33 protein-coding genes, 1 tRNA gene and 2 pseudogenes (1 of these 36 cut by a window edge) are annotated in these 42521 nt (G+C 59.7%); 21 read left to right on the forward strand and 15 right to left on the reverse strand.

The features are described from left to right. The 8 genes from ACIPZE_RS13120 to edd form a co-directional block, all read right to left on the reverse strand. Positions 1–376, reverse strand: partial view of a carbohydrate ABC transporter permease gene (locus ACIPZE_RS13120; protein ID WP_277758977.1) — the start only. Its footprint begins 470 nt before the window's first position; only the first 376 of its 846 coding nucleotides appear in the window; its start codon is at positions 374–376; its stop codon lies off the left edge, out of view. Continuing rightward, the gene (locus ACIPZE_RS13125; RefSeq protein WP_008082808.1) at positions 369–1277 is read right to left on the reverse strand and encodes a carbohydrate ABC transporter permease; all 909 of its coding nucleotides are present in this window, start codon (positions 1275–1277) and stop codon (positions 369–371) included. The genes ACIPZE_RS13120 and ACIPZE_RS13125 overlap by 8 nt, the downstream gene beginning before the upstream one ends. Positions 1278–1427: 150 nt before the next feature. Further along, positions 1428–2729 (reverse strand): ABC transporter substrate-binding protein, encoded by a 1302-nt coding sequence (locus ACIPZE_RS13130; protein WP_129395196.1) that lies wholly within the window; start codon positions 2727–2729, stop codon positions 1428–1430. A gap of 118 nt (positions 2730–2847) precedes the next feature. Next, complete coding sequence (locus ACIPZE_RS13135) at positions 2848–4107, reverse strand: AGE family epimerase/isomerase (RefSeq protein WP_400773198.1); 1260 nt, start codon at positions 4105–4107, stop codon at positions 2848–2850. A gap of 309 nt (positions 4108–4416) precedes the next feature. Next, entirely contained in the window at positions 4417–5886 is a 1470-nt protein-coding gene (locus ACIPZE_RS13140) for an ATP-binding protein (RefSeq protein ID WP_283439226.1), read from the reverse strand. After that, on the reverse strand, positions 5876–6607 hold the full coding sequence (locus ACIPZE_RS13145; protein WP_025112821.1) for a response regulator: 732 nt from the start codon (positions 6605–6607) through the stop codon (positions 5876–5878). The genes ACIPZE_RS13140 and ACIPZE_RS13145 overlap by 11 nt, the downstream gene beginning before the upstream one ends. A 154-nt stretch (positions 6608–6761) precedes the next feature. Then, positions 6762–7715 (reverse strand): glucokinase, encoded by a 954-nt coding sequence (locus ACIPZE_RS13150; protein ID WP_400773201.1) that lies wholly within the window; start codon positions 7713–7715, stop codon positions 6762–6764. Next, positions 7712–9538: a phosphogluconate dehydratase gene (gene edd, locus ACIPZE_RS13155; protein ID WP_400773203.1), complete on the reverse strand. Its 1827-nt coding sequence runs from the start codon at positions 9536–9538 to the stop codon at positions 7712–7714. The genes ACIPZE_RS13150 and edd overlap by 4 nt, the downstream gene beginning before the upstream one ends. A gap of 220 nt (positions 9539–9758) precedes the next feature. Here edd and gap point away from each other — a divergent pair, with 220 nt between their 5' ends. From gap to ACIPZE_RS13200, 9 genes and pseudogenes are all read left to right on the forward strand, one after another. Beyond that, positions 9759–10760, forward strand: coding sequence for a type I glyceraldehyde-3-phosphate dehydrogenase (gap, locus tag ACIPZE_RS13160; protein WP_129395201.1), 1002 nt, complete (start codon positions 9759–9761; stop codon positions 10758–10760). Between the two features lie 203 nt (positions 10761–10963). Beyond that, complete coding sequence (locus ACIPZE_RS13165) at positions 10964–11491, forward strand: RNA polymerase sigma factor (RefSeq protein WP_129395202.1); 528 nt, start codon at positions 10964–10966, stop codon at positions 11489–11491. Positions 11492–11585: 94 nt separating this feature from the next. Further along, positions 11586–12551, forward strand: a complete 966-nt coding sequence (locus ACIPZE_RS13170; protein WP_283439230.1) for a FecR domain-containing protein — start codon at positions 11586–11588, stop codon at positions 12549–12551. Positions 12552–12671: 120 nt separating this feature from the next. After that, positions 12672–15227: a TonB-dependent receptor gene (locus ACIPZE_RS13175; protein ID WP_400773206.1), complete on the forward strand. Its 2556-nt coding sequence runs from the start codon at positions 12672–12674 to the stop codon at positions 15225–15227. Between the two features lie 112 nt (positions 15228–15339). Beyond that, positions 15340–15948 (forward strand): biliverdin-producing heme oxygenase, encoded by a 609-nt coding sequence (locus tag ACIPZE_RS13180; RefSeq protein WP_400773207.1) that lies wholly within the window; start codon positions 15340–15342, stop codon positions 15946–15948. 153 nt (positions 15949–16101) lie between these two features. Beyond that, a complete protein-coding gene (locus ACIPZE_RS13185; RefSeq protein WP_283439233.1) occupies positions 16102–16491 on the forward strand; it encodes a YbaN family protein in 390 nt (129 codons plus the stop codon). A gap of 663 nt (positions 16492–17154) precedes the next feature. Then, positions 17155–18114, forward strand: a pseudogene (locus tag ACIPZE_RS13190) (chemotaxis protein); the annotation flags it as partial. A 378-nt stretch (positions 18115–18492) separates the two neighbouring features. Further along, a pseudogene (locus tag ACIPZE_RS13195) lies at positions 18493–19020 on the forward strand (methyl-accepting chemotaxis protein); the annotation flags it as partial. 172 nt (positions 19021–19192) lie between these two features. Further along, positions 19193–20539 (forward strand): CoA transferase, encoded by a 1347-nt coding sequence (locus tag ACIPZE_RS13200; RefSeq protein WP_400773209.1) that lies wholly within the window; start codon positions 19193–19195, stop codon positions 20537–20539. 126 nt (positions 20540–20665) lie between these two features. Here ACIPZE_RS13200 and ACIPZE_RS13205 read toward each other — a convergent pair whose 3' ends face one another. Together ACIPZE_RS13205 and arcD (ACIPZE_RS13210) are read right to left on the reverse strand one after the other, a co-directional pair. Next, positions 20666–21529: a DNA-3-methyladenine glycosylase gene (locus ACIPZE_RS13205; protein WP_283439236.1), complete on the reverse strand. Its 864-nt coding sequence runs from the start codon at positions 21527–21529 to the stop codon at positions 20666–20668. Beyond that, positions 21526–22953: an arginine-ornithine antiporter gene (arcD, locus tag ACIPZE_RS13210; RefSeq protein ID WP_129395210.1), complete on the reverse strand. Its 1428-nt coding sequence runs from the start codon at positions 22951–22953 to the stop codon at positions 21526–21528. The genes ACIPZE_RS13205 and arcD (ACIPZE_RS13210) overlap by 4 nt, the downstream gene beginning before the upstream one ends. Before the next feature lie 585 nt (positions 22954–23538). Here arcD (ACIPZE_RS13210) and arcD (ACIPZE_RS13215) point away from each other — a divergent pair. The 12 genes from arcD (ACIPZE_RS13215) to ACIPZE_RS13270 all read left to right on the forward strand — a co-directional run bounded on the left by arcD (ACIPZE_RS13215) (position 23539) and on the right by ACIPZE_RS13270 (position 38723). Beyond that, the gene (arcD, locus tag ACIPZE_RS13215) at positions 23539–24966 is read left to right on the forward strand and encodes an arginine-ornithine antiporter (RefSeq protein ID WP_283439237.1); all 1428 of its coding nucleotides are present in this window, start codon (positions 23539–23541) and stop codon (positions 24964–24966) included. A 31-nt stretch (positions 24967–24997) separates the two neighbouring features. Continuing rightward, positions 24998–26254, forward strand: a complete 1257-nt coding sequence (gene arcA / locus ACIPZE_RS13220) for an arginine deiminase (protein WP_400773212.1) — start codon at positions 24998–25000, stop codon at positions 26252–26254. A gap of 69 nt (positions 26255–26323) precedes the next feature. Beyond that, positions 26324–27334 carry an ornithine carbamoyltransferase gene (locus ACIPZE_RS13225; protein ID WP_283439238.1) on the forward strand — a complete coding sequence of 337 codons (1011 nt, stop codon included), beginning with the start codon at positions 26324–26326 and terminating at the stop codon, positions 27332–27334. A 141-nt stretch (positions 27335–27475) separates the two neighbouring features. Next, the gene (gene arcC / locus ACIPZE_RS13230) at positions 27476–28405 is read left to right on the forward strand and encodes a carbamate kinase (RefSeq protein ID WP_129395215.1); all 930 of its coding nucleotides are present in this window, start codon (positions 27476–27478) and stop codon (positions 28403–28405) included. A 62-nt stretch (positions 28406–28467) separates the two neighbouring features. Then, positions 28468–28830, forward strand: a complete 363-nt coding sequence (locus tag ACIPZE_RS13235) for a DUF5064 family protein (RefSeq protein ID WP_283439239.1) — start codon at positions 28468–28470, stop codon at positions 28828–28830. A gap of 653 nt (positions 28831–29483) precedes the next feature. Continuing rightward, positions 29484–30992: a sigma-54-dependent transcriptional regulator gene (locus ACIPZE_RS13240; RefSeq protein WP_158831187.1), complete on the forward strand. Its 1509-nt coding sequence runs from the start codon at positions 29484–29486 to the stop codon at positions 30990–30992. 423 nt (positions 30993–31415) lie between these two features. Continuing rightward, positions 31416–31799 carry a glycine cleavage system protein GcvH gene (gcvH, locus tag ACIPZE_RS13245; RefSeq protein WP_283439241.1) on the forward strand — a complete coding sequence of 128 codons (384 nt, stop codon included), beginning with the start codon at positions 31416–31418 and terminating at the stop codon, positions 31797–31799. A gap of 11 nt (positions 31800–31810) precedes the next feature. Continuing rightward, entirely contained in the window at positions 31811–34663 is a 2853-nt protein-coding gene (gene gcvP / locus ACIPZE_RS13250; protein ID WP_400773215.1) for an aminomethyl-transferring glycine dehydrogenase, read from the forward strand. Between the two features lie 187 nt (positions 34664–34850). Then, entirely contained in the window at positions 34851–36227 is a 1377-nt protein-coding gene (locus tag ACIPZE_RS13255) for an L-serine ammonia-lyase (RefSeq protein WP_400773217.1), read from the forward strand. Positions 36228–36395: 168 nt separating this feature from the next. After that, entirely contained in the window at positions 36396–37520 is a 1125-nt protein-coding gene (gcvT, locus tag ACIPZE_RS13260) for a glycine cleavage system aminomethyltransferase GcvT (RefSeq protein ID WP_283439244.1), read from the forward strand. Positions 37521–37924: 404 nt separating this feature from the next. Continuing rightward, entirely contained in the window at positions 37925–38137 is a 213-nt protein-coding gene (locus ACIPZE_RS13265) for a cold-shock protein (protein WP_003227496.1), read from the forward strand. Positions 38138–38234: 97 nt separating this feature from the next. Continuing rightward, a complete protein-coding gene (locus ACIPZE_RS13270; protein ID WP_129395221.1) occupies positions 38235–38723 on the forward strand; it encodes an RDD family protein in 489 nt (162 codons plus the stop codon). Positions 38724–38806: 83 nt separating this feature from the next. On the opposite strand, the gene nadA is transcribed toward ACIPZE_RS13270, so the two are convergent. From nadA to ybgF, 5 genes are all read right to left on the reverse strand, one after another. After that, on the reverse strand, positions 38807–39865 hold the full coding sequence (nadA, locus tag ACIPZE_RS13275) for a quinolinate synthase NadA (protein WP_095112279.1): 1059 nt from the start codon (positions 39863–39865) through the stop codon (positions 38807–38809). A 271-nt stretch (positions 39866–40136) separates the two neighbouring features. Beyond that, positions 40137–40212: transfer RNA gene (locus ACIPZE_RS13280), tRNA-Lys, on the reverse strand. Between the two features lie 62 nt (positions 40213–40274). After that, a complete protein-coding gene (gene queC / locus ACIPZE_RS13285; RefSeq protein ID WP_283439245.1) occupies positions 40275–40967 on the reverse strand; it encodes a 7-cyano-7-deazaguanine synthase QueC in 693 nt (230 codons plus the stop codon). A 1-nt stretch (position 40968) separates the two neighbouring features. Further along, positions 40969–41616 carry a 7-carboxy-7-deazaguanine synthase QueE gene (queE, locus tag ACIPZE_RS13290; RefSeq protein WP_283439246.1) on the reverse strand — a complete coding sequence of 216 codons (648 nt, stop codon included), beginning with the start codon at positions 41614–41616 and terminating at the stop codon, positions 40969–40971. Between the two features lie 166 nt (positions 41617–41782). Continuing rightward, the coding region (gene ybgF / locus ACIPZE_RS13295) for a tol-pal system protein YbgF (protein ID WP_400773220.1) at positions 41783–42521 on the reverse strand (739 nt) is incomplete at its 5' end.

Genomic DNA, 42521 nt, shown 5'->3' on the forward strand with positions numbered 1-42521 from the left:
GCACGGTCTGGAACGGCAGGAAGCAGCCGAACAACAGCAGACCGAAGAATAACTGCGAACCACGGAAGCGCCAGAACGACAGCACATAACCGTTCAACGCGCCGATAGCGGTGGAGATGACCACCGCTGGCACGGTGATCTTGATCGAGTTCCAGAAGTAGCCGTCAACGGTGGCCCAGGCCTTGACCCAGCCGATACCGCTGACCACGGTCGGCCAGCTCAGCAGGTTGCCGGTGCTGATGTCTTCCGGGGTCTTGAAGCTGGTCAGCAACATGACCACCAACGGCACCAGATAAAGCAGTACGGCGAGGATCAGCACCGCGTAGATCGCGATGCGACTCAGGCTGATAGCAGGTTTGGCAGCGAGACTAGTCATTGCGCTTGGTCCTCAGCTCGGAATACAGGTAAGGCACGATGATCGCGAGGATCGCACCGAGCATCAGAATCGCACTGGCCGAGCCCATGCCCATCTGGCCGCGACTGAAGGTGAAGGAATACATGAACATCGCGGGCAGGTCGGAGGAATAACCCGGACCACCGGCAGTCATCGCCGCGACCAGGTCGAAGCTCTTGATCGCAATGTGCGCGAGGATCATCACCGCACTGAAGAACACCGGACGCAGGCTTGGCAGCACCACTTTCCAGTAGATCATCGGCATGCTCGCGCCATCGATCTGCGCGGCACGGATGATCGATTGATCAACGCCACGCAGGCCGGCGAGAAACATCGCCATGATGAAGCCCGAGGCTTGCCAGACAGCGGCGATCACCAGGCAGTAAACCACGCGATCAGGGTCGATCAGCCAGTCGAGACGGAAGCCTTCCCAGCCCCAGTCCCGCAACAATTTGTCCAGGCCCATGCCCGGGTTGAGCAGCCATTTCCAGGCGGTACCGGTAACGATCATCGAGAGCGCCATCGGGTACAGGTAAATGGTGCGGATAAAGCCTTCGCGACGGATGCGCTGGTCGAGGAACACCGCCAGCAACACGCCGATCACCAGAGTGATACCGATGAACATGCCACCGAACACCGCGAGGTTTTTGCTCGCGACCCACCAGCGATCGTTGTCGAACAACCGCGCGTATTGCGCCAGACCAGCCCACTTGTAATTGGGCAGGAAGGTCGAGGTGGTGAACGACAGCACGAACGTCCACAGGATGTAGCCATAGAAGCCCACCAGCACGATGAACATGCTCGGCGCCAGCACCAGTTTGGGTAGCCAGCGTTGCAATGCATCGAACGGCGAGGCCTTGCTGAACACAGCAACAGAACTCATGGGGAAATCCAGTACGAGAGAAAAGGACTACTTGGGCAACTCGTCCCCTTGTAGGAGTGAGCCTGCTCGCGATTGCGGTGTGTCAGTTGATGAATCTGTTACCTGACAAACTGCTATCGCGAGCAGGCTCACTCCTACAGGGTCCAAGGATTACTTGGACGACTTGATCGCTGCGCCAAGTTTCTTGGCGGTGTCGGCCGGGTCGGCTTTCGGGTCGTTGATGTAGTTGGTCACGACATCAAAGAACGCGCCTTGTACCGCCAGCGTGGTCGCCATGTTGTGCGCCATGCTTGGTTGCAGGCCGCCGGACTTGGCGTCCGCCAGGAAGTCTTTGGCAGCAGTCTGTGCGCAGGAGTCGAAGCCCAGCGATTCCATGTTGTTCAACATGTCGTTGCGAACCGGGATCGAGCCTTTGTTGATGCTGAAGACTTTCTGGAAGTTTTCACCCAGCACGACTTTGGCGATGTCTTTCTGACCGGCAGCAGTGCCTGCGTCTTTCTGCTTGAACACAGCCAGCGAGTCGATGTTGTAGGTGAACGCCTTGTCGGTGCCCGGGAAGGCTACGCACTCGTAATCCTTGCCAGCGACTTTCTTCGCGGCTGTCCATTCGGACTTGGCCCAGTCACCCATGATCTGCATGCCGGCCTTGCCGTTGATGACTTTGGCCGCTTCCAGGTTCCAGTCCTGACCTTTGCCGTCGACGTCCATGTAGGTCGCGACTTTCTTCAGCTCGGTCAGTGCCTTGACCATTTCCGGACCGGTCAGTGCGCCGTTGTCCAGATCAACCAGGGCTTTCTTGTAACCATCGACACCCATGACCGAAAGCACCACGGCTTCGAACACGGTGCTGTCCTGCCAAGGCTGGCCGCCGTGGGCCAGCGGAATGAAGCCCGCAGCTTTCAGCTTGTCGCCAGCGGCGTAGAATTCTTCGAGGGTGGTCGGGTTCTTGGTGATACCGGCTTTCTTGAAGACTTCCGGGTTGATCCACAGCCAGTTCACACGGTGAATATTCACCGGCACGGCCACGTAATCACCGTCGTACTTCACGGTATCGGAGACTTTCTTGTCGAGCAGGCTGTCCCACTTTTCCGACTTGGCGACGTCTTTCAGTACGTCGGTGTCGAGCAGGCCGGTCGACGCCCATTCCTGGATGTCCGGGCCTTTGATCTGAGCAACGCCAGGCGGGTTGCCGGCGACTGCGCGGCTTTTCAGCACGGTCATGGCAGTTGCACCGCCACCACCGGCGACAGCGCCGTCTTTCCAGGTGAAACCGTCTTTTTCGACTTGCGCCTTGAGCACATCAACAGCGGCTTTTTCGCCACCGGATGTCCACCAGTGCACGACTTCGACCGAACCTTTGGATTCGGCAGCGGAAACACTGAGAGGCAGAATTGCGAGCGGGAACAGGGAGGCGACAGAAATGACAGTAGCGAGGCGAGAAATCGCATTCATCTGAGATGTACCTTTCTTGTTGTTATGCATGCAAGTCTGGTGCTTGCGCTGCACAGGAGTTTAAACAGGGCGATTCCCTTCGCAGGTAACGAAGGGACGCGCGAATGTCACCACATGGTTACACAGGAGTGCCCTGGAACAAGTGCGCCAAGGCAGTCGCCATGCTGGGTGACAAGGGTAGACGAGGGACCAGTACCGCTTGCCAGGCGTGATACAGATCGGGTTTGCCCGCCCAGATATCGGCACTTGGCACGTTTTGCGGATTGAGCTCGTGGTGCCAGCTGCCGTCGCAACGGTCGATGAAATTCTCTTCGCAGAATTCCCAGAACAGCCGGTACCAGGTTTCGTATTGTTCATCGCCGGTGCGTTTGAGCAAGGCGCTGGCAGCGGCGCTGGCTTCGGCGTGCGTCCAGTGCAGGCGATGGCGGACGACGGCCTTGTTGCCCCAGTCGAGGGTGTAGACGATGCCCGGCAAACCATCGACGTTCCAGCCGTTGCGGCAGTTGTTCTCGAAGAGTTTCTGCGCATCGGTCGCGAGCCAACCCGGTGTGAGCATGCCCGCCTGGACCCGCGCCGCTTCGAGGTGCAGCAACAGCCGCGCCCACTCGAAACCGTGGCCCGGCGTGGTGCCGTAGGGGCGGAAACCATCAGCAGGATTGTCGTGGTTGTATTCGCGCAACGGCTGCCAGTCGCGGTCGAAGTGCTCGATGACCATGTAACCGTTGGCGGCGGCGTGGCCATGGATCACCCGCTCGACGATGCGTTGCGCACGCACCAGCCAGCGCGAGTCTTCAGTGACATCGGCCAGGGCGAGGAACGCTTCGGTGGCGTGCATGTTGCTGTTGGCGCCGCGATAAGCTTCTTCTTCACGCCAGTCGCGGTTGAAGAATTCGCGCATGGCGCCCTCTTCTTCGCTCCAGAAATACGTGTCGATGATGTCGATGGCGTCATCCAGCAACGCTTGCGCGCCGGGGCGTTTGGCGACCACAGCGGAGCTGGCGGCCAATGCGACGAACGCGTGCAGGTAGGCATTCTTGCCGGTGTTGTCGTCACGGTGTTCGGCGACGGCGAACCAACCGCCGTGCAATGCATCGCGCAATGGCCCGCGCAGGGCGGCGATGCCGTGATCGATCAGTTCGGCGAAACCCGGCAGGCCCTGGATATGGGCCATGGCGAAGCTGTGGGTCATGCGCGCGGTGTTCATGGTTTCGGCTTGCGCGTTGGCTGGCAGACGGCCGCGTTCGTCGAGGTTGCCGAAGCCATCGGGGAGTTTTGCTGCCTTGGCGAAATCCAGCAGGCGCAGGCCTTCGGCGGCGAGCCATTGCTGATGGGCAGGGGCGTTCAGCCAACTGCTGAAGCCGGGTTGGAAGAGATCCATGGTTGGCCTTTTTTGTTGTTATGACTGCGGGGAGTCTAAACAACGGGCCGGGGTGGGCTTGTAACGAAGGGGGCGGGGTTTGTCACCAGCCCGTGACAAAGAGCAACCCCTCACCCCAGCCTTCTCCCGGAAGGAGAGGGGGCCGACCGCGGGGTATTGAAGAGTTACGCCGACCTGAAAGTTTTTCAGCGAAACCATAATCGACACAGTGTTTCAGGTCGATATATGACGCAAGACAACTCGGTCAGTCCCCTCTCCCTACGGGCGGTCCGACGTTTCGGGAGGGCTAGGGTGAGGGGTTCTTTTGATCTAATCCACTGAACGCGGCAATTGCAGGGTCACCCGCAACCCACCCTCACGCAAATTCTGCAACGTCACTTCGCCGCCATGACTGTGAGCAATATTGCGCGCAATACCCAACCCCAACCCATACCCCTGCTGCTGCCCCGCCAACCGGAAGTGCGGCTCGAACACCTGCTCCAGCCGCTGCTCCGGCACGCCCGGCCCTTCATCGTCGACATGCAAGACAAACGCGCTGTCATCGTCATCGATGTGCAGATGCGCGTTCTGCCCATACTTCAAGGCGTTGTCGATCAAATTGCCGATGCAACGCTTGAGCGCCAACGGTTTGCCCGGATACGCCGCCAACGCCCGGCCCTGCTGAGTCACGCGACCATTGCCGTTCGGCGCCAGATACGGCTCGACCAGACAATCGAGCACATGGTTGAGATCCACCGGCTCGATGTTCTCGTGGATGTCGGTGTCTTTCACGCATTGCAGCGCGCCTTTGACCAGCAGTTCCAGCTCGTCCAGATCACGGCCGAACTTGGCTTGCAGGGTTTCGTCTTCGAGCAATTCGACGCGTAGGCGCAAGCGCGTGATCGGTGTGCGCAGGTCGTGAGAAATCGCACTGAACAACTGACTGCGTTCGGTCAGGTAACGGCTGATGCGTTCGCGCATTGTGTTGAACGCACGGCCCACTTCGACCACTTCACTGCCGCCACCCTCGGCCACTGGCTCGACGTCGGCGCCCAGCGACATGTCCCGCGCTGCCCGTGCCAGACGCTTGAGCGGCCGGCTCTGCCAGTGCACCAATACGCCGATGAACAGCAGCAGAAAGCCGCTGGTGAGGACGATGAACCACACCTGCTGCGACGGCAGGCCTTGCTCTTCAAGACTGGTGTACGGCTCGGGCAGTAAAGAGGCGATGTACAGCCATTCGCCCGGCGCCATCTGGATCTGTGTGACCAGCACAGGCGGGTTCACCGGCTCCAGGGTCAGCGCGTAATGCGCCCACGAACGTGGCAACTCATCGAGCTTCAGCCCGGCGTTGAAAATCCGCAGGTCCTCGGGACTGACAAAGGTCACTGAAATATCCGTGTCATGGCCGAGGGTCTGGCGCAGTACTTCGTCGACCGCTTTCATCACCGCCGCTTTACGCGGCGTCACCGGTAGCACGTCCATGCCGAGCGGTTTGTCGTTGAGCGTCACGACAAATCGGGTGCCGCCCATGCTGCGCAATTGGTCGAGTACCAACGGCCGGTAAGCCACCGGCAACGAGCGGAAGTAACTGACGCTGGCGGTCATCGAATGCGCAAGGCTGCGGGCGCTGGTGACCAGGCCTTCGAGCTGCGTGGCGCGCAGTTGCGAAACCCAGATCACACTCGACAGTGTTTGCGCGAACAACACCGCCAACAGCGTCAAGAGCAGCATTCGCCCAAGCAACGAGCGCGGCACCGGCACCCTGGCGGCGATTTTGCGCAACGACTCAGTGACCATTGCCGGCAACCACGTTGGCTGCCAGTTGATAACCGCTGCCGCGCACGGTGCGAATCAGTCGTGGCGGTTTTTCAGTGTCGCGCAGGCGCTGACGCAAACGGCTGACAGCCATGTCGACGATGCGATCGAGCGGCATCAGGTCGCGGCCACGGGTGGCGTTGCCGATGGTGTCGCGGTCGAGGATTTCCTGCGGGTGATCAAGGAACAGTTTCAGCAGAGCGAAGTCGGCACCCGAGAGGATTACTTCCTCGCCGTCGGTGTGAAACAGCCGATGGCTGACCATGTCCAGCCGCCACTCGTCGAACGCCAGCACTTCACTGCCGCTGCGTTCCTGACCGAATTGCGCACGGCGCAGCAGGGCTTTGATGCGTGCCTGCAACTCGCGAGGGCTGAAGGGTTTGCCGAGGTAGTCGTCGGCGCCGAGTTCCAGCCCGATCACGCGGTCGGCTTCGTCGGAGCTGGCGGTGAGCATGATGATCGGCACCTGCGCCTGACGCGGATGCTGGCGCACCCAACGGCACAGGCTGAAACCGTCTTCGTCGGGCAGCATGACATCGAGGATCACCAGATCGCTCGGCGCTTCGTTGAGTGCCTGACGGAAACTGGCGCCATCGGCGGTGGCCCGCACCTGAAACCCGGCGCGGGTCAGGTAGGTTTCCAGCAACTCGCGTATTTCCTGGTCGTCATCGACCAACAATATCGACTTGTTGACTGAGCTCACTTCGAAGGCATCCTTGTTGTTGGAATTGGGGCGGATTATGCCTGATGAACCGATCGTTCCCACGCTCTGCGTGGGAATGCCTCAAGGGACGCTCTGCGTCAAGTGACGCGGAGCGTCACGGGCTGCATTCCCACGCAGAGCGTGGGAACGATCCTCAGCCAGCTTGCTCGAGGGCCACACCCGCGCCCATAAGGCCGGAATACGGCGCTGTCACCAGCCACACCGGAATGCCTTTGAAATAATCGCTCATACAACCTTTATCCGCGAAGCTGCGGGCAAAACCGCTTTCGAGGAAGAAATCGGCAAAACGTGGAATCACACCACCGACGATAAACACCCCGCCACGCCCGCCCGTGGTCAGCACGTTGTTGCCGGCCACACGCCCAAGCCAGCAGCAGAACTGCTCGAGCACTTCCAGGGCAATCGGATCGCCCGCCAGACCGGCCGCGGTAATCGCTTCCGGCGTATCGAGTGTCGGCTCATGGCCATCGACCGCGCAGATCGCCCGGTAAACCCGTGGCAATCCACCACCGCTCAACGCAGTTTCGGCGCTGACATGACCGATCTCGTTATGGATGTGCTGCCACAACTGGGTTTCACGCGGACTGCTCAGCGGCAGATCAACGTGACCGCCCTCGCCCGGCAACGCCGCGAAACGACCTTCCCCCAGATCGAGCAAAGTGCCGACGCCAAGGCCGGTGCCCGGACCGATCACCACCGCCGGACGCAACGGTTCCGGCGTGCCTTCGCAGACCACGCGGAATTCGCCCGGCTGCAAACGGGTCATGCCCAGCGCCATCGCCGAGAAATCGTTGACCAGCAACAACTGCTCGACCTGCAAGGTTTTGCAGAACGCCGTGCGGCTCAGCCGCCAGTGGTTGTTGGTGAACTTGAATTCATCGCCGCTGACCGGGCCGGCCACCGACAGGCACACTGAACCGATCGAACCCGGTGCCAAGCCAAGCCCGCTCAGATAGAGGATGATCGCCTCTTCCGGGCTGGCGTGGTCGGCCGTGGCCAACACCTGAACCGATTCCAGTTGCTGGTTTTTCCACAGCGCAAACCGCGCGTTGGTGCCTCCGATGTCACCGACCAAAGCCAGTTTCAATTAAGCGTCTCCAGGGCAGAAGTGAAGGCGCTGGCGCCCTGCTCTGCCGAGCTGAAGGCCATGCGCATGAAGCCAAACAGCTCACGTCCGCTGCCGATGTTGTTGGCCAACAGGCCCTTGGCGGGTTCGCGCGCTGCAAATTCTGCGGCGTCGACCTTGAGTTCCAAGGTGCCTTTGACGCCATCGACGCGGATGATATCGCCCTCTTGCACGCGTGCCAAAGCGCCGCCGACATAAGCTTCGGGGCTGACGTGAATTGCCGCCGGGATTTTCCCCGAGGCGCCGGACATGCGTCCGTCCGTCACCAGCGCAACTTTGAAGCCGCGATCCTGCAGCACACCGAGGAACGGCGTCATCTTGTGCAGCTCGGGCATACCGTTGGAGCGCGGGCCCTGGAAGCGCATCACTGCAACGAAATCTTTTTCCAGCAGACCGGCCTTGAACGCGTCGGCCAGATCCTGTTGATCCTGGAACACCATCGCCGGCGCTTCGACGATCTGGTTTTCCAGCGCCACAGCGGACACCTTCATCACACCGCGACCGAGGTTGCCTTCCATCACGCGCAAACCGCCTTCCGGCGAGAACGCACGGGCGACCGGACGCAGGATGTTTTCGTCGAGGCTGTCGAGCGGACCTTCGCGCCAGACCAGTTCACCGTTATCAAGGAACGGTTCCTTGGTGTATTTGCTCAAGCCGTGACCGAGCACGGTGTTGACGTCTTCGTGCAACAGACCGGCGCCAAGCAGTTCGCGGATCAGGAACGACATGCCGCCCGCTGCCTGGAAGTGGTTGATGTCGGCTTTGCCGTTCGGGTAGACGTGGCTCAGGGTCGGCACGACTTCGGAGAGGTCGGCCATGTCCTGCCAGGTCAGTTGAATGCCTGCGGCCATGGCGATGGCCGGCATGTGCAGGGTGTGGTTGGTCGAACCGCCGGTGGCGTGCAACGCAACAATCGAGTTGACCAGCGACTTCTCGTCGACGATTTCGCCGATCGGCATGAAGTTGCCGTTCTGCTTGGTCAGGCGCGTCACTTGGTGCGCGGCTTCGCGGGTCAGCGCGTCACGCAGCGGCGTGTTCGGGTTGACGAACGAGGCACCCGGCAAGTGCAGGCCCATGACTTCCATCAGCAATTGGTTAGTGTTGGCGGTGCCGTAGAAGGTGCAAGTGCCCGGGCTGTGGTAGGACTTCATCTCCGATTCCAGAAGCTCTTCGCGGGTGGCTTTGCCTTCGGCGTACTTCTGGCGGACGTCGGCTTTTTCCTTGTTGGAAATCCCCGAGACCATCGGCCCGCCCGGCACAAAGATTGTTGGCAGGTGACCGAAACGCAGCGACCCCATCATCAGGCCCGGGACGATCTTGTCGCAGATGCCGAGCATCAACGCGCCGTCGAACATGTTGTGCGACAACGCCACCGCCGTGGACAACGCGATCACTTCGCGGCTCGGCAGGCTCAGTTCCATGCCCGGCTCGCCTTGGGTGACGCCGTCGCACATTGCCGGTGTACCACCAGCGAACTGGCCGACCGAGCCGATTTCGCGCAGGGCGTTCTTGATCTGTTCCGGGAACACTTCATACGGCTGGTGCGCCGAGAGCATGTCGTTATACGAAGAAACAATGGCGATGTTCGCCGAGTTCATCATCCGCAAGCTGTGTTTGTCTTCACTGCCGCAACCGGCCACGCCGTGGGCGAAGTTGGCGCATTGCAGCTTGCCGCGCATCGGCCCGTCAGTGGCGGCGCCGCGAATCAGTGCAAGGTAAGCCTGACGCGTGGCGCGGCTGCGGGCGATAAGCCGTTCGGTGACCTCAAGAACGCGGGGATGCATGTGTAGAACTCCAGGCTAACGGATGTGGCGACCTGATTGTCTATGCTGATCAAACGCCGTTGTTGTTGGAATGACAGACGGCTTTTTTGACCAATCGGACCAGTTGATTCAGGTCACTCGTTGTAGATAAAACAAAATATTGCCACTAAAAAGGCTTGTTTTCTATTTTTATGCGAATAATCTTGTAATTCCAACAACAAAACGACGGCGGCGCTGTTCCATGACTCTACGAATCGCAATCAATGGTTTTGGCCGCATTGGCCGTAATGTCCTGCGCGCACTGTATACCCAAGGCTATCGACAGGATTTGCAGATCGTCGCCATCAACGATCTGGGCGACAGCTCGATCAACGCCCATCTGCTCAAATACGACACCGTTCATGGCACGTTCGACGCGCAAGTCGAGCATGATAACGAGAGCCTGACGGTCAACGGCGACCGCATTGCCGTCAGCGCGATCCGCAACCCGGCCGAACTGCCATGGGCCGCGGAAAAAATCGACGTGGTATTCGAGTGCACCGGTCTGTTTACCGACCGAGCCAAAGCCGCCGCGCATCTTACTGCCGGCGCGCGCAAAGTGATCATCTCGGCCCCGGCCAAAGGCGCCGACGCCACCGTCGTATATGGTGTGAACCACGACATTCTGCGCCAGTCGCACCAGATCATCTCCAACGCGTCGTGCACCACCAACTGCCTGGCACCGGTGGCGCAGGTGCTGCACCGTGAGTTGGGCATCGAAAGCGGTCTGATGACCACCATTCATGCTTACACCAACGATCAGAACCTCACCGACGTCTATCACACCGACCCGTACCGCGCGCGTTCGGCCACGCAGAACATGATCCCGAGCAAGACCGGCGCCGCTGAAGCGGTGGGCCTGGTGTTGCCGGAACTGGCGGGAAAACTGACCGGCATGGCCGTGCGCGTACCGGTGATCAATGTGTCGCTGGTGGATTTGACCGTGCAGCTGAAAAAAGAAGCCAGCGCCGAGGAAGTCAACGCGCTGCTCAAGGCTGCCAGCCAACACTCGAAGATATTGGGTTACAACACGTTGCCGCTGGTTTCCAGCGACTTCAACCACAACCCGCTGTCGTCGATCTTCGACGCCAACCACACCAAATCCAGCGGCAAACTGCTGAAAGTGCTGGCCTGGTACGACAACGAATGGGGCTTCTCGAACCGCATGCTGGATAACTGCCTGGCGCTGTGTAACGCGGAATAAGGTTGCCCTGCCCCCCTGTAGGAGCTGCCGCAGGCTGCGATCTTTTGATTTTGTTTTTAAGATCAACATCAAAAGATCGCAGCCTTCGGCAGCTCCTACATTGGGTTCCATCCCGGGCTTTACCGTTCTTTGACAATTCAGGGCTTGACCATACGGGCAGATGATAAGCATTATCATTTGCTCAAAATGGATCAGGTCCTCCCGTGAGTCAATCGCGCTTCAACCACGTCTTCCTTACTCAGCGCACATCCTTGCTGCGTACGCTGGAACGCATGGTCAACAATCACAGCACCGCTGAAGACCTGTTGCAGGAGACCTACCTGCGCGTGACGCGGGCGCTGAGCGAGCGGGCCATCGATCATCTTGAACCCTTTGTTTTCCAGACCGCGCGCAATCTGGCGCTGGACCATTTGCGTGCGCGCAAGATCCATTCGCGCACGATGGTCGATGACGTGCCGCAGGACATCGTGCACAGCATCGCCGCCCCCGCCAGCAGCGCCGAAGACGCCGCCCACGCCGAACAAATGCTGGAGCGCCTGAATGTGAGCCTCAGTCAACTCAGCCCGCGTCAGCAACAGATTTTCATCCTCAGCCGCTTGCACGGGCACAGCTATCAGGAAATTGCTGACGAACTGAGCGTTTCCCTCAGTACCGTGCAGAAGGAATTGAAACTGATCATGACTATTTGCATCGGCGTCGCCGAACGACACGACAGCAGCGGCAAGCTGTAAGCTTCAAGCTCCAAGTAAAAACGAAAAGCAGTGCACGCATCTAGCTTGCAGCTTGAAGCTTGAAACTGCTTCGCCAGAAGCCCGAGGAAACACCGTGACGGACACCCACCGCTCGCCTTCGCCAGATTCGGCGCAGGACGCTGCAACCGCAATGGACCAGGCTTTGGACTGGCTCATCGTGCTCGGCAGCCCGGACGAGGAGCAGACCCGGCAGTTCCACGCATGGCTGGAGGCCGACCCGCTGAATGCCGAGGCGTTTGCCAAGGCGCAGGCGATCTGGGACGGCCCGCAAATCGCTCAATGTGCGCAAAGCCTTGCCGCAAAACCGGCGAAAGTCACCGTCCTCAAGCGTTTGCGTCCCCACTGGAAACCACTGGCCACTGCGGCGGTGCTGTTGCTCGGGTTGTTCAGTTTCAGCAATTTGCCGATGCGCATTCAGGCCGATCACCTGACCGTGGTCGGCGAGCGTCAGCGCCTGCAACTGGAGGACGGTTCGAAAGTCCTGCTCAACACCAATTCGGCGTTCTCCAGCACCATCGACGATCAGCAGCGCGTGGCCCGGCTGTATCAGGGCGAGGCGTATTTCGAGATTGCCGGCGGGCGCAACCAGCCACTGGAAATCGACGCCGGCCCGGTCAAGGCCAGCGTCCGTGACACGGCGTTTGCCGTGCGTTATCTCGATGGCGTGGCGCAGGTCAACGTGCAGCGTGGCGATGTCGATCTGCGCGCGACCCATGACGATGCACGGGTGCGTTTGTCGGCCGGTGAGAGTATTCGCATCGGCCCCAACGGTTTCGACCGCCCGGCGAAACTCGATGCCAACACCGATCTGGCCTGGGTCCAGGGCCGACTGGTGTTCGAGAACTGCCCGTTGAATCAGGTGCTGGCCGAACTGCGTCGTTACTATCCCGGCTGGATCATCAATACCAATGAACAGCTGGCCGACGTTAACGTCACTGGCAACTACCGGCTCGATCAGCCGCTCGACGTGGTTCGCTCCCTCGCCCACATCACCTCGGCGCGCCTGCAGGAATTCCCGGCGCTGGTGATCCTGAACTAAATGAGAATTATTTTTACTCGATAGCGGAAGCCCGTTCGTCTCGTTATAGCCAATGCAATTGATTCGCATCACGATGCCAATCAGCAACTATAAAGATTCGTGCGACACGGAGCGCTATCGATGTCCTCACGCCTTACCCGCCAGACCTCCCCTTCCCGCGTATTTTCGCTGCTGACCGCCGCCATTCTCATGGCCGGCACCGCACCGCTGATGGCTGCCACCGAGCAGCCGGCACGCAACATGGGTGATTACTCGTTCGCCATCGGCCAGCAACCGCTGGTGTCGGCACTCAATGCCTTCACTGCTGTGACGGGTTGGCAGGTCGGCTTGCCGGCAGAGTTGGGGCAGAACCTATCGTCGCCGGGCGTGCGCGGTTCGCTGCCACCGGAAAAAGCCCTCGAGCGTCTGTTGGTGGGGACCAACCTGAGCTTCCGCAAGCTGAGCAACAACAACGTCGTGCTGGAAAAACGCAACGCCGGCGGTTCCCTCAATCTTGATCAGGTGACCATCAGCGCCACGCGTCAGGAACAGTCGGTGAGCAGCGTGCCGGCCACCGTCAGCGTGCAGACCCGCGAGGATCTGGATCGCAACAACGTCAACTCGATCAAGGATCTGGTGCGTTACGAGCCGGGCGTTTCGGTGGGCGGTGCCGGTCAACGTGCCGGCATCACTGGCTACAACATCCGTGGTATTGACGGTGACCGCGTCCTGACCCAAGTCGACGGCGTGCAAGTGCCAGACAGTTTCTTCAACGGTCCGTACGCGCAGACCAACCGCAATTACGTCGACCCGGAAATCGTCAAACGCGTCGAAATTCTCCGTGGCCCGGCCTCGGTGCTGTACGGCAGCAACGCCATTGGCGGCGCAGTCAGCTATTACACCCTCGACCCGGACGACATCATCAAACCTGGCCAGGACGTCGGCGCACGACTGAAAACCGGTTACAGCTCGGCCGATGACAGCTGGCTGACCTCCGGCACCGTTGCTGGCCGCACTGGCGACTTCGACGGTTTGCTGCACCTGAGCCAGCGCAACGGTCATGAAACCGAATCCTACGGCGAAACCGGTGGCACCGGCCTGAACCGCACCGAGGCCAATCCGCAAGACGTGCGCACCACCAACGTGCTGGCCAAACTCGGCTGGAACTACGCTGACGACGCGCGCTTCGGCCTCACCTACGAACACTACAAAGACGATCGCGACACCAATCAGTTGAGCGCCGTCGGTGGCCCGTTCAACGCTGGACGCGGGTTTGGTTTCTACAAGGCGCGCACCGGCAACGACACCGTTACCCGCGAGCGTTTTGGTCTGGAACACCGCTTCGCACTGGACACCGCGTTGGCCGACAACATCAAGTGGTCGCTCAACTACCAGATCGCCAAGACCGACCAAACCACCCAGGAAATCTACGCGCCGTCGCGCACCGTGTTGCGCAACCGCGACACCAATTACAAGGATCGCCAGTGGGTATTCGATGCGCAGGCTGACAAGTCGTTTGCCATCGCCGACACCGACCACACCATCACCTACGGCACGACCATCAAGCAGGACAAAGTCACCGGACTGCGCACCGGCAACGGCACCTGCCTGACCGTCAGCGGCGCCTGCCGGGTGATCGGTGCGCCAAGCGCCGCCGACACCCTGAAACCGGCCAGCGACTTCCCGGATCCGACCATCAACAGCTACAGCCTGTTCGCGCAGGATCAGATCAGCTGGGGTAACTGGACGTTCCTGCCGGGCGCACGTTACGACTACACCCAACTCAAGCCGCACATCACCGATGAGTTCCTCGCCACTGCCGACCAGAGCGGCAACGGTCAAGTCAGCGACAAGGAAAAAACCTGGCATCGTCTGTCGCCGAAGTTCGGCACGACCTACAGCTTCAACGATAACTACACCTGGTACGGTCAGTACGCCGAAGGCTTCCGCACGCCGACCGCCAAGGCCTTGTACGGTCGCTTTGAAAACCTCGCGGGCGGCTACCAGGTCGCGCCGAACCCGGATCTGGAACCGGAAAAAAGCAAAAGCTATGAAACCGGCCTGCGTGGCCAATTTGAAGCGGGCACCTTCGACGTTGCGGTGTTCTACAACAAGTACCGTGATTTCATCGATGAAAACGCGATCACTCCGGGCTACTCCGAGACCACGTTCCAGAGCAACAACATCAAACACGCCACCATCAAAGGCGTGGAGCTTAAAGGTCGCCTGAACCTCGATACCTTCGGCGCACCGACCGGCCTCTACACCCAAGGCTCGATGGCGTATCTGTACGGCCGCAATGACGACAGCGGTCAGCCGCTGAACAGCGTCAATCCGCTGACCGGCGTGTTCGGTCTCGGTTATGACCAGGATAAATACGGTGCGTTGCTGAGCTGGACGCTGGTCAAGCGCAAGGATCGTGTCGACAGCACCATGTTCAAGACACCGGACGGCACCAGCACCCAGTTCAAGACCCCGGGTTATGGCGTGCTCGACCTGGCCGGTTTCTACAAAGTCACCGACGATGTGACCGTCAATGCCGGTCTCTACAACCTGACCGACAAGAAATACTGGCAGTGGGATGACGTGCGCGGTTACGACAGCGTCGGCGAAGCCTCGGTCACGCAGCCGGCCAACCTTGATCGCCTGACCCAGCCGGGCCGCAACTTCGCGATCAATCTGGTCTGGGACATCTGATCCGGCCGACCTCACGGCGCGTGTTCAAGCACCGCGCAGTGAGGTTTTTTTACGCTCGCGCGCTTGCTGGTTCGTCTCGTTAGCAAGCGCCTCTTTTTCTCAAGGATTTGTCATGACCGCTCAAGACACCGAACAACGCCCTGCCCTGCGTTCGCAACGCTTGAACCAGATCACCAACGAGCCGCACAGCAAGCTCGACGCGTTGGTCAAAGCGCATGCGCCGTTCGAGAACCGCGCCAACTTCGCCCGTTTCGTGGTCGCGCAGTACCTGTTCCAGTCAGAACTGGTCGACCTGTACAACGATGCCGAACTGACCGCGATCGTGCCTGACCTGCCCGCGCGTTGCCGCGCCGAAGCGGCCAGGGCTGACCTCGCGGATCTCGACACCGAAGTCCCGGCACCGGTCGCTGGCGCGGTGAAAAACCCGAGCAAGGCACGGGCACTGGGCTGGATCTTTGTGTCCGAAGGTTCGAAGCTCGGCGCTGCGTTCCTGATCAAACGCGCGGTGGCGCTGGAGCTGAGCGAAACCTTCGGTGCCCGTCACCTCGGTGAGCCAGAAGGTGGCCGTGCCGAAGGCTGGAAGAGTTTCGTGCGTACCCTCGATTCGCTGCAGTTCACTGCCGAGGAAGAAGCCGAAGTCGAGCAAGGCGCGATCGATGCGTTCAACCGCTTCACCGTGTTGCTGGAACAGGCCTACGCCACCGAAGCCGAACTCGCCTGAGTCACAAAAATCCCCCTGTAGGAGCTGCCGCAGGCTGCGATCTTTTGATCTTGAAAACAACATCAAAAGATCGCAGCCTGCGGCAGCTCCTACAGGGGGGGCGCGTAAGTCTGTAAGATCTCCATTCCGCTTCAGAAGCAATCCGCTGAGCCCATGCCGCAACCCGCCTCCTCAAAACTCGCCCGCGTGCTGTTCGGCCTCTTGGCCTACGTCAGCCTCGGCATCGGCCTGATCGCCATTGTCGTGCCCGGCCTGCCGACCACCGAGTTCATCCTCCTCGCCGCCTGGGCCGCGACCCGCAGCTCGCCGCGCCTGAGTGCCTGGCTGGAAAACCATCGGCTGTTCGGGCCGATTCTGAGTAACTGGCGCAACGGCAAGATCATCGCGCGCAAAGCCAAAGTCAGCGCGACGATAAGCATGCTGCTCTGCGCGACGTTGATGCTAGTGATGCTCGATCACGGCTGGCCGATCTATCTGGCGATTGCCGGGATGGGGTTGGGAAATCTGTGGATCTGGTCGCGCCCGGAATCGATTCCTGTTTAAGCCACACCGAGTTTCTGTGTGAAGAACTTCTGTGGTGAGGGGATTCTGTGGCGAGGGGATTTATCCCCGATTGGCTGCGAAGCAGCCACAGTCCAGAAACCCTGATTTGTCAGACAGAACCCATTCTCAGGTTTTGGGCCTGCTTCGCAGGCCATCGGGGATAAATCCCCTCGCCACAAAAGCTATCCAATTCACGCAAACACTTCCCTGAAATTGTTCTGATTTCCAGCACTTTCCCCTGCGCAAACGTTTAGCGATGACCGTTCGTCGGCAACCGCCTCATGCCCTCTCGCCTCGCGCCGATGAGCATTGAATGGCGCTGAATGGATTTGGCGAACCGGATAGTTCATATCCGCCTGCCACCCGTTTATTCATTCGCGAGATCGCCCCATGTTCGACTCTCTGTCCATTCGCCTGAAAATCGTCCTGCTCTCCGGTCTGTGCCTGCTCGGTGTGGTCGCACTGATCGTCGGCATGAACATGTACCAGACCAACCAGAACGACGAACTGGTCAGCAATTCCAGCAATCAGCTGCTCACCGCCAGTGTGCAGAACCTGCTGCAAGCCAAGGCCGCCGAACAAGCGGTGCGGGTGCAGAAAACCTTCGGCGAAAGCCTGTTGGTGATCACCGCCCTGGCTGACCAGATCAAGGACATGCGGGTGATGGCCGCCAAGCGCTCGCTGGACGCCGGCGCCCTGCGCGAAGAGTTGAACCTGAGCCTGAAAACCGCCTTCGAGCGCAACGACAAAGTGCTCGGCATCTGGCTCGCCTTTGAACCGAACGGCCTCGATGGCAAGGACAGTGAATTCGTCAACGACGCCGCGCGCCAGTCCAACGAAGCCGGGCGCTTCGCGACTTACTGGAGTCGCGCCGCCGGTTCCTCGCTGAACACCATCATGGTCGAAGAAGACCTGACCAAAACCACCCTCAGCGTCAGCGGCACGCCGTACAACAGTTGGTACACCTGCCCTCGCGACAACAAGCGCACCTGCTTGCTTGACCCGTATGCCGACACCGTGGGCAACAAGGAAATGCTCATGACGACCATTTCCGTACCACTGATCATCGACGGCAAGGCCATCGGCGTGGTCGGTGTCGACATTGCCCTCGACGCCTTGCAAGCGGCCGCCGTGGATTCCCAGCGCAACCTGTTCAACAACGCCGGGCACATGCTGATTGTCTCCGGCAGCGGCGTGCTCGGTGCCGACAGTTCCGACGCGAGCAAAGTCGGCAAAAAAATCAGCGACACCCTCGGTGCCGATGGCAAGGATGTCCTGCAACTGCTGACCTCCGGCACACCGAAGATTCTCGAACAGGGCGAGCTGATTCGTGCCGTGTACCCGGTTGACCCGATCGGCAACTCGCGTGCCTGGGGCGTGGTCATCGACCTGCCGAAACACGTGTTGCTGGCCGATTCGGTCAAGCTGCAAGCAGTGCTCGACGACGCCCAGGAAACCGGCGTGATCACCGCACTGCTGGTCGCCGTCGCCGCCGGTCTTGTTGGCCTGTTGCTGATCTGGCTCACGGCGTCCGGTGTGACCCGGCCGATCAACAGCGTCGCCGAGATGCTGAAGAACATCGCCAGCGGTGAAGGTGATTTGACCCAACGCCTGAACTACAGCAAAAAAGATGAGCTGGGTGAACTGGTGAACTGGTTCAACCGTTTCCTCGACAAGCTGCAACCGACCATCGCGCAGATCAAGCAGAGCATCACCGAAGCGCGCGGCACTGCCGACCAGTCTTCGGAAATCGCCCGTCAGACCAGTGAAGGCATGCAGGTGCAGTTCCGCGAGATCGATCAGGTTGCGACCGCCTCCAACGAAATGAGCGCCACCGCCCACGACGTCGCCAACAGCGCATCCAATGCCGCGAATGCCGCGAAAGGTGCCGATCAGTCGGCCAGGGACGGCATGTCGATCATCGAGCGCAGCACCCGCGACATCAACCAACTGGCCGATGAAGTCAGCAAAGCGGTGACCGAGGTCGAAGCGTTGGCGGTCAATAGCGAGCAGATCGGCTCGGTGCTGGAAGTGATCCGCAGCATCGCCGAACAGACCAACCTGCTGGCGCTCAATGCGGCGATTGAAGCGGCACGTGCCGGTGAGAGCGGGCGTGGTTTCGCGGTGGTCGCCGACGAAGTGCGTAACCTCGCCAAACGCACGCAGGATTCGGTGGAAGAAATTCGCGTAGTGATCGAGCGCATTCAGACCGGTACGCGGGGCGTGGTCGCGACCATGCATTCGAGCCAGACCCAGGCACACAACAACGCCGGGCAGATTCGTCAGGCGGTGGATGCGCTAGGCAAGATCAGCGACGCGGTGACGGTGATCAGCGACATGAACCTGCAAATCGCCAGCGCCGCCGAGCAGCAGAGCGCGGTGGCCGAGGAGGTTAACCGCAACGTTTCGGCCATTCGTACCGTGACCGAAACCCTGACCGGGCAAGCCACTGAATCGGCAGCGATCAGCAGCCAGCTCAATGCCTTGGCCAGCCAACAGATGAAATTGATGGACCAGTTCCGCGTCTAAACCACACCGCATTTCCCTTGTAGGAGTGAGCCTGCTCGCGATCGCGGTGGATCAGTGGAACATGTGTCGACTGATCTACCGCGATCGCGAGCAGGCTCACTCCTACAGGAGCTTTCATCTAATCCAATAATGTTTTGCACTATCATCGCCCTCTCGCTCCGGAGGGCCTTCGATGACTGATTTACTCATGTCCATTCAAGCCGCACTCGGCTTGCCGCACACGCCGATTCCGTTCACCGATCACGGCGCCCTGCCCTCGGCGTTCGCCGTCACTGACCTTGCGTGCGCGAGCATCGCCGCTGCCGCTCAGGCCGTCAGCGAATTGATCCAGCAGCAGACCGGTCATTTGCCGGCCATTGCAGTCGACCGTCGATTGGCTTCGTTCTGGTTCTCCAGCTCGCTCCGCCCGAGCGGCTGGCAAGTGCCACCGCTGTGGGATCCGATTGCCGGTGACTATGCAACGAAAGACGGCTGGATCCGCCTGCACACCAACGCCCCGCACCATCGCGCCGCTGCCGAAAGCGTGCTCGGCGCCTGCGCTGACCGAACGGTGATGGCGGCGAAAGTCGCGCAATGGGCGAGCACGGATCTGGAGCAAGCGGTGGTCGAGGCCAAGGGTTGCGCCGCCGAAATGCGCAGTTGGGCGCAGTGGCAACATCATCCGCAAGGGTTGGCGGTGAATGCCGAGCCGCTGGTGCATTTTCTCGATTCGCCGGATGAAAACGCGCAACCGTGGCAAGGCTCGGTCGAGCGACCATTGGCCGGGATCAAGGTGCTGGATCTGACGCGCGTTCTGGCTGGCCCCACCGCCAGTCGCTTTCTCGCCGGCCTTGGCGCTGACGTATTGCGCATCGACCCGCCGACCTGGAACGAGCCCGGTGTGGTGCCGGAAATGACCCTCGGCAAACGCTGTGCGCGTCTGGATCTGCAGGATCCGGAGGATCGCGCGGTGTTCGAAAACCTCCTCAAGCAAGCCGATATTCTGCTCCACGGCTACCGCGCCGACGCACTGGAACACCTCGGTTTCGGCGCCGAACGCCGCCGGCAACTGGCACCGGGTCTGATCGACGTCAGCCTCAACGCCTACGGCTGGAGCGGCCCATGGCAGAACCGCCGCGGTTTCGACAGTCTGGTGCAGATGAGCAGCGGCATCGCCGAGGCCGGGCAGCGTTGGCAGCAAGCTGACAAACCGACGCCGTTGCCGGTGCAGGGGCTGGATCATGCGACCGGGTATGTGATGGCGGCGAGTGCGATCCGACTGTTGACCGAGCGTTTGGAGACCGGTCGCGGTGGCGCGGCGCGGTTGTCGCTGGCGCGGACGGCGAAGTTGTTGATTGAGTGTGGGCCTGGCACGGGTGAAGTTTTACGCGACGAGGATGAGCAGGATCAGGATTCCTTTCTGGAGCAGACACCGTGGGGGTCGGCGCATCGGTTGCTGGCGCCGATAAAGATCCGCGGCACACCGCTGGAGTGGGCGTTGCCTGCCACGGACTTGGGTTCACACCGCCCACAGTGGTGAATCTGAAACCGCTATCGCGAGCAGGCTCACTCCTACAGTTGACCGCATTCCATCAGTAGAAATGCGGTCAACTGTAGGAGTGAGCCTGCTCGCGATAGCGCCTGAATTGGCCACGCAACTTCCGGATCAGTCCGCGCGGCTCAAGGATGTCCACAAAAGCTGCGCCGCATGCCCGCGATAAGGCCGCCAAACCTCCGCCCGCACAGCCAACTCCCGCGCCGTCGGCCGCTGTCCTTCCAGCACTTCCAACGCCCGCAACAATCCGACATCGCCATGGGGAAAACCATCCATATCGCGCAACTGCCGCAGTGCAATGTACTGCGCCGTCCACTCGCCAATCCCGTGCAACGCCAACAACCGCGCCACGCCACCGTCTCGATTCGGCTCAAAAAATAGTGGTTCGTCGAGCAATGCCTGCGCCACCCCAGACAGCGTACGCCCGCGACTTTTCGGCATGCCCAACGCCGCCAGATCGGCACCCGCCAGCACACTCGCGTCGGGAAAAACATGCGTCAATCCAGGCACCCCTGAAACCAGTGGCGCGCCATATTGCGCAACCAGTTTGCCGGCCAGACGAATTGCCGCAACCACGGTAATCTGCTGCCCAAGCACCGCGCGAAACGCCAGTTCCAACCCATCCCACGCCCCGGGAATCCGCAAGCCCGGTCGTTCGGTGATCAACCGCGCCAGCAAAGGATCATTGGCCAGATGCCGTTGAATCAGCGCCACATCGGCATCCAGATCAAACATCCGCCGTAATCTGGCAACGATCTCGGGCAGTGCCGCCGGATCAGGAAAATCCAGCTCAACCTGCAACGCATCACCCGCTTCCTGCCAGATCGATACCGTCCCGTGGACACCCTTCAAGCCAATGCTGCGCGAATAAACACCGTCGACGACCGACTCCATTCCGACCACCGCCCGCGCCGCAAGAAACCCCAACATCGCCGCCCAGTCATACGGCGGCTGATACTCAAGCGCCAACCTCACAACGACAGTAATCCGCTATACAAACCATAAGCCGCCAGCCCCGCGCCGATGACCACGCAGGTAAAAATGCCCTTCTCGACATGGGTGAACAACGGCTCACCCGCCTCATGCTTGGCCTTGGCAAACAGGATCACCCCCGGTGCATACAGCAAGGCTGACAGCAGCAGATACTTCACCCCGCCGGCGTACAGCAACCACACCGCATAACCGAGGGCAATGCCGCCGATCAGCAGATCCTTGGTGCGCTCGGCCGAGGCGTGTTCGTAGGTTTCGCCGCGCCCGCTGAGCAACACCGCGTAGGCCGCCGACCACAAGTACGGCACCAGAATCATCGACGAGGCCAGATAAATCAGGCTGGTGTAGGTGCCCGCCGAAAACAGCGTGATCAGCAGGAAAATCTGGATCATCGCGTTGGTCAGCCACAACGCATTGACCGGCACGTGATTGTTGTTTTCCTTTTTCAGAAACGCCGGCATGGTCTTGTCCTTCGCCGTGGCGAAGAGAATCTCCGCGCAGAGCAATGCCCACGACAACAACGCACCGAGCAGCGAAATCGCCAGACCGATGCTGATCAAGAGCGCGCCCCACGGCCCGACGATGTGTTCGAGCACCGCCGCCAGCGACGGGTTCTGCAGGTTGGCCAGTTCCGGTTGGCTCATAATCCCCAGCGACAGCACATTGACCAGCACCAGCAGCGCCAGCACGCCGACAAAACCGATCACCGTGGCGCGGCCAACGTCGCTGCGTTTCTCCGCCCGCGCCGAGTACACGCTGGCGCCTTCGATACCGATGAACACGAACACGGTGACCAGCATCATATTGCGCACCTGATCCATCACCCCGCCGAAATTCGGGTTGCTGGTGCCCCAGATGTCGCGGGTAAAAATGTCAGCCTTGAACGCTACCGCCGCGATGACGATGAACATGATCAGCGGCACGACCTTGGCCACGGTGGTCAGCTGATTGATCAACGCTGCCTCCTTGATCCCGCGCATCACCAGAAAATGCACGGCCCACAGCAGCACCGAGGCGCAGGCGATGGCGATTGGCGTGTTGCCCTGACCGAATACCGGAAAGAAGTAACCCAGCGTGCTGAACAGCAGAACGAAATAGCCGACGTTGCCCAGCCACGCGCTGATCCAATACCCCCACGCCGACGAGAAACCCATGTAGTCGCCAAACCCGGCCTTGGCGTAGGCATACACGCCTGAATCCAGTTCGGGCTTGCGGTTGGCCAAGGTCTGAAAAACGAACGCCAGGGTCAGCATGCCGATCGCGGTAATGCCCCAACCGATCAGGATCGCCCCGGCATCAGCGCGCGCCGCCATGTTCTGCGGCAGCGAGAAAATCCCCCCGCCAATCATCGAACCCACCACCAGGGCGATCAACGCGCCTAATCGCAGCTTTTGCGTCGGTTGCGACATTCAAATCTCCCTTGTCCTGACAACGGTTCTCGAAACCTGTTTATACCTGTGGCGAGGGGATTTATCCCCGTTGGGTGGCGCAGCCGCCCCAGATCCAGTCAGCGCGGTGTATCAGACAGACCGAGTTCTCAGGCTTTGGGGCGGCTTCGCCACCCAACGGGGATAAATCCCCTCGCCACAGGTTTATGTCTTAACTAACTAAATGGGTAAAGAGTAAATACGTTTATTAGATAACGCCAACAAACGCCCATTTATATATAGCCGATGACGCTAACGCCTAGCACGGTAAGTCGGTTTTGTGCGCGAATCCTGATAAATCAATTCTGTACTGAAAACAGATGCGGAAAGCTTGCCAAAAGCTGAAAAAGAACTAGCGTGATAATTCGAAAGTAATAATAGCCATTCCCAAGCACTCCACCAGAAAGCCTCTAGGACGGGCATTTCAAACAATAGCTTTATGCCTGCAGTGGTTTCCTAAGTCATTCATTAACAATGGAATGTGACCATGCACTGATCTAAGTCAGCTGTTTGAACAGACAACAGAACTACGCTGTGATCTCTTCTCTCCTGCAATGGAGTCATGCAATGTCTGAAGCTCCCGGAAAACTACGACTAGGTGCACTGGTTGCCTTGGTAGTCGGCTCGATGATCGGTGGCGGGATATTCTCTTTGCCACAAAACATGGCCGCCAGCGCCGACGTCGGTGCGGTACTGATCGGTTGGGCCATCACCGCTGTCGGCATGCTCACCCTCGCTTTTGTCTTTCAAACCCTCGCCAATCGCAAGCCTGACCTGGACGGCGGTGTCTACGCCTACGCCAAGGCCGGTTTCGGCGACTACATGGGTTTCTCATCCGCGTGGGGTTACTGGATCAGTGCCTGGCTGGGCAACGTCGGCTACTTCGTTCTGTTGTTCAGTACCCTCGGCTACTTCTTCCCGATTTTCGGTGAGGGCAACACGGTTGCTGCGGTGATTGGCGCTTCGGTGCTGTTGTGGGCCGTGCACTTCCTGGTGCTGCGCGGGATCAAGGAAGCGGCGTTCATCAACCTCGTGACCACGGTCGCCAAGGTCGTACCGCTGGTGCTATTCGTATTGATCGCGGTGTTCGCCTTCAAACTGGACATCTTCACCGCTGACATCTGGGGCATCAAAAACCCGGATCTGGGCAGCGTGATGAACCAGGTGCGCAACATGATGCTGGTTACCGTGTGGGTGTTCATCGGCATCGAGGGCGCGAGCATCTTTTCCGCCCGCGCCGAAAAACGCTCCGACGTCGGCAAGGCCACCGTGATCGGCTTCATCACCGTGCTGCTGTTTTTGGTGCTGGTGAACGTGCTGTCGCTGGGCATCATGACTCAGCCGGAACTGGCGAAACTGCAGAACCCGTCGATGGCGGCCGTGCTTGAGCACGTGGTCGGTCACTGGGGTGCGGTGCTGATCAGCGTCGGTCTGATCATTTCCTTGCTGGGTGCGCTGCTGTCGTGGGTGCTGCTGTGTGCGGAGATCATGTTCGCCGCCGCCAAAGACCACACCATGCCGGAGTTCCTGCGTAAGGAAAACGCCAACCACGTACCGGTCAATGCCCTGTGGCTGACCAACGCGATGGTGCAGATCTTCCTGATCATCACGCTGTTCTCGGCGAGTACTTACCTGTCGCTGATCTACCTCGCCACTTCGATGATTCTGGTGCCGTATCTGTGGTCGGCGGCTTACGCCCTGCTGCTGGCGGTGCGCGGCGAAAGCTACGAAGGCTTTGCGGCCGAACGGCGCAAGGATCTGATTATCGGCGGCATCGCGCTGATCTACGCGGTGTGGCTGCTGTATGCCGGCGGGGTCAAGTACTTGCTGCTCTCGGCCCTGCTCTACGCACCTGGCGCGATCCTGTTCGCCAAAGCCAAGCTGGAACTCAAACAACCGATTTTCACTAACGTCGAGAAGCTGCTTTTCGCCGCAGTGGTCGTGGGTGCCCTGGTGGCAGCCTACGGTCTCTACGACGGCTTCCTGACTCTGTAACCCTTGATTTGTAATCTGGAGGATCACTGCAATGACCACGGAAAAAGTTAAGTACGGCGTCCATTCCGAAGCCGGCAAACTGCGCAAAGTCATGGTTTGCTCCCCAAGTCTGGCCCATCAGCGGCTGACCCCGAACAACTGCGACGAGCTGCTCTTCGATGACGTGCTTTGGGTGGCCCAGGCCAAGCGCGACCATTTCGACTTCGTCACCAAAATGCGCGAGCGCGGCATCGATGTGCTGGAAATGCACAACCTGCTGACCGACATCGTCGCCATCCCCGAAGCGCTGGACTGGATTCTCGAGCGCAAGGTCACCGCCGACTCGGTCGGCCTGGGCCTGATCAACGAAGTCAAATCCTGGCTGAAGAGCCTCGAACCACGGCACATCGCCGAATTCCTGATTGGCGGCGTGTCCGCCGATGATCTGCCGGACAGCTTCGGTGGCAAGACCATCCAGATGTTCCGCGATTTCCTCGGCCATTCGAGCTTCATTCTGCCGCCGCTGCCGAACACCCAGTTCACCCGCGACACGACCTGCTGGATTTACGGCGGCGTGACGCTGAATCCGATGTACTGGCCGGCGCGTCGCCAGGAAACCCTGCTGGCGACCGCCATCTACAAATTCCATCCACAGTTCACCAACGCCGAATTCGAAATCTGGTACGGCGACCCGGACAAGGAACACGGCAGCTCCACCCTTGAAGGCGGCGACGTCATGCCAATCGGCAACGGCGTGGTGCTGATCGGCATGGGCGAACGTTCATCGCGTCAGGCCATTGGCCAACTGGCGCTGAACCTGTTCAAGAACAAAGCCGTGGAAAAAGTCATCGTTGCCGGCCTGCCAAAATCCCGCGCGGCGATGCACCTCGACACCGTGTTCAGCTTCTGCGACCGCGACCTGGTGACGATTTTCCCTGAGGTGGTCAATCAGATTGTCGCGTTCACCCTGCGCCCAGACGAGAGCAAACAGGGCGGCATCGACATCCGCCGCGAAGAAGGCACCTTCCTCGACACCGTGGCCAAGGCCCTCAACCTGCCAAAACTGCGCGTGGTGGAAACCGGCGGCAACAGCTTCGCCGCCGAACGCGAACAGTGGGACGACGGCAACAACGTGGTGGCCGTGGAGCCGGGCGTGGTCATCGGCTACGACCGCAACACCTACACCAACACCCTGCTGCGCAAGGCAGGCGTGGAAGTCATCACCATCAGCGCCGGTGAACTGGGCCGTGGCCGTGGCGGCGGCCACTGCATGACCTGCCCGATCATCCGCGACCCGATCGATTACTAAACCTCTGAGCCCTGGCCGACACTTACAACGTGCGGCCAGGGGGATAACCGACACCGAAGGAGATCCATCATGGCTTTTAACATTCACAACCGTAACCTGCTCAGCCTGGAACACCACACCCCACGTGAGCTGCGTTACCTGCTCGACCTGTCCCGCGACCTCAAACGCGCCAAATACACCGGCACCGAGCAACAGCACCTGAAGGGCAACAACATCGCCCTGATCTTTGAAAAAACTTCGACCCGTACCCGTTGCGCGTTCGAAGTGGCGGCGTATGACCAAGGCGCCAACGTCACTTACATCGACCCGAACTCTTCGCAGATCGGTCACAAAGAAAGCATGAAAGACACCGCCCGCGTGCTGGGGCGCATGTACGACGCCATCGAGTACCGTGGCTTCAAACAGGAAATCGTCGAAGAGCTGGCCAAGTTCGCTGGCGTACCGGTGTTCAACGGCCTGACCGATGAATATCACCCGACGCAAATGATCGCCGACGTGCTGACCATGCGTGAACACGCCGACAAGCCGATCCATGACATCAGCTACGCCTACCTCGGCGACGCGCGCAACAACATGGGCAACTCGCTGCTGCTGGTCGGCGCCAAGCTCGGCATGGACGTGCGCATCTGCGCGCCGAAAGCCCTGTGGCCACATGACGATCTGGTCGAGCGCTGCAACAAGTACGCCGAAGAAAGCGGTGCGCGCATCACCCTCACTGAAGACCCGAAAGCGGCGGTCAAAGGCGTCGACTTCATCCACACCGACGTTTGGGTGTCGATGGGCGAACCGGTGGAAGCCTGGGCCGAACGTATCCAGCAACTGCTGCCGTATCAGGTCAACGCCGAGCTGATGAAAGCCACCGGCAACCCGCGCACCAAGTTCATGCACTGCCTGCCGGCGTTCCACAACAGCGATACCAAAGTCGGCAAGCAAATCGCCGAGCAGTATCCGCACCTGAAAAACGGCATCGAAGTGACCGACGACGTGTTCGAGTCGCCAGCCTGCATCGCCTTCGAGCAAGCGGAAAACCGCATGCACACGATCAAGGCGATTCTGGTCTCGACCCTCGCTGATCTCTAACCACTGCTGATCCATGATCGTTCCCACGCTCCCGCGTGGGAATGCATCCCGTGACGCTCTGCGTCACAGCGGACGCGGAGCGTCCGTGGCGGCATTCCCACGCAGAGCGTGGGAACGATCAACACGAAAAGGACATGCACCATGCGTATCGTCGTAGCGCTGGGCGGTAACGCCCTGCTCCGCCGTGGTGAGCCGATGACCGCTGACAATCAGCGCGCCAACATCCGCATCGCCACCGAGCAAATCGCCAAGATTCACCCCGGCAACCAACTGGTCATCGCCCACGGCAATGGCCCGCAAGTCGGTCTGCTGTCGCTGCAAGCGGCGGCCTACACTTCCGTCACCCCTTACCCGCTGGACGTGCTCGGTGCGGAAACCGAAGGCATGATCGGCTACATCATCGAACAGGAACTGGGCAACCTGCTCGACTTCGAAGTGCCGTTCGCGACCCTGCTGACCCAGGTTGAGGTCGACGCCAACGACCCCGCCTTCAAGAACCCGACCAAGCCGATCGGCCCGGTCTACGACAAGGCCGAAGCGGAAAAACTCGCCGCCGACAAAGGCTGGGCGATTGCCCCGGATGGCGATAAGTACCGTCGTGTCGTGGCCAGCCCACGACCAAAACGCATCTTCGAAATCCGCCCGATCAAGTGGTTGCTGGACAAGGGCAGCATCGTGATTTGCGCTGGTGGCGGCGGGATTCCGACCATGTACGACGAGAACCGCAACCTCAAAGGCATCGAGGCGGTGATCGACAAAGATCTGTGCTCCTCGCTGCTCGCCGAGCAACTGGAAGCGGATCTGCTGGTGATCGCCACCGACGTCAACGCGGCGTTCATCGACTACGGCAAACCGACCCAGAAAGCCATCGCTGAAGCGCACCCGGATGAACTCGAACGCCTCGGTTTCGCCGCCGGTTCCATGGGACCGAAGGTGCAGGCAGCCTGCGAGTTCGCGCGCCATACTGGCAAGGTTGCGGTGATCGGTTCGCTGGCGGATATCGAAGCCATCGTCCAGGGCACCGCCGGTACTCGTGTGACCACCGCGAAGCCCGGCATCACCTACCGATAAGAAGAAACTGCGGGGGCAGGCCCCAGGCCTGCCCTTCTCCCATGCCTTGAAAGGAGAAACCCATGGCCCAATTCGAACCTGGTCATTTGCATATCGAGCGGCATGCGTTGACGGACGATGACGTCAATTACAACGTGCACCTCGACTATGAAGTGTTCACCGACCCGCAAAAAGGCAAAGGGATACAGTTCACCCTGCACGGCAATATGCAGGGCAAGGACATGAAGGAAACGTTTTTCCTGCCCAAGGAAGAGGCTTACAACTTCGCCCGTGACGTGACCCGGATTGCCGAGAAGTACGGAATTCCCAAGGCGCACAGCCAGATCGGTTCGGTGCACAAGCATTACGACTTGATGTTTGAAGACATTCGGCAGAAGTTGAATATGCAGTCCGGGGATCCGGTCAATCCCGAGCATTTCGAGTAAACCTCAAAAGCCCCTCACCCTAGCCCTCTCCCAGAGGGAGAGGGGACTGACCGAAGTGTCTGACGGCAAATATCGACCTGAAAGACTGAGTCGCTTATGGATTCACAGCCGTATTTTCAGGTCGGCGTACCTCGTGAGCATTCCACAATCGACCCCCTCTCCCAGAGGGAGAGGGGACTGACCGAAGTGTCTGACGGAAAATATCGACCTGAAAGACCGAGTTGCTTATGGATTCACAGCCGTATTTCAGGTCGGCGTACCTCGTGAGCATTCCACAATCGGCCCCCTCTCCCAGAGGGAGAGGGGACTGACCGAAGTGTCTGACGGCAAATATCGACCTGAAAGACCGAGTTGCTTATGGATTCACAGCCGTATTTCAGGTCGGCGTACCTCGTGAGCATTCCACAATCGACCCCCTCTCCCTCCGGGAGAGGGGACTGACCGAAGTGTCTGACGGCAAATATCGACCTGAAAGCCAGAGTCGCTTATGGATTCACAGCCGTATTTTCAGGTCGGCGTACCTCGTGAGCATTCCACAATCGACCCCCTCTCCCTCCGGGAGAGGGCTGGGGTGAGGGTGCTTTTGCTTTCACCTCTCTCCAAGCCCAAGGCATACTTGCCACCCTCCGCTCTGCAGATCACTGAACCGCCCCATGCGTATCCACGTCAGTTTCATCGACCGCGTCGGCATCACCCAGGAAGTCCTGGCTATCCTCGGTGGGCGCAATCTCAATCTGGATGCGGTGGAGATGATCCCGCCGAATGTCTACATCGACGCGCCTACCCTCAGCCCGCAAGTGCTCGAAGAACTGAAAGATGCGTTGTTTCGCGTGCTCGGCGTGGAAGCGGTGACCGTGGTCGACATTCTTCCCGGCCAGCGTCGGCACTTGCAGCTCGATGCGTTGCTGGCGGCGATGACTGACCCGGTGCTTGCCCTCGACAGTGCCGGCAAGGTGCTCTTGGCTAACCCGGCGTTGATCGCGTTATACGGTCGCGAACCAGCGGGTGAAAGCGCTTCTGAATTGTTCAACGATCCAGCCCTGCTCGATACTTTGCTCGAACACGGCTTCCGCCTGCCGCTGCGCGAGATCACCGTCAACGGCCAGACACTGTTGCTCGACGCCACGCCGATCACCGATGCCGGCGCGCTGTTGACACTGTATCAGCCAAACCGTATCGGCGAACAACTCTCGGCGTTGCACCACGACCACGCCGAAGGTTTCGATGCGCTGCTCGGCGAATCCCCGGCGATCCGCACGCTCAAGGCCCGCGCGCAAAGAGTTGCTGCCCTTGATGCGCCACTGTTGATCCAGGGCGAAACCGGCACCGGCAAAGAACTGGTCGCCCGAGCCTGCCACGCGATCAGTGCGCGGCACAGCGCGCCTTTTCTGGCGTTGAACTGCGCAGCGCTGCCGGAGAACCTCGCCGAGAGCGAACTGTTCGGCTACGCCCCCGGCGCCTTCACCGGTGCGGCGCGTGGCGGCAAACCGGGGCTGATGGAACTGGCCAACCAGGGCACGGTGTTTCTCGATGAGATCGGCGAGATGTCGCCGTACTTGCAGGCCAAGTTACTGCGCTTCTTGAACGACGGCAGCTTCCGCCGCGTTGGCGGTGATCGCGAGGTGAAGGTCAACGTGCGCATCCTCAGCGCGACTCACCGCGATCTGGAGAAAATGGTCAGCGAAGGCCTGTTCCGCGAAGACCTGTTCTATCGCCTTAACGTGCTCAACGTTGAAGTGCCGCCGCTGCGGGAACGCGGCCAGGACATTCTGCTGTTGGCGCGCTATTTCATGCAGCAGGCTTGCGCGCAGATTCAGCGACCGGTCTGCCGCCTCGCACCGGGGACTTATCCTGCATTGCTCGGTAATCGCTGGCCGGGGAACGTGCGGCAATTGCAGAACGTGATCTTCCGCGCCGCAGCGATTTGCGAGAGCAGCCTGGTGGATATCGGCGACCTCGACATCGCTGGCACTTCCGTCGCACGTCAGACCGACAGCGACGTCGACAGCCTCGAACAAGCGGTCGAATCCTTTGAGAAAGCGCTGCTGGAAAAACTCTACGTCAGCTACCCCTCGACCCGCCAACTGGCCAGCCGCCTGCAAACCTCGCACACCGCGATTGCCCATCGTCTACGCAAATACGGCATCCCCAACAAACCCTGAACACACCAAAAATCCCCTGTAGGAGCTGCCGAAGGCTGCGATCTTTTGATTTTGTTTTTAAGGACCAAAGTCAAAAGATCGCAGCCTTCGGCAGCTCCTACATTTGAGATTCGCTTTCTGCGCTAAAAGCGACCTTCATCTGTACTGAAAGCGCTACAGCGGAACGATATCGCTACACTCTCCTCTGATCACTGCTGTGCAAGGCTTTGATCCCGTTCAGCTTTTCTCCCCGCTCCAGCCTGTAGCGATTTCGCTACAGGTCTCAGTTCAAATCGTCTCAGCAAAACAATTAACCTATTGATTTATAAAGATAAATCAACATTGGCCGCGTTCTTGCTAATCAACCCCTCATAAATAAAGGGCTTCCCTGCCCAAGCCTTCCACCGCGTCCACCAGACGAGTCTGGCCCCCTGAGGAGTTTCCATGAGCGAGTTGCGTTTTACTGAAGATCACGAATGGCTGCGCACCGAAGCTGACGGCAGCGTTACTGTCGGCATCACCGCTTTCGCGCAGAATGCCTTGGGCGACGTGGTGTTCGTGCAACTGCCTGAGCTGCAGGCTTACGAAAAAGGCGCCGAAGCCGCCACCGTGGAATCGGTGAAAGCTGCCAGCGGCGTGTACATGCCGCTCGACGGCGACGTGCTGGCGACCAACCCGGCGCTGGAAGACAGCCCGGAACTGGTCAATGAAGATCCGCTGGGCCAAGGCTGGTTCTTCCGCTTCCAGCCAAGCGACGCCGCCGCTGTCGGCAAACTGCTCGACCAGGACGCGTACGACCGTCTGATCAAAGCCCAAGCCGAAGCCTGAGGAATACCGACATGAGCCAAATCAACCTCGGAACCGCCAACGAATTCATCGCCCGTCACATCGGCCCGCGCGCCGGTGACGAGCAAGCCATGCTCAACAGCCTCGGTTTCGATTCGCTCGAAGCGCTGAGCGCCAGCGTCATCCCGGAAAGCATCAAGGGCACCAGCGTGCTCGGCCTGGACGACGGCCTCAGCGAAGCCGATGCCCTGGCGATGATTAAAGGCATTGCCGGCAAGAATCAGCTGTTCAAGACTTACATCGGCCAGGGCTACTACAACTGCCACACGCCGTCGCCGATCCTGCGTAACCTGCTGGAAAACCCGGCCTGGTACACCGCTTACACCCCGTACCAGCCGGAAATTTCCCAGGGCCGTCTCGAAGCGCTGCTGAACTTCCAGACGATGATCAGCGACCTCACCGGTCTGCCGATCGCCAACGCATCCTTGCTCGACGAAGCCACCGCCGCTGCCGAAGCCATGACCTTCTGCAAACGCCTGAGCAAGAACAAAGGCAGCCACCAATTCTTCGCCTCGATCCACAGCCACCCGCAAACCCTCGACGTGCTGCGCACCCGTGCCGAGCCGCTGGGTATTGAAGTTGTAGTGGGCGATGAGCGTGAACTGACTGACGTGACGCCGTTCTTCGGCGCACTGCTGCAATACCCGGCCAGCAACGGTGACGTGTTCGACTACCGCGAACTGACCGAACGCTTCCACGCCGCCAACGCGTTGGTGGCCGTGGCCGCTGACCTGTTGGCCCTGACCTTGCTGACCGCTCCGGGTGAGTTCGGCGCCGATGTCGCTATCGGTTCTGCGCAACGTTTCGGCGTGCCGCTGGGCTTCGGTGGCCCGCACGCCGCTTATTTCTCCACCAAGGATGCGTTCAAGCGCGACATGCCGGGCCGTCTGGTCGGTGTTTCGGTTGACCGTTTCGGCAAGCCGGCACTGCGTCTGGCGATGCAGACCCGCGAGCAACACATCCGTCGCGAGAAGGCCACGTCGAACATCTGCACCGCGCAAGTGCTGCTGGCCAACATCGCCAGCATGTACGCCGTCTACCATGGCCCGAAAGGCCTGACGCAGATCGCCAACCGCGTGCATCACCTGACCGCGATTCTGGCCAAGGGCCTGACCGCGCTGGGCGCGAAAGTCGAACAAGCCAGTTTCTTCGACACCCTGACCGTGGCCACCGGCGCGCAAACCGCCGCGCTGTACGACAAGGCGCACGCTGCGCAGATCAACCTGCGCGTGATCGACACTCAGCGTCTGGGCCTGTCGGTCGATGAAACCACCACGCAGGCTGATATCGAAACCCTGTGGGGCCTGTTCGCCGACGGCAAGACCCTGCCGGACTTCGCTGCTCTCGCCGCTTCCGTTCAGAGCACTATTCCTGCTGCGCTGGTACGTCAGTCGCCAATCCTCAGCCACCCGGTGTTCAACCGTTATCACTCGGAAACCGAGCTGATGCGCTACCTGCGCAAACTGGCGGACAAGGACCTGGCACTGGATCGCACCATGATCCCGCTGGGCTCGTGCACCATGAAACTCAACGCCGCCAGCGAAATGATCCCGGTGACTTGGGCTGAATTCGGTGCGCTGCACCCGTTCGCCCCAGCCGCACAGAGCGCCGGTTATCAGCAATTGACCGACGAACTGGAAGCAATGCTCTGCGCCGCCACCGGTTACGACGCGATCTCGCTGCAACCGAACGCCGGTTCGCAAGGTGAATACGCTGGCCTGCTGGCCATCCGCGCTTATCACCAGAGTCGTGGCGATGAGCGTCGCGACATCTGCCTGATCCCGTCGTCCGCCCACGGCACTAACCCGGCCACCGCCAACATGGCTGGCATGCGCGTTGTCGTGACTGCGTGCGATGCCCGCGGCAACGTCGACATCGAAGACCTGCGTGCCAAAGCCATCGAGCACCGCGAACACCTCGCCGCGCTGATGATCACTTACCCGTCGACCCACGGCGTGTTCGAAGAAGGCATCCGCGAAATCTGCGGGATCATTCATGACAACGGCGGCCAGGTGTACATCGACGGCGCCAACATGAACGCGATGGTCGGCCTGTGCGCACCGGGCAAGTTCGGCGGCGACGTCTCCCACCTGAACCTGCACAAAACTTTCTGCATCCCCCACGGCGGTGGCGGCCCGGGCGTTGGCCCGATTGGCGTCAAGTCGCACCTGACGCCGTTCCTGCCCGGCCACGGCCAGATGGAGCGCAAAGAAGGCGCGGTCTGCGCGGCACCGTTCGGCAGCGCGAGCATTTTGCCGATCACCTGGATGTACATTCGCATGATGGGCGGCGCAGGCCTGAAACGCGCTTCGCAACTGGCGATCCTCAACGCCAACTACATTTCCCGTCGTCTGGAAGAGCACTACCCAGTGCTGTACACCGGCAGCAACGGTCTGGTGGCGCACGAGTGCATTCTGGATCTGCGTCCGTTGAAAGACAGCAGCGGCATCAGCGTTGATGACGTCGCCAAGCGCCTGATCGACTTCGGTTTCCACGCGCCGACCATGTCGTTCCCGGTCGCCGGCACGCTGATGATCGAGCCGACCGAAAGTGAATCCAAGGAAGAACTCGATCGCTTCTGCGACGCCATGATCCGCATCCGCGAAGAAATCCGCGCAGTGGAAAACGGCACGCTGGACAAGGACGACAACCCGCTGAAAAACGCTCCGCACACCGCAGCGGAACTGGTTGGCGAGTGGACGCACCCGTACAGCCGCGAGCAAGCCGTGTATCCGGTTGCTTCGTTGATCGAAGGCAAATACTGGCCGCCGGTCGGTCGCGTCGACAACGTCTTCGGTGACCGCAATCTGGTCTGCGCCTGCCCGTCGATCGAAAGCTACGCTTAAACGTGTAGGGGGCGAGCCACTCGCCCCCCATCGACTCACCTGTAGGAGCTGCCGAAGGCTGCGATCTTTTGATCTTGCTGTTGAAAGATCAGGATCAAAAGATCGCAGCCTTCGGCAGCTCCTACAGGGGGATTTAACCAGCCTGATGTTTCGCCAATTCCTATAACAAGAAACCGGAGAACCACTCATGTCGTTAAGCGTGTTCGACCTGTTCAAGATTGGCATCGGCCCCTCCAGTTCCCACACCGTCGGCCCGATGCGTGCTGCTGCGCGTTTCGCTGAAGGCCTGCGACGTGAAAACCTGCTGGCAACCACCGCCAGCGTGCGCATTGAACTCTACGGTTCCCTCGGCGCCACCGGTAAAGGTCACGGCAGCGACAAAGCCGTGCTGCTCGGCCTCGAAGGCGAACACCCGGACACCGTCGATACCGAAACCGTCGCCGCGCGCCTGCAAGAAATTCGCGGCAATGGCCGTTTGAATCTGCTCGGTGAACACAGCATTGCGTTCAACGAGAAAGAACATCTGGCGATGATTCGCAAGCCGCTGGCCTATCACCCCAACGGCATGATCTTTCGCGCCTTTGATGCAGCGGGCCTGCAGATCCGCAGCCGTGAGTACTACTCGGTCGGCGGCGGTTTTGTCGTCGATGAAGACGCGGCCGGTGCCGACCGCATCGTCGAAGACGCCACACCGCTGACCTTCCCGTTCAAAAGCGCCAAGGACTTGCTCGGTCATTGCGCTACCTACGGTCTGTCGATCAGCCAGTTGATGCTGACCAACGAAAGTGCCTGGCGCCCGGAAGCGGAAACCCGTGCCGGGCTGCTGAAAATCTGGCAGGTGATGCAGGACTGCGTGGCTGCGGGTTGCCGCAACGAAGGCATCTTGCCCGGCGGTTTGAAGGTCAAGCGCCGTGCGGCAGCGCTGCATCGGCAACTGTGCAAAAACCCGGAATCGGCACTGCGCGATCCGTTGTCGGTACTCGACTGGGTTAACCTTTACGCACTCGCCGTCAACGAAGAAAACGCCAACGGCGGGCGCGTGGTCACCGCGCCCACCAACGGTGCGGCCGGGATTATTCCGGCGGTGCTGCATTACTACATGCGTTTTATCCCCGGTGCGACTGACGACGGCGTCGTACGGTTTCTGCTTACGGCGGCGGCCATTGGCATTTTGTACAAGGAAAATGCCTCGATCTCCGGCGCCGAAGTCGGCTGCCAGGGTGAAGTCGGTGTGGCCTGTTCGATGGCGGCCGGTGCGCTGTGTGAAGTGCTCGGCGGCAGTGTTCAGCAAGTCGAGAACGCTGCGGAAATCGGTATGGAACACAACCTCGGCCTGACCTGCGACCCGATTGGCGGGCTGGTGCAAGTGCCGTGCATCGAGCGCAACGCGATGGGCTCGGTGAAAGCCATCAACGCCGTGCGCATGGCCATGCGTGGCGACGGCCAGCATTTCGTCTCCCTCGACAAAGTCATCCGCACCATGCGCCAGACCGGCGCCGACATGAAAAGCAAATACAAGGAGACTGCCCGCGGCGGTCTGGCGGTCAACATTATCGAATGCTGAGCCTTATTTAACTCCGCCTCCCTCAGGGAGACGATCGCATTTAGCCCCCTCTCCCTCCGGGAGAGCAACGTAACTAACTCCCTCTCCCTCCGGGAGAGGGCTGGGGTGAGGGGCTCTTGATCTCGATCTTGCCCCCGATCCCCGAACCACATTTTCAAGGAGCCACGCATGTCTACCGAACAACTGTCGAAAACCCCGCTGCACGCTCTGCACATCGAACTCGGCGCCCGCATGGTGCCGTTCGCCGGCTATGACATGCCCGTGCAATACCCGCTCGGCGTGATGAAAGAACACCAGCACACCCGTGAGCAGGCCGGGCTGTTCGATGTTTCGCACATGGGCCAGATTCGCCTGACCGGCGCCAATGCCGCCAAAGCCCTGGAAACCCTGGTGCCGGTGGACATCATCGACCTGCCAGTCGGCATGCAGCGCTATGCGATGTTCACCAACGAGGCCGGTGGCATTCTCGATGACCTGATGGTCGCCAACCTCGGCAACGATGAACTGTTCCTCGTGGTCAACGCCGCGTGCAAGGATCAGGATCTGGCTCACCTGCAAAAACACCTTGGCGATCAGTGCACCATTACGGCGCTGTTCGAAGAGCGCGCGCTGTTGGCGTTGCAAGGTCCGGCAGCCGTTACCGTGCTGGCGCGTCTTGCGCCAGAAGTAGCGAAGATGACCTTCATGCAGTTCAACCGCGTGTCGTTGTTGGGCGTGGATTGCTTTGTCAGCCGTTCGGGTTACACCGGTGAAGACGGTTTCGAAATCTCGGTACCGGCCGCGGACGCGGAAAAACTTGCGCGCGCTCTGCTCGCCGAACCGGAAGTCCAGGCCATTGGCCTTGGTGCTCGCGACTCGCTGCGTCTGGAAGCCGGCTTGTGCCTGTACGGCCACGACATGAACACCGAGACCACACCGATCGAAGCGAGCCTGTTGTGGGCGATCTCCAAGCCACGCCGCGCCGATGGTGCCCGCGCCGGTGGGTTCCCGGGGGCGGAAAACATTTTTGCCCAGCAACAGAATGGCGTCGCCCGCAAACGCGTCGGCCTGCTGCCGCAAGAACGCACTCCGGTGCGTGAAGGCGCAGAAATCGTCAACGAAGCCGGCGATATCGTCGGTAGCGTGTGCAGCGGCGGTTTCGGTCCGACTCTGGGCGGTCCGCTCGCAATGGGTTACCTCGACAGCGCTTATGTCACCCTTGATACAACCGTTTGGGCAATCGTGCGTGGGAAAAAGGTAGCAATGCTTGTAAGCAAAATGCCATTTGTTGCGCAACGCTACTATCGTGGTTGATTGACTGTTTCTATAAGTAACGCGATTGCGTAATACGTGCACTAATGTGTAACGCAATCGCCACAAAAAAGTGCATTTTCTATCAACTGATTCGAATATGAACTTTGCTTATAACGATCGAAAACAATTGAACAAGCGAATCGTCTAAGCCCGAACTAGCGGGCTACCTAACTACCTGAAGCGCAGTAAAACCGGGCCATTTACGGGGCTTGTTTTTTCTCCCGTAGTTGGCGTAGAGTTTGTCCACTGTGTTTGCATGGGTCAGCTTGGAATCGTGACCTGGGCAGTAGCCTACAAGTTAGCTACATCCCGTTCGACGTCTTCTTACTCTCCTGCAACCAGCCCCAGTACTCTTTCATGAGAAAGAGGCTGTCATTAATTTTTTGCGTCAAAGGAAATAAGAAATGTCCACACGTCAGAGCGGTACCGTCAAGTGGTTTAACGACGAGAAAGGTTTTGGTTTTATCACTCCAGAAAGCGGTCCGGATCTGTTCGTGCATTTCCGCGCCATTCAGGGCAACGGCTTCAAAAGCCTGAAAGAAGGCCAGAAAGTGACTTTCGTTGCTGTGCAAGGCCAGAAAGGCATGCAGGCTGACGAAGTACAAGCAGAAGCCTGATCTTCTGTAACGAAAAAGCCCCTGATATTGATATCAGGGGCTTTTTTGTGTGCGCGAATCCGTAAAATGGCACTTCATTTTGCGTCCAGAGGCTGCCATGTCGAAAAACCTGCTCACGCCCCAAGGGGACTTTCCTCCCGTTGGCCTTGGTCGTCGTCTGGCAGCGATGTTCTATGACTTCCTGTTGTGCACTGCCCTGCTGATCGTGACCGGTGGCATCTACAAGATGATCCAGGCGGCAATCATCGGCGAAGAGCGACTGCGGATCATGACCGATGCCGGCAAGCTCGATGGCGATCCTCTGTATTCGACAGTGCTGCTGCTGGTGCTGTTTGGGTTTTTCGCCAAGTTCTGGACCCATGGCGGGCAGACACTGGGCATGCAGGTGTGGGGCATTCGTGTGCAGAACGCCAACGGCACGGCAATCAGCCTGTGGCAGGCGCTGCTGCGCTTCATGGTGTCGATTGCGTCGTGGTTGTGCGTGGGGCTGGGATTCTTCTGGTCGCTGTATGACAAGCAGAAGCGCACGTGGCATGACATCTACTCGGACACTCGCGTCGTACGAGTCCCGAAGAAACAAAAGTAAGCGCCCATAAAAAAAGATCGCAGCCTGCGGCAGCTCCTACACCGAACTATGTAGGAGCTGCCGCAGGCTGCGATCTTTTGCTTTCAGGCGTTACCGGCGAGCTTCATCCGTGCAGCCTGGGTAAAGTCGAGCATGCGCTTGAGCGGGCGAATTGCCTGCGGAATCAGCGCCGGATCAACAAAGATCTCGTTCGTGCCTTCCTTCAAGCTCTTCAGCGTGCGCTCAAGGGTATTCATGGCCATCCACGGGCAATGTGCGCAACTGCGGCAGGCAGCGCCGTTACCGGCGGTTGGCGCCTCGATGAAGACCTTGTCCGGGCACAGCTGCTGCATCTTGTAGAAGATGCCACGGTCGGTCGCGACGATCAGGGTCTTGTTCGGCAGGCTCTGCGCGGCAGCGATCAACTGACTGGTGGAGCCGACAGCGTCCGCCAGCTCGATCACCGATGTCGGCGACTCCGGGTGCACCAGAATGGCGGCGTCCGGGTACAGCGCCTTCATGTCCTCAAGCTGCTTGGACTTGAACTCTTCGTGAACGATGCAGGCGCCGTCCCAGAGCAACATGTCAGCGCCGGTCTTGCGCTGGATGTAGGTGCCCAGGTGCTTGTCCGGCCCCCAGATGATCGTCTCGCCGTTGTCCATCAGGCTTTCGACGATCTCCAGCGCACAACTCGATGTCACCACCCAGTCAGCGCGAGCTTTAACCGCTGCGGAGGTATTGGCGTAAACCACCACCGTACGCTCCGGGTGCTGATCACAGAACGCCGAGAACTCATCGACCGGGCAACCGAGGTCGAGCGAGCAGGTCGCGTCCAGCGTCGGCATCAGCACGCGTTTTTCCGGGTTGAGAATCTTCGCGGTCTCGCCCATGAACTTCACACCGGCGACTACTACAGTCTTGGCCGGGTGGGCGTTGCCGAAGCGCGCCATTTCCAGGGAGTCAGACACGCAACCGCCGGTTTCTTCGGCTAAGGCCTGAATCACCGGGTCGCAATAGAAGTGGGCTACCAGCACCGCGTCCTGAGCCTTGAGCTCGGCGGCAATGGCAGTACGGTAATAAGCCTCTTCCTCGGCCGTCAGCGGTTTGGGCTGTTTGGCATCGAGGTGGGCTTGAACCAGAAGGCGTTCGGAAATCTGCGTCATGTTCGCAAGACCTGCAGGCGCGTTCGCGCGAAAGTCGAGTATACACCCGGCTCCGGACCGCTTGAGGGTACCGCCGGGAGAGTGAGTATTATCAGGCACGGACAGCGTTGAAGCTGCGCAAGGCTACAGAATATCCCGTTGATACAAAAGATGATTCTGACCTGCGTCAGCGCCGCCGGCACTGAAATAACGCATGGCCGAATTGCAGGCAAAAAAAAACCCGGAAATCCTCACTTTCGTGGGCCTTCCGGATTTTCTAAACCGCCAAATATGGTGGGTCGTGTGGGATTCGAACCTACGACCAATTGGTTAAAAGCCAACTGCTCTACCAACTGAGCTAACGACCCGCTGTGTGGTGGCGCGTATAATACTGATTTTTAAGGACTATTCAACACCTTTTTGAAAATAATCAAAAATAAGGTGTTGGGTCGTCCACACCAGCGGCTGCAAAGCCTTCTGCACGCAGGCGGCAGCTGTCGCATTTGGCGCACGCGCGGCCGTCATCGTCGGCCTGATAGCAGGAAACGGTCAGGCCATAATCAACGCCGAGCTTCACGCCTGCCTGGACGATTTGCGCCTTGCTCAGATTCTGCAACGGCGCCTGGATACGGAAGCCATTGCCTTCCACGCCAGCCTTGGTCGCCAGATTGGCCATGCGCTCGAACGACTCGATGAACTCCGGACGGCAATCCGGGTAACCGGAGTAGTCCACCGCGTTTACACCAATAAAGATGTCACGCGCGCCAAGCACTTCTGCCCAGCCCAATGCCAGCGACAGGAACACCGTGTTACGCGCTGGCACGTAGGTCACTGGAATGCCTTCGCCCAACGCTTCCGGAATGTCGATGCGGGTGTCGGTCAGGGCCGAGCCGCCCATGCCGTCGAGGTTCAGCCCAATCACCTTGTGCTCAACTACGCCCAGGTCACGGGCGACGCGTGCAGCGGCGTGCAATTCGGCGTGGGAGCGCTGACCGTAGTCGAAGCTCATGGTGTAGCAGGCATAGCCTTCAGCACGGGCCATCGCTACGACGGTGGCCGAGTCCAAGCCACCGGACAGCAGGATTACCGCACGTTTTTCGCTAGTGTTCAGTTGTTCAGTCATATCAGCGCCCCGGCTCATCATTCCATAGATATTTATGCAGCTGCAGTTGCAGGCGCACTGGCAGGTTGTCTGCCACCACCCAATCCGCCAGATCCCTGGCATTGAGGTCATGATGACTTGGGGAGAACAGCACTTCACCCGCACGTCGATCAAGCCCGTACTGGATCAATTTCGATACCGCCCAGTCATAGTCTTCCCGCGAACAGATGACAAACTTCACCTGATCGTTGGGGGTCAGCAATTCGATATTTTCGTAACGGTTGCGATGGGCTTCTTTCGAGCCCGGTGTTTTCAGGTCGACCACACGACTGACGCGCGGATCGACAGCCGAAATATCGAGGGCACCGCTGGTTTCCAGCGAGACCTCGTAACCGGCATCACACAACTGTTTAATTAAAGGAATGGAATTGGGCTGTGCCAACGGCTCACCGCCGGTCACACAGACGTAGCGCGGGCGAAACCCGGCCACTTGCTCGAGGATATCGTCGAGGGTACGCACGGTGCCGCCACTGAAGGCATAGGCGCTGTCGCAGTATTGGCAACGCAATGGGCAACCGGTCAGGCGCACAAAAACAGTGGGCAGCCCGGCAGTCCGCGTTTCCCCCTGCAAAGAGTAGAAAACTTCGGTGATTCTCAATGTGTCTTGCATAGTCGCCACGGGCGTAACAGCTAAACAGGCTGTCCGCCTCCGTCAGGCACTTCAGGTAATCCCGCCAACGCGCGAATCACAAGAAGCGTGTTTCAGAAAAAGGGCGTGAATTCTAACGAAAAAACCCGCGATAAGCGCGGGTTTCTTCCAAACGGGTCAAGCTTGCTTACATGCGTTGCAGATCGCGTTGCGCCAACTGAGCGGCGGAGGTACCCGGATATTGGGCCACCACCTGCTGCAGAATACCTTTGACCTTGTCGGTGTGACCGAGGCGGCGTTCTACATCAGCCAGCTTGTACAGCGAATCCGGCACTTTGGCGTGCTTGGGATACAGCTGCGAAACCTTGGCAAAAGCCTGACCTGCACCTTGCAGATCGCCTTTGGCCAGATTGACTTCGCCCAACCAGTACTGGGCATTGCCCGCGTATTGGCTGTTCGGGTATTTGCGCAGGAATGCCGAGAAAGCCTGGCTGGCCTTGTCGAAATCCTTGGCTTTGATCAGGTCGAAAGCGGCATCGTAATACAGCTTTTCCTTGGCCGGATCACCCGGTTCGCTGCTTGCAGCAGGTGCCTGGGCAGCAGTAGCAGCCCCGGCGCCAGCAGCAGCACCGGCAGCAGCACTTGCATCGCCACCGGCAGAAGAATTCTCAGGAGTCGCGGCAGGTGCAACGCCGGATCCTATGCGCCGATCAAGATCCTGGTATCGCTCCAGGGATTCCTGCTTCATGCGCGCAACCTGATTCTGCAGTTCTTCGATCACACCTTGCTGGCGCGATATCTGATCCTGCATCTGTTGCAATTGGTTGAACAGCATGCCTTGTGCCGAGGCAGGGGCCGAAGCCGCTCCCCCGGCATAGGCGCCGTTCGTACCGTAACCTGCAGGCGGATAACTGCTCCCGCTATTG

The organism is Pseudomonas sp. NPDC089741, assembly GCF_044748825.1.
In the GTDB taxonomy this organism is placed as follows: domain Bacteria; phylum Pseudomonadota; class Gammaproteobacteria; order Pseudomonadales; family Pseudomonadaceae; genus Aquipseudomonas; species Aquipseudomonas helmanticensis.

What these genes read in the sequence shown, in the direction of transcription:
- ACIPZE_RS13125 (WP_008082808.1), bottom strand. Translation starts at nt 1,277, where the DNA reads ATGAGTTCTGTTGCTGTGTTCAGCAAGGCCTCGCCGTTCGATGCATTG.
- ACIPZE_RS13130 (WP_129395196.1), bottom strand. Translation starts at nt 2,729, where the DNA reads ATGAATGCGATTTCTCGCCTCGCTACTGTCATTTCTGTCGCCTCCCTG.
- ACIPZE_RS13135 (WP_400773198.1), bottom strand. Translation starts at nt 4,107, where the DNA reads ATGGATCTCTTCCAACCCGGCTTCAGCAGTTGGCTGAACGCCCCTGCC.
- ACIPZE_RS13140 (WP_283439226.1), bottom strand. Translation starts at nt 5,886, where the DNA reads ATGGTCACTGAGTCGTTGCGCAAAATCGCCGCCAGGGTGCCGGTGCCG.
- edd (WP_400773203.1), bottom strand. Translation starts at nt 9,538, where the DNA reads ATGCATCCCCGCGTTCTTGAGGTCACCGAACGGCTTATCGCCCGCAGC.
- gap (WP_129395201.1), top strand. Translation starts at nt 9,759, where the DNA reads ATGACTCTACGAATCGCAATCAATGGTTTTGGCCGCATTGGCCGTAAT.
- ACIPZE_RS13175 (WP_400773206.1), top strand. Translation starts at nt 12,672, where the DNA reads ATGTCCTCACGCCTTACCCGCCAGACCTCCCCTTCCCGCGTATTTTCG.
- ACIPZE_RS13180 (WP_400773207.1), top strand. Translation starts at nt 15,340, where the DNA reads ATGACCGCTCAAGACACCGAACAACGCCCTGCCCTGCGTTCGCAACGC.
- ACIPZE_RS13185 (WP_283439233.1), top strand. Translation starts at nt 16,102, where the DNA reads ATGCCGCAACCCGCCTCCTCAAAACTCGCCCGCGTGCTGTTCGGCCTC.
- ACIPZE_RS13200 (WP_400773209.1), top strand. Translation starts at nt 19,193, where the DNA reads ATGACTGATTTACTCATGTCCATTCAAGCCGCACTCGGCTTGCCGCAC.
- arcD (WP_129395210.1), bottom strand. Translation starts at nt 22,953, where the DNA reads ATGTCGCAACCGACGCAAAAGCTGCGATTAGGCGCGTTGATCGCCCTG.
- arcD (WP_283439237.1), top strand. Translation starts at nt 23,539, where the DNA reads ATGTCTGAAGCTCCCGGAAAACTACGACTAGGTGCACTGGTTGCCTTG.
- arcA (WP_400773212.1), top strand. Translation starts at nt 24,998, where the DNA reads ATGACCACGGAAAAAGTTAAGTACGGCGTCCATTCCGAAGCCGGCAAA.
- ACIPZE_RS13225 (WP_283439238.1), top strand. Translation starts at nt 26,324, where the DNA reads ATGGCTTTTAACATTCACAACCGTAACCTGCTCAGCCTGGAACACCAC.
- arcC (WP_129395215.1), top strand. Translation starts at nt 27,476, where the DNA reads ATGCGTATCGTCGTAGCGCTGGGCGGTAACGCCCTGCTCCGCCGTGGT.
- ACIPZE_RS13235 (WP_283439239.1), top strand. Translation starts at nt 28,468, where the DNA reads ATGGCCCAATTCGAACCTGGTCATTTGCATATCGAGCGGCATGCGTTG.
- ACIPZE_RS13240 (WP_158831187.1), top strand. Translation starts at nt 29,484, where the DNA reads ATGCGTATCCACGTCAGTTTCATCGACCGCGTCGGCATCACCCAGGAA.
- gcvH (WP_283439241.1), top strand. Translation starts at nt 31,416, where the DNA reads ATGAGCGAGTTGCGTTTTACTGAAGATCACGAATGGCTGCGCACCGAA.
- gcvP (WP_400773215.1), top strand. Translation starts at nt 31,811, where the DNA reads ATGAGCCAAATCAACCTCGGAACCGCCAACGAATTCATCGCCCGTCAC.
- ACIPZE_RS13255 (WP_400773217.1), top strand. Translation starts at nt 34,851, where the DNA reads ATGTCGTTAAGCGTGTTCGACCTGTTCAAGATTGGCATCGGCCCCTCC.
- gcvT (WP_283439244.1), top strand. Translation starts at nt 36,396, where the DNA reads ATGTCTACCGAACAACTGTCGAAAACCCCGCTGCACGCTCTGCACATC.
- ACIPZE_RS13265 (WP_003227496.1), top strand. Translation starts at nt 37,925, where the DNA reads ATGTCCACACGTCAGAGCGGTACCGTCAAGTGGTTTAACGACGAGAAA.
- ACIPZE_RS13270 (WP_129395221.1), top strand. Translation starts at nt 38,235, where the DNA reads ATGTCGAAAAACCTGCTCACGCCCCAAGGGGACTTTCCTCCCGTTGGC.
- nadA (WP_095112279.1), bottom strand. Translation starts at nt 39,865, where the DNA reads ATGACGCAGATTTCCGAACGCCTTCTGGTTCAAGCCCACCTCGATGCC.
- queC (WP_283439245.1), bottom strand. Translation starts at nt 40,967, where the DNA reads ATGACTGAACAACTGAACACTAGCGAAAAACGTGCGGTAATCCTGCTG.
- queE (WP_283439246.1), bottom strand. Translation starts at nt 41,616, where the DNA reads ATGCAAGACACATTGAGAATCACCGAAGTTTTCTACTCTTTGCAGGGG.